The organism is Bartonella sp. EBT8, assembly GCF_055796165.1.
Window position 1 is genome coordinate 1 of sequence record NZ_JBTTDJ010000010.1, and the last position, 57,671, is coordinate 57,671.

The 57,671-nt window shown below is 38.4% G+C and carries 46 protein-coding genes, 1 tRNA gene and 1 pseudogene (1 of these 48 running past the window's edge); 34 read left to right on the forward strand and 14 right to left on the reverse strand.

Going from position 1 to position 57,671, the window contains the following annotated elements:
* Nucleotides 1-45 precede the first annotated feature (45 nt).
* The 12 genes from AC0QT4_RS06510 (at nt 46) to AC0QT4_RS06565 (ending at nt 15,874) form a co-directional block, all read left to right on the forward strand.
* A tRNA-Trp gene (locus tag AC0QT4_RS06510) sits at nt 46-121 on the forward strand.
* Nucleotides 122-341: 220 nt separating this feature from the next.
* The gene (gene secE, locus AC0QT4_RS06515; protein WP_473200913.1) at nt 342-554 is read left to right on the forward strand and encodes a preprotein translocase subunit SecE; all 213 of its coding nucleotides are present in this window, start codon (nt 342-344) and stop codon (nt 552-554) included.
* 20 nt (nt 555-574) lie between these two features.
* Nucleotides 575-1,105: a transcription termination/antitermination protein NusG gene (nusG, locus tag AC0QT4_RS06520; RefSeq protein ID WP_473200914.1), complete on the forward strand. Its 531-nt coding sequence runs from the start codon at nt 575-577 to the stop codon at nt 1,103-1,105.
* A 147-nt stretch (nt 1,106-1,252) separates the two neighbouring features.
* A complete protein-coding gene (gene rplK / locus AC0QT4_RS06525; protein WP_473200915.1) occupies nt 1,253-1,681 on the forward strand; it encodes a 50S ribosomal protein L11 in 429 nt (142 codons plus the stop codon).
* 4 nt (nt 1,682-1,685) lie between these two features.
* Nucleotides 1,686-2,390: a 50S ribosomal protein L1 gene (gene rplA / locus AC0QT4_RS06530; protein WP_473200961.1), complete on the forward strand. Its 705-nt coding sequence runs from the start codon at nt 1,686-1,688 to the stop codon at nt 2,388-2,390.
* 358 nt (nt 2,391-2,748) lie between these two features.
* Nucleotides 2,749-3,267 (forward strand): 50S ribosomal protein L10, encoded by a 519-nt coding sequence (rplJ, locus tag AC0QT4_RS06535; RefSeq protein ID WP_473200916.1) that lies wholly within the window; start codon nt 2,749-2,751, stop codon nt 3,265-3,267.
* 102 nt (nt 3,268-3,369) lie between these two features.
* On the forward strand, nt 3,370-3,741 hold the full coding sequence (gene rplL / locus AC0QT4_RS06540) for a 50S ribosomal protein L7/L12 (RefSeq protein WP_004860149.1): 372 nt from the start codon (nt 3,370-3,372) through the stop codon (nt 3,739-3,741).
* A 285-nt stretch (nt 3,742-4,026) separates the two neighbouring features.
* Nucleotides 4,027-8,175 carry a DNA-directed RNA polymerase subunit beta gene (rpoB, locus tag AC0QT4_RS06545; protein ID WP_473200917.1) on the forward strand — a complete coding sequence of 1,383 codons (4,149 nt, stop codon included), beginning with the start codon at nt 4,027-4,029 and terminating at the stop codon, nt 8,173-8,175.
* A 177-nt stretch (nt 8,176-8,352) separates the two neighbouring features.
* A complete protein-coding gene (gene rpoC / locus AC0QT4_RS06550) occupies nt 8,353-12,564 on the forward strand; it encodes a DNA-directed RNA polymerase subunit beta' (RefSeq protein WP_473200918.1) in 4,212 nt (1,403 codons plus the stop codon).
* A 269-nt stretch (nt 12,565-12,833) separates the two neighbouring features.
* Complete coding sequence (locus tag AC0QT4_RS06555) at nt 12,834-13,220, forward strand: MerR family transcriptional regulator (RefSeq protein ID WP_473200919.1); 387 nt, start codon at nt 12,834-12,836, stop codon at nt 13,218-13,220.
* A gap of 220 nt (nt 13,221-13,440) precedes the next feature.
* A complete protein-coding gene (locus AC0QT4_RS06560; RefSeq protein ID WP_473200920.1) occupies nt 13,441-14,121 on the forward strand; it encodes a nitroreductase in 681 nt (226 codons plus the stop codon).
* 355 nt (nt 14,122-14,476) lie between these two features.
* The gene (locus tag AC0QT4_RS06565; protein ID WP_473200921.1) at nt 14,477-15,874 is read left to right on the forward strand and encodes an L-serine ammonia-lyase; all 1,398 of its coding nucleotides are present in this window, start codon (nt 14,477-14,479) and stop codon (nt 15,872-15,874) included.
* A 106-nt stretch (nt 15,875-15,980) separates the two neighbouring features.
* Here AC0QT4_RS06565 and AC0QT4_RS06570 read toward each other — a convergent pair.
* From AC0QT4_RS06570 to AC0QT4_RS06580, 3 genes and pseudogenes are all read right to left on the reverse strand, one after another.
* Nucleotides 15,981-16,869: pseudogene (locus AC0QT4_RS06570) on the reverse strand (tyrosine-type recombinase/integrase); the annotation flags it as partial.
* A gap of 343 nt (nt 16,870-17,212) precedes the next feature.
* Nucleotides 17,213-17,491, reverse strand: coding sequence for a hypothetical protein (locus AC0QT4_RS06575; protein ID WP_473200922.1), 279 nt, complete (start codon nt 17,489-17,491; stop codon nt 17,213-17,215).
* Nucleotides 17,492-17,523: 32 nt separating this feature from the next.
* Nucleotides 17,524-18,873 carry a serine hydrolase gene (locus tag AC0QT4_RS06580; protein ID WP_473200923.1) on the reverse strand — a complete coding sequence of 450 codons (1,350 nt, stop codon included), beginning with the start codon at nt 18,871-18,873 and terminating at the stop codon, nt 17,524-17,526.
* Between the two features lie 238 nt (nt 18,874-19,111).
* On the opposite strand from AC0QT4_RS06580, the gene clpS reads away from it, so the two are divergent.
* Complete coding sequence (clpS, locus tag AC0QT4_RS06585) at nt 19,112-19,477, forward strand: ATP-dependent Clp protease adapter ClpS (RefSeq protein WP_473200924.1); 366 nt, start codon at nt 19,112-19,114, stop codon at nt 19,475-19,477.
* A gap of 6 nt (nt 19,478-19,483) precedes the next feature.
* Nucleotides 19,484-21,829, forward strand: coding sequence for an ATP-dependent Clp protease ATP-binding subunit ClpA (clpA, locus tag AC0QT4_RS06590; protein ID WP_473200925.1), 2,346 nt, complete (start codon nt 19,484-19,486; stop codon nt 21,827-21,829).
* 15 nt (nt 21,830-21,844) lie between these two features.
* Here clpA and AC0QT4_RS06595 read toward each other — a convergent pair whose 3' ends face one another.
* Complete coding sequence (locus AC0QT4_RS06595) at nt 21,845-22,267, reverse strand: HIT family protein (protein ID WP_473200926.1); 423 nt, start codon at nt 22,265-22,267, stop codon at nt 21,845-21,847.
* Nucleotides 22,268-22,403: 136 nt separating this feature from the next.
* Nucleotides 22,404-22,865 (reverse strand): RidA family protein, encoded by a 462-nt coding sequence (locus AC0QT4_RS06600; RefSeq protein ID WP_473200927.1) that lies wholly within the window; start codon nt 22,863-22,865, stop codon nt 22,404-22,406.
* Between the two features lie 145 nt (nt 22,866-23,010).
* On the opposite strand from AC0QT4_RS06600, the gene AC0QT4_RS06605 reads away from it, so the two are divergent.
* The 13 genes from AC0QT4_RS06605 (at nt 23,011) to lpxB (ending at nt 37,041) form a co-directional block, all read left to right on the forward strand.
* Nucleotides 23,011-23,832: a cell envelope integrity EipB family protein gene (locus tag AC0QT4_RS06605; RefSeq protein WP_473200928.1), complete on the forward strand. Its 822-nt coding sequence runs from the start codon at nt 23,011-23,013 to the stop codon at nt 23,830-23,832.
* Between the two features lie 158 nt (nt 23,833-23,990).
* Complete coding sequence (gene rpsB, locus AC0QT4_RS06610) at nt 23,991-24,764, forward strand: 30S ribosomal protein S2 (RefSeq protein WP_473200929.1); 774 nt, start codon at nt 23,991-23,993, stop codon at nt 24,762-24,764.
* A gap of 105 nt (nt 24,765-24,869) precedes the next feature.
* Nucleotides 24,870-25,793 carry a translation elongation factor Ts gene (tsf, locus tag AC0QT4_RS06615; RefSeq protein ID WP_473200930.1) on the forward strand — a complete coding sequence of 308 codons (924 nt, stop codon included), beginning with the start codon at nt 24,870-24,872 and terminating at the stop codon, nt 25,791-25,793.
* 156 nt (nt 25,794-25,949) lie between these two features.
* Complete coding sequence (gene pyrH / locus AC0QT4_RS06620; RefSeq protein WP_473200931.1) at nt 25,950-26,669, forward strand: UMP kinase; 720 nt, start codon at nt 25,950-25,952, stop codon at nt 26,667-26,669.
* A 37-nt stretch (nt 26,670-26,706) separates the two neighbouring features.
* A complete protein-coding gene (gene frr / locus AC0QT4_RS06625; RefSeq protein ID WP_473200932.1) occupies nt 26,707-27,267 on the forward strand; it encodes a ribosome recycling factor in 561 nt (186 codons plus the stop codon).
* Between the two features lie 707 nt (nt 27,268-27,974).
* Nucleotides 27,975-28,790, forward strand: a complete 816-nt coding sequence (locus AC0QT4_RS06630) for a phosphatidate cytidylyltransferase (RefSeq protein ID WP_473200933.1) — start codon at nt 27,975-27,977, stop codon at nt 28,788-28,790.
* Nucleotides 28,791-28,805: 15 nt separating this feature from the next.
* A complete protein-coding gene (locus AC0QT4_RS06635; protein WP_473200934.1) occupies nt 28,806-29,948 on the forward strand; it encodes a M50 family metallopeptidase in 1,143 nt (380 codons plus the stop codon).
* 203 nt (nt 29,949-30,151) lie between these two features.
* Entirely contained in the window at nt 30,152-32,548 is a 2,397-nt protein-coding gene (gene bamA / locus AC0QT4_RS06640) for an outer membrane protein assembly factor BamA (protein WP_473200935.1), read from the forward strand.
* 53 nt (nt 32,549-32,601) lie between these two features.
* A complete protein-coding gene (lpxD, locus tag AC0QT4_RS06645; RefSeq protein WP_473200936.1) occupies nt 32,602-33,648 on the forward strand; it encodes a UDP-3-O-(3-hydroxymyristoyl)glucosamine N-acyltransferase in 1,047 nt (348 codons plus the stop codon).
* Between the two features lies 1 nt (nt 33,649).
* Nucleotides 33,650-34,117, forward strand: coding sequence for a 3-hydroxyacyl-ACP dehydratase FabZ (gene fabZ / locus AC0QT4_RS06650; protein ID WP_473200937.1), 468 nt, complete (start codon nt 33,650-33,652; stop codon nt 34,115-34,117).
* A gap of 23 nt (nt 34,118-34,140) precedes the next feature.
* On the forward strand, nt 34,141-34,935 hold the full coding sequence (lpxA, locus tag AC0QT4_RS06655) for an acyl-ACP--UDP-N-acetylglucosamine O-acyltransferase (protein WP_473200938.1): 795 nt from the start codon (nt 34,141-34,143) through the stop codon (nt 34,933-34,935).
* A gap of 32 nt (nt 34,936-34,967) precedes the next feature.
* On the forward strand, nt 34,968-35,840 hold the full coding sequence (locus AC0QT4_RS06660) for an LpxI family protein (protein ID WP_473200939.1): 873 nt from the start codon (nt 34,968-34,970) through the stop codon (nt 35,838-35,840).
* Nucleotides 35,833-37,041 (forward strand): lipid-A-disaccharide synthase, encoded by a 1,209-nt coding sequence (gene lpxB, locus AC0QT4_RS06665; RefSeq protein ID WP_473200940.1) that lies wholly within the window; start codon nt 35,833-35,835, stop codon nt 37,039-37,041. The genes AC0QT4_RS06660 and lpxB overlap by 8 nt, the downstream gene beginning before the upstream one ends.
* Before the next feature lie 8 nt (nt 37,042-37,049).
* Here the strand turns inward: lpxB and AC0QT4_RS06670 are convergent, their stop codons facing one another.
* From AC0QT4_RS06670 to gltX (AC0QT4_RS06700), 7 genes are all read right to left on the reverse strand, one after another.
* Nucleotides 37,050-37,823 (reverse strand): amino acid ABC transporter ATP-binding protein, encoded by a 774-nt coding sequence (locus AC0QT4_RS06670; protein ID WP_473200941.1) that lies wholly within the window; start codon nt 37,821-37,823, stop codon nt 37,050-37,052.
* Nucleotides 37,824-37,896: 73 nt separating this feature from the next.
* Nucleotides 37,897-38,604, reverse strand: coding sequence for an ABC transporter permease (locus AC0QT4_RS06675; protein ID WP_473200942.1), 708 nt, complete (start codon nt 38,602-38,604; stop codon nt 37,897-37,899).
* Entirely contained in the window at nt 38,604-39,323 is a 720-nt protein-coding gene (locus AC0QT4_RS06680) for an ABC transporter permease (RefSeq protein ID WP_473200943.1), read from the reverse strand. Before AC0QT4_RS06680 ends, AC0QT4_RS06675 begins: the two co-directional genes overlap by 1 nt.
* A gap of 56 nt (nt 39,324-39,379) precedes the next feature.
* Nucleotides 39,380-40,132 carry a transporter substrate-binding domain-containing protein gene (locus tag AC0QT4_RS06685; protein WP_473200944.1) on the reverse strand — a complete coding sequence of 251 codons (753 nt, stop codon included), beginning with the start codon at nt 40,130-40,132 and terminating at the stop codon, nt 39,380-39,382.
* Between the two features lie 419 nt (nt 40,133-40,551).
* Nucleotides 40,552-41,304, reverse strand: a complete 753-nt coding sequence (locus tag AC0QT4_RS06690) for a transporter substrate-binding domain-containing protein (RefSeq protein ID WP_473200945.1) — start codon at nt 41,302-41,304, stop codon at nt 40,552-40,554.
* Nucleotides 41,305-42,185: 881 nt separating this feature from the next.
* Nucleotides 42,186-43,481, reverse strand: a complete 1,296-nt coding sequence (gene gltA, locus AC0QT4_RS06695; RefSeq protein WP_473200946.1) for a citrate synthase — start codon at nt 43,479-43,481, stop codon at nt 42,186-42,188.
* 246 nt (nt 43,482-43,727) lie between these two features.
* Nucleotides 43,728-45,155, reverse strand: coding sequence for a glutamate--tRNA ligase (gene gltX, locus AC0QT4_RS06700; RefSeq protein ID WP_473200947.1), 1,428 nt, complete (start codon nt 45,153-45,155; stop codon nt 43,728-43,730).
* A 115-nt stretch (nt 45,156-45,270) separates the two neighbouring features.
* Here gltX (AC0QT4_RS06700) and AC0QT4_RS06705 point away from each other — a divergent pair, with 115 nt between their 5' ends.
* From AC0QT4_RS06705 to gltX (AC0QT4_RS06735), 7 genes are all read left to right on the forward strand, one after another.
* Nucleotides 45,271-47,577, forward strand: a complete 2,307-nt coding sequence (locus tag AC0QT4_RS06705) for a ComEC/Rec2 family competence protein (RefSeq protein ID WP_473200948.1) — start codon at nt 45,271-45,273, stop codon at nt 47,575-47,577.
* Between the two features lie 408 nt (nt 47,578-47,985).
* Nucleotides 47,986-48,690, forward strand: a complete 705-nt coding sequence (gene rpiA / locus AC0QT4_RS06710) for a ribose-5-phosphate isomerase RpiA (RefSeq protein ID WP_473200949.1) — start codon at nt 47,986-47,988, stop codon at nt 48,688-48,690.
* Between the two features lie 107 nt (nt 48,691-48,797).
* The gene (locus AC0QT4_RS06715) at nt 48,798-49,379 is read left to right on the forward strand and encodes a DUF2059 domain-containing protein (protein ID WP_473200950.1); all 582 of its coding nucleotides are present in this window, start codon (nt 48,798-48,800) and stop codon (nt 49,377-49,379) included.
* Nucleotides 49,380-49,573: 194 nt separating this feature from the next.
* Nucleotides 49,574-50,965 (forward strand): glutathione-disulfide reductase, encoded by a 1,392-nt coding sequence (gene gor / locus AC0QT4_RS06720; RefSeq protein ID WP_473200951.1) that lies wholly within the window; start codon nt 49,574-49,576, stop codon nt 50,963-50,965.
* A gap of 73 nt (nt 50,966-51,038) precedes the next feature.
* Nucleotides 51,039-52,418, forward strand: coding sequence for a class II 3-deoxy-7-phosphoheptulonate synthase (locus tag AC0QT4_RS06725; RefSeq protein ID WP_473200952.1), 1,380 nt, complete (start codon nt 51,039-51,041; stop codon nt 52,416-52,418).
* A 124-nt stretch (nt 52,419-52,542) separates the two neighbouring features.
* On the forward strand, nt 52,543-54,204 hold the full coding sequence (locus AC0QT4_RS06730) for an NAD+ synthase (RefSeq protein ID WP_473200953.1): 1,662 nt from the start codon (nt 52,543-52,545) through the stop codon (nt 54,202-54,204).
* 10 nt (nt 54,205-54,214) lie between these two features.
* On the forward strand, nt 54,215-55,594 hold the full coding sequence (gltX, locus tag AC0QT4_RS06735) for a glutamate--tRNA ligase (protein WP_473200954.1): 1,380 nt from the start codon (nt 54,215-54,217) through the stop codon (nt 55,592-55,594).
* A gap of 58 nt (nt 55,595-55,652) precedes the next feature.
* Here the strand turns inward: gltX (AC0QT4_RS06735) and AC0QT4_RS06740 are convergent, their stop codons facing one another.
* Together AC0QT4_RS06740 and AC0QT4_RS06745 are read right to left on the reverse strand one after the other, a co-directional pair.
* On the reverse strand, nt 55,653-57,056 hold the full coding sequence (locus tag AC0QT4_RS06740; protein WP_473200955.1) for a DEAD/DEAH box helicase: 1,404 nt from the start codon (nt 57,054-57,056) through the stop codon (nt 55,653-55,655).
* Between the two features lie 146 nt (nt 57,057-57,202).
* Nucleotides 57,203-57,671 carry the 3' portion of an NAD kinase gene (locus AC0QT4_RS06745; RefSeq protein ID WP_473200956.1) on the reverse strand. Its footprint extends 305 nt past the window's final position, so the window shows 469 of its 774 coding nt (coding positions 306-774); its start codon lies beyond the right edge, outside the window; the stop codon is at nt 57,203-57,205.

Genomic DNA, 57,671 nt, shown 5'->3' on the forward strand with positions numbered 1-57,671 from the left:
GAAACGCCTCTGTTATTAAGAGGTTGTTAAGCGGCGTTAAAAGTTAGGGGTATAGCTCAGTTGGTAGAGCGGCGGTCTCCAAAACCGCAGGTCGCGGGTTCAAGTCCTGCTGCCCCTGCCAAAAGAGAATAATATTTTAGCTTTGAGGAGGTGGATTTTAAACTGCCTTCTTTGCTTTTTTTTCTACGGGGCTTGTTTTTTTGTTTGTGAATCTGTATTGAGTAGAGAATGAGGAAGTTGCATAAGGCTGAAGATTGGCTTTTCGCATTTTGATCGTATTTATTTTATTGTATAAGACACAATAAGGCTAAAAAGAATATAGAAAGAATATAGTGTGACTGATGGCATCTAAAACCAATCCAATAACGTTTTTAAAACAAGTGTATGCAGAAACAGTTAAGGTAAAATGGCCTACGCGTCGTGAGACTGTCATTTCTACTGTTATGGTTTTGTTGGTGACTGCGTTTGCCTCAGTTTTCTTTTTTATTGTGGATCAGTTTATGCATTTTAGTGTTTGGCGTGGTATTGATCTTCTAAAATATCTTTTTAGTTGAGAGTGCAAGGAAGTGTGACTGTGGCTGCTCGTTGGTATATTGTTCAAGCATATTCGAATTTTGAAAAAAAGGTAGCAGAAGCTATCGACAAGGAAGCGAAGCAAAAAGGGCTTGATCATCTGTTTGAGAAGATTTTTGTTCCTACAGAGCGTGTTGTAGAGGTTCGTCGTGGGCGCAAGGTTGATGCTGAGCGGAAGTTTTTTCCTGGTTATGTTCTTGTTTGTGCTGAGTTAACAGATGAGGTTTATCATCTCATTAAAAATACTCCTAAGGTAACAGGTTTTTTGGGATCAGATGCGCGTCCCATTCCAATTTCTGATCGAGAGGTTGAGCAAATTCTGAAACAAGTTCAGGAGGGTGTTGAGTCTCCAAAGTCTTCTGTATTGTTTGAGGTTGGGGAGCAAGTTCGTGTTGCCGATGGGCCTTTTGTTTCATTTAATGGGATCGTTCAAGAGGTTGAAGAAGAGCGTTCTCGTCTTAAGGTGGAGGTGTTGATTTTTGGGCGTCCAACGCCTGTTGATTTAGAGTTTGGTCAGGTTGAAAAACTCTGATGAACTTAGAGTGATGTTAATCACTGTGAGTAACTTGTGGGAGGTGATTTGTAGCTTTTGTCGGCTTGATGATCCGGACCACTTAACTGCAGAGGGTAGAAGACAAGTGAGTTGTCGGTATACCAGTTAAATTGAAGGCAGATTGTTATGGCAAAAAAAAGTATAGGGCAGCTCAAGTTGCAAGTTCCTGCAGGAGCGGCTACACCGTCTCCACCAATTGGTCCTGCTCTTGGTCAGCGCGGTATTAATATTATGGAATTCTGTAAGGCATTTAATGCAGCTACGCAGGAAATGGAAAAGGGTGCGCCGATTCCAGTTGTTATCACTTATTACCAAGATAAGTCTTTCACATTTTCTTTGAAGACACCTCCTGTCTCGTTTTTCTTGAAGAAGGAAGCAAATTTAAAATCTGGTTCAAAAGAACCTGGTAAATTATCTGTAGGGAGTATTTCTCGTGATAAGATTCGTTCAATTGCACAAGCAAAGATGAAGGATCTTAACGCAAATGACATTGAGTCGGCGATGCGTATGGTTGAAGGTTCTGCTCGCTCTATGGGCTTGGAAGTGGTGGGCTAATGTTATGGCAAAAGTAGCAAAGAGAATAAAAAATATCCGCAAAGATATTAATTTTAATGAGCTTTACGCTTTAAAAGATGCGGTTTCGATGGTTAAAGAGCGTGCAGTTGCTAAATTTGATGAAACAATAGAGATTTCAATGAATTTGGGTGTTGATCCTCGTCATGCTGATCAAATGGTTCGTGGTGTTGCGCATCTGCCTAATGGGACGGGGCGAAAGACTCGTGTTGCCGTTTTTGCACGTGGCGATAAGGCTGAGGAGGCTAAGGCTGCTGGTGCTGATATTGTAGGAGCTGAAGATTTATTTGAGCGTATTAACGGTGGTGTGATTGATTTTGATCGTTGTATTGCAACGCCTGATATGATGCCTCTTGTTGGTCGTCTTGGTAAGATTCTTGGTCCACGCAGTTTGATGCCAAATCCGAAGGTTGGTACTGTAACACTTGATGTTGCTAGTGCTGTTAAGGCTTCTAAAGGTGGTGCTGTTGAGTTTCGCGTTGAAAAAGCTGGTATTGTGCATGCTGGTATAGGGAAAGCTTCTTTTGGTGTTGAAAAGATAGTGGAAAATATTAAAGCTTTTGCTAGTGCTGTTATTAAAGCCAAGCCGCAAGGTGCAAAAGGTGAATATGTTAAGCGCGTTGCAGTTTCGTCGACTATGGGGATTGGAATTAAAGTTGATCCTGCAACTGTTCGTTCTGAGCAAGTTTAAACAGATTTATAATTTTGTTTTGGGGTATGTGAATAACGAGATTATGTTTAAAATGTCGATTATTATCGGCATTGAGCTATCTAAGCTTTGACGAGCTTAGGGTATACCGGAAGAAATTCCGGAATATCCTGTCCGAGATTGTGGGTGATGCTATTTGAAGTATCTTAATCGAAAAAACCCACATGAGACTGGGGTAAAAACTGAAAGTTAAAGGACTTAAAGGGTTTGAGCCAGGGTTGCCTTTGAACGTTTTGCGTGAAAAAGGGGACAGGATCCTCATCGATAGCATAGGGTATTTTATGTTATCAAAGGTAACCAACAGGTTTTTTTTAGAAAATCTGTTAAATGGAGAGAGACAGTGAATAGAGCGGAAAAACGCGAATTTGTTACATGGCTTAACGAGGCTTTTCAAAAGTCTGGTTCTGTTGTTGTTGCGCATTATTCCGGTCTGACAGTTTCACAGATGAACGATCTTCGTTCGAAAATGGGTGAAGCTGGCGGTGCCGTTAAAGTCGCCAAAAACCGTCTTGCTAAAATCGCTCTTCAGGGCACGGAATCTGAATCGATAATGGATTTGTTTGTTGGGCAAACCCTTATTGCTTATTCAGAAGATCCGATTACAGCACCGAAAGTTGCTGTTGATTTTGCGAAAAACAATGACAAATTTGTTATCCTTGGTGGTTCAATGGGTGCAACAAGTTTGAGTGTAGATGCTGTGAAGTCGTTGGCTGCATTGCCTTCACTAAACGAGTTGCGAGCAAAGCTTGTGGGTATGATTTCTACTCCTGCAACCCGTATCGCACAGGTTATTAATGCACCTGCTGGTCAGGTTGCTCGTGTCATTGGAGCATATGCTCAGGAGGATAAGGCGGCTTAAGGCTGTTTTGTATTCATATTTATGGAAGAGTTTTGATGCTTTTCTGTTTTTTTGAATAAGTTTTAACAATGGTTCAAATCTTTTAATTAAAGGAATGTAAAAATGGCTGATCTAGCGAAGATCGTAGAAGACCTTTCTAATCTAACTCTTTTAGAGGCTGCGGAGCTTTCTAAGTTGCTCGAAGAAAAATGGGGCGTTTCGGCTGCTGCTCCTGTGGCTGTTGCTGCTGTTGCTGGTGCCGCTGCTCCAGCTGCTGAAGAAAAGACAGAATTTGATGTTATTCTTGTTGAGGGTGGTGCACAAAAAATTAATGTCATTAAGGAAGTTCGAGCTCTTACAGGTCTTGGTCTTAAGGAAGCTAAAGATCTTGTTGAAGGAGCACCTAAACCTATTAAAGAGGGTGCTTCTAAAGATGAAGCAGAGAAAATTAAGTCTCAACTTGAAGCTGCTGGTGCTAAAGTTGAACTTAAATAAGTTTTATTTTATCGGCGGGCTTTTATGTTCGCCGATTTCCTTTCTCTTGAAAAGGAGGAAGATAATTAATGAAGCCTTTTCCCAGCGGTCGAATGGTTGTAATGGGTATAGGTTTTGCTTCTAGTTCCTTTATCATAGAGCCAAGGAGTAAATGGTTTGTGTTAAAGGAGCGAATGGGTGGTATCCATTATCGGGTATCAGATGAACTGTTCTGCATGTGCAGGTTAATGACATAAAGCTTTCAAGGTTTAGTCTACCTTGGAGAGTAAAAATCAAGGAGCGACGATGGCTCAGACCCTAGCGATGATGTCTCAATTCAATGGTCGTAAGCGCGTACGCAAATTTTTCGGTAAGATTCCTGAGGTGGCAGAGATGCCAAATCTTATTGAGGTTCAAAAAGCGTCATACGATCAGTTTCTCATGATTGAGGAACCGGAAGGTGGGCGACCAGATGAAGGTTTGCAGGCTGTTTTTAAATCGGTATTTCCTATTTCGGACTTTTCCGGTACAGCTATGCTTGAGTTTGTTGGTTATGAATTTGATTTACCAAAATTTGATGTTGAAGAATGCCGCCAGCGTGATTTGACGTATGCTGCGCCATTAAAGGTGATATTACGTTTAATTGTTTTTGATATTGATGAGGATACTGGATCAAAAGATATCAAAGATATTAAAGAGCAAGGCGTTTATATGGGCGATATGCCTTTAATGACGACGAATGGCACTTTTATCGTTAATGGTACGGAGCGTGTTATTGTTTCACAGATGCATCGCTCTCCTGGTGTCTTTTTTGATCATGACAAAGGAAAGTCGCATTCATCGGGGAAATTTCTTTTTGCTGCTCGTGTTATTCCTTATCGTGGTTCTTGGCTTGATATTGAATTTGATGCGAAGGACATCATTTATGCTCGTATTGATCGGCGACGCAAGATTCCCGTTACGAGTCTTTTGATGGCATTGGGGATGGATGCATCAGATATTTTGTCGACCTTTTATAATAAAGTTAGTTATGAGCGAGATGGAGACGGATGGCGCATCCCTTATTCTATTGAACGCTTTAAAGGCATGAAGCTTGTTTCTGACCTTGTAGATGCAGACAGTGGTGAAGTTGTTTCTGAGGCTGGTAAAAAGTTAACGCTTCGTGCTGCAAAATCTTTAGCCGAGAAAGGTCTCAAAGCAGTTAAAGTTAGTGAGGACGATTTATTAGGATGTTATCTTGCGGAAGATATAGTTAATTATCAGACAGGTGAGATTTATCTTGAAGCTGGTGATGAAATTGATGAAAAAATATTGAAGGTTTTGTTTGATGTTAACGCAGATCAAATTAATATCCTTGATATTGATCATATGAATATTGGTGCATATATCCGTAATACTTTAAAAGTAGATAAAAATGAAAGCCGGCAAGATGCATTATTTGATATTTATCGGGTTATGCGTCCCGGTGAGCCGCCGACAATGGATACAGCAGAAGCTATGTTCCATTCATTGTTTTTTGATCCAGAGCGTTATGATCTTTCTGCTGTAGGGCGTGTTAAGATGAATTTACGTATGGATCTTGATTGTCCAGATACGGTTCGCATTTTGCGTCAAGAAGATATTCTTGCTGTTGTTAAGATGTTGGTTGAATTGCGTGATGGTCGTGGTGAAATTGATGATATTGATAACCTTGGCAATCGTCGCGTTCGTTCAGTTGGGGAGTTGATGGAAAATCAGTATCGCATTGGTTTGCTCCGTATGGAACGTGCGATAAAAGAGCGTATGTCATCCGTTGAAATTGATACAGTCATGCCACAGGATTTGATCAATGCAAAGCCTGCGGCTGCAGCGGTTCGCGAGTTTTTTGGATCTTCGCAATTGTCACAGTTTATGGATCAAACCAATCCATTGTCAGAAATTACGCACAAGCGCCGTCTTTCTGCGCTTGGCCCAGGAGGCTTAACCCGTGAACGTGCAGGTTTTGAAGTGCGTGACGTGCATCCTACGCATTATGGTCGCATTTGTCCGATTGAAACGCCGGAAGGTCCCAATATTGGTTTGATTAACTCCTTAGCAACATTCGCACGGGTTAATAAATATGGTTTTATTGAAAGTCCCTATCGCAAAATTATTGATGGTAAAGTGACAACAGAAGTTATTTATCTGTCTGCGATGGAGGAATCAAAGCATTATGTGGCCCAAGCTAATTCTTCATTGGATGCTGAAGGGCGCTTTACAGAAGAGTTTGTTGTTTGTCGTCATGCCGGTGAAGTTTTGATGGCGCCGCGTGATCACGTGGATTTGATGGATGTTTCGCCAAAGCAGTTGGTTTCAGTAGCAGCAGCTCTTATTCCATTTTTGGAAAATGATGATGCGAATCGTGCATTGATGGGATCAAACATGCAACGTCAGGCAGTTCCACTTGTACGTGCTGAAGCGCCATTTGTTGGTACAGGAATGGAATCCGTTGTTGCCCGCGATTCGGGGGCAGCCGTTAGTGCAAAGCGTTCTGGTATTGTTGATCAAGTCGATGCAACGCGTATTGTGATCCGTGCGACAGAAGACTTGGATCCGTCAAAATCTGGTGTTGATATTTATCGTTTGCAGAAATTTCAGCGTTCCAATCAGTCTACCTGTATTAATCAGCGTCCTCTCGTGCATGTAGGGGATCGGATAGAGAAGGGTGATATTATTGCAGATGGTCCTTCTACGGACCTTGGTGATTTAGCTCTTGGACGAAATGTTCTTGTGGCATTTATGCCTTGGAATGGCTACAACTATGAAGATTCCATTTTGTTATCTGAACGCATTGTTGCTGATGATGTTTTTACTTCGATTCACATTGAAGAATTTGAAGTTGCAGCACGTGATACAAAACTTGGGCCTGAAGAAATAACGCGCGATATTCCTAATGTTGCAGAAGAAGCGTTAAGGAATCTTGATGAAGCTGGTATTATCTATATTGGTGCTGAAGTTCAGCCTGGTGATATTTTGGTTGGCAAAATTACGCCAAAGGGTGAAAGTCCTATGACGCCAGAAGAGAAGCTTTTGCGTGCCATTTTTGGGGAAAAAGCTTCAGATGTTCGTGACACTTCTATGCGAATGCCTCCTGGAACTTTTGGAACTGTTGTTGAAGTTCGTGTTTTTAACCGCCATGGTGTGGAAAAAGATGAACGTGCAATGGCAATTGAACGTGAGGAAATTGAGCGTTTAGCTAAAGATCGTGATGATGAACAGTCGATTCTTGATCGCAATGTTTATGCACGTCTTTCTGATATGTTGACAGGTAAAGTTGCTGTAGAAGGTCCCAAAGGTTTTTCAGGCAGTAAGAAGCTTGATACTACGGTGATGGCTCACTATCCACGTTCGCAATGGTGGCACTTTGCTGTTGAGGATGAAAAGCTTCAGAATGAAATTGAGGCTTTGCGTAAGCAATATGATGAATCAAAAGAGGCATTACAACGTCGCTTTATGGATAAAGTTGAGAAGGTCCAAAGAGGCGATGAAATGCCTCCTGGTGTCATGAAAATGGTAAAGGTTTTTGTTGCTGTAAAACGCAAAATCCAACCGGGTGACAAAATGGCGGGACGTCATGGTAATAAGGGGGTTGTATCACGTATTCTTCCCGTAGAAGATATGCCGTTTCTTGAAGATGGAACCCATGCTGATATCGTCTTAAATCCGCTTGGTGTGCCTAGTCGTATGAATGTTGGACAAATTCTTGAGACACATCTTGGTTGGGCGTGTGCTGGTATGGGCAAGAAGATTGGCGACTTGATCGAGTTATATCAAGAGACTGGGGATATACTTCCTTTGCGTCAGCGTATCGAAAATCTGATGCCTGATAATAATCATAATGAACCAGTCCGTCAGTATGATAATGAAAGCCTTTACAAATTGGCTCTGCAGATGAAGAAGGGTGTTTCAATTGCAACGCCTGTTTTTGATGGAGCGCATGAATCTGATATCAACATGATGCTGGAAGATGCAGGACTAGATAGCTCAGGTCAGGTTACCCTTTATGATGGTCGTACTGGAGAGCCTTTTGATCGTCCCGTGACAGTTGGATATATTTACATGTTGAAATTGCATCACCTTGTTGATGATAAGATTCATGCGCGCTCGATTGGACCATATTCGCTTGTTACTCAGCAGCCATTAGGTGGTAAAGCACAATTTGGTGGTCAGCGTTTTGGTGAGATGGAGGTCTGGGCACTTGAAGCTTATGGTGCTGCATACACTTTGCAGGAGATGTTGACTGTAAAATCGGATGATGTGGCTGGTCGAACGAAAGTCTATGAGGCTATCGTGCGCGGTGATGATACATTTGAGGCGGGTATACCGGAAAGCTTTAATGTGTTAGTAAAAGAAATGCGCTCACTCGCTCTTAATGTGGAACTTGATGACGCGCGTGAGCTTATTGCACAACGAGCCTTATCTGATACAGCAGAATAGTAATTTAAGGAGAGCGCACGAGAGGAAGTGCGCTCTGATTGTCTTGAGAAGTTAAATAAGAAATTTTTATTAAGGTATCACAGGCAGTTTAAAAAGTAGAAATAGTTTTAAATGAGCTCTGTGATAAAATTAATGAGAGATAATAATGGGTTCTAAGAATCTTTGAAGGAGAACGGCATGAACCACGAGGTCATGAATCTTTTCAATCCTCAGGCGCCAGCGCAGACATTTGACTCTATTCGTATTTCCATTGCGAGCCCTGAGAAGATTTTGTCTTGGTCGTACGGTGAGATCAAGAAGCCTGAGACTATTAATTACAGAACTTTTAAGCCAGAGCGTGATGGTCTTTTTTGCGCGCGTATCTTTGGTCCTATTAAGGACTATGAATGTCTATGCGGTAAATATAAACGCATGAAATATAAGGGTATTATCTGTGAGAAGTGTGGTGTAGAGGTAACTCTTTCACGCGTGCGTCGCGAGCGTATGGGGCATATTGAGCTTGCGGCACCTGTTGCGCATATTTGGTTCCTTAAATCGTTGCCAGGTCGCATTTCTACACTTTTAGATTTAACTTTGAAGGATATTGAGCGGGTTCTCTATTTTGAGAATTATATTATAACGGAACCAGGATTGACATCCCTTAAGCTCCATCAGCTTCTTTCTGAAGAAGAGTATATGCTTGCTATTGATGAGTTTGGAGAAGATCAGTTTACAGCTATGATTGGGGCTGAGGCTATTTATGAGCTCCTAGCTAGCATGGAATTAGAGAAGCTTGCGAATGATTTACGTGTCGAATTGTCTGAGACGACTTCGGAGTTAAAACAGAAAAAGCTAATTAAGCGGCTTAAGATCGTTGAAAATTTCCTTGAATCTGGCAATAAGCCAGAATGGATGATTATGAAGACGATTCCAGTTATTCCGCCTGATTTACGTCCATTGGTTCCACTTGATGGTGGGCGTTTTGCGACATCGGATCTGAATGATCTTTATCGACGGGTGATAAACCGTAATAACCGTTTAAAACGGTTGATTGAATTGCGTGCTCCTGGAATTATTGTGCGCAATGAAAAGCGTATGGTGCAAGAAGCGGTTGATGCATTATTTGATAATGGTCGACGCGGTCGTGTGATTACTGGAGCAAATAAGCGTCCACTTAAATCTCTTTCAGATATGTTAAAGGGTAAGCAAGGGCGTTTCCGCCAAAACTTACTTGGAAAGCGTGTTGATTATTCAGGCCGTTCTGTTATTGTGACAGGCCCTGAGTTAAAATTGCATCAATGCGGTCTTCCTAAAAAGATGGCTCTCGAATTATTTAAACCATTTATTTATGCACGTCTTGATGCGAAGGGATATTCATCAACTGTAAAACAGGCAAAGAAACTTGTTGAGAAAGAACATCCGGAAGTTTGGGATATCTTAGATGAGGTTATCCGTGAACATCCTGTTTTACTGAATCGTGCGCCAACATTGCACCGTTTGGGGATTCAAGCTTTTGAACCCATCTTGATTGAAGGTAAAGCTATACAGCTTCATCCATTGGTGTGTACTGCTTTTAATGCGGATTTTGATGGCGATCAGATGGCGGTTCATGTTCCACTTTCTCTTGAAGCACAGCTTGAAGCGCGTGTTTTGATGATGTCGACCAATAATATTCTTCATCCAGCCAACGGTGCACCGATTATTGTTCCATCACAGGATATGGTTCTTGGTCTTTATTATCTTTCGATTGTTTCTGAAAAAGAACCAGGCGAGGGAATGGCTTTTTCTGATATAGGTGAGCTTCATCATGCCTTAGAAAATAAGGTCATAACTCTTCATACGAAGATTAAGGGCCGTGTTAAAAATATAGGGGAAGATGGAAAAGAAGTTGCTAAACTTTACGATACAACACCTGGACGTTTGATCATTGGGGAGCTTTTGCCAAAAAATCCAAATATCTCGTTTGATATTGTCAATCAAGAAATGACTAAAAAGAATATCTCTAAATTGATTGATCAGGTTTATCGGCACTGTGGGCAAAAAGAGACAGTTATTTTCTGTGATCGTATTATGCAGCTTGGCTTTTCTTATGCTTGTCGTGCAGGAATTTCATTCGGCAAGGATGATATGGTTATCCCTGATAGCAAGTCGCGTTTGGTTGCAGAAACGGAATCTTTAGCTAAAGAATACGAACAGCAATATAATGACGGTTTGATTACGCAAGGCGAAAAATATAACAAAGTTGTAGATGCGTGGGGTAAATGTACTGATCGTGTTGCCGATGAGATGATGAAGCGTATTCAGGCTGTTGAATTTGATCCTAAAACAGGTCGTCAACGGCCAATGAATTCAATCTATATGATGTCGCATTCTGGTGCACGTGGTTCTGCTAACCAGATGAAACAGTTAGCTGGTATGCGTGGGTTGATGGCAAAGCCGTCGGGTGAAATTATTGAAACACCAATTATTTCAAACTTTAAGGAAGGTCTAACCGTTAACGAATACTTCAATTCAACTCACGGTGCACGGAAAGGGCTTGCCGATACTGCTTTGAAAACAGCAAATTCTGGTTATCTAACACGCCGCCTTGTTGATGTTGCACAGGATGCTATTATTTCAGCAGTTGATTGTGGTACTGCGAAGGGGCTTACTATGCAGCCTATTGTTGATGCAGGACAAATTGTTGCATCTCTTGGGCAAAGGATTCTTGGTCGCACAGCACTTGTTGATATTTTACATCCCGTTTCTGGTGAGGTTCTCCTTGAAGGTGGTGCGATGATTGAGGAAGCTGATATTGCTAAGATTGAAGAAGCTGGAATTCAATCAGTTCAAATCCGCTCTGCTTTAACATGTGAAACGCGTCTTGGTGTTTGTGCCAAATGCTATGGTCGTGATTTGGCACGTGGAACACCAGTGAATCAGGGTGAGGCAGTTGGTGTTATTGCTGCTCAGTCCATTGGTGAACCAGGAACGCAGCTTACTATGCGTACTTTCCACTTGGGGGGAACGGCGCAGGTTGTGGATTCATCTCATTTAGAAGCATCCTATGAAGGGATAGTAGAAATTCGCAATCGCAATGTGGTTCGCAATTCTGAAGGTCATTTGGTGGTTATGGGACGTAATATGGCTATCCTTATTAAGGATGAGTCTGGAAAAGAGCGTGTAGTGCATCGTGTTAGCTATGGTGCGCATATTTTTGTTGATGATGGTGATGTGGTTAAATGTGGGCAACGTATAGCAGAATGGGATCCTTATACACGTCCAATTTTGACTGAAGTTGAAGGCTATGTAGGTTTTGAAGATATGATTGATGGTTTATCAGTTACTGAAACGGCTGATGAATCGACCGGTATTACAAAGCGCTTGGTGATTGATTGGCGCGCTAATCCCCGTGGTGCTGATCTAAAGCCAGCTATTATCATTCATACAGATAAAAAAGGTGAGACCATTGCTAAATTGTATAAGGGGGGCGAAGCCCGTTATATGATGTCAGTAGAAACTATTCTTTCTGTTGAGCCTGGTTCTCATGTTAAGGCTGGTGATGTTATTGCTCGCTTGCCAATGGAAAGTGCTAAGACAAAAGATATTACAGGTGGTCTACCACGTGTGGCTGAGCTTTTTGAAGCGCGACGTCCAAAAGATCATGCTATCATTGCTGAAGTTAGTGGTACCATTCGTTTTGGTCGCGGTTATAAGAATAAGCGTCGTATTATCATCGAACCAAATGATGAAACTCTTGAACCAGTAGAATATTTAATTCCAAAGGGTAAATTGTTTCACTTCCAAGAGGGCGATCAAATTGAAAAAGGAGACTATATCCTCGATGGCAATCCAGCACCTCATGATATCTTAGCAATTAAGGGGGTTGAGGCTTTGGCATCTTATCTTGTTAATGAAATTCAAGAAGTTTATCGTTTGCAAGGTGTTTTAATTAATGACAAGCATATTGAAGTGATTGTTCGTCAGATGTTACAAAAGGTTGAGATTACTGAATCTGGAGATTCAGGTTATATTGCGGGTGATCATGTAGATCGTATAGAGCTTGATGAAATTAATGATAATTTGATTGCAGAAGGGAAAAAACCTGTATCGGGTACCCCCATTCTTCTTGGGATTACAAAAGCATCTCTTCAAACGCCGTCGTTTATTTCGGCAGCATCATTTCAGGAAACAACAAGAGTACTTACTGAAGCAGCAGTTTCTGGTAAAATTGATACTTTGCAAGGTCTTAAGGAGAATGTTATTGTTGGTCGCCTTATTCCTGCGGGTACAGGTGGTACGATTGCTCAAATTCGCCGTATTGCAACGGTTCGTGATGATTTGATTGTCGATGAGCGGCGTAAATCTAGCAATAACGAGATGGCTAAGGCTATGTTAACAAATATGACAACTGAAACAGTTGCTGAATAATTTGCCTACTGATAAAAAAATAATAGGAGAGCGCCCGAATATAGGATTTGGGCGTTTTTTTACAGATCTCAGAATGTAGAAATTCCGTGTTTTTCTAAAAAACATGACTTTAAAAGCTATAAGGCGCTTATTGTTTTAAGCATTCTTGTTGGCTTATTGTGTTTTCTTACATTTAAGAATTGAGGAAAGCAGAGGATGAAATTCTAATTAAAATTTTGTAAAGAAACAGATATCTGATAACAGTGTGATCTATAAAACAGAATGATAAAATGCACGAATATTATTCAATTGGTGAGTTGACACGCGAATTTTCAATAACTGCTCGGACTTTGCGTTATTATGAAGAAGAAGGGCTTCTTGTGCCTTTTCGTCGTGGGAGCTTACGGCTTTATACGCAAAGTGATCGTCATAAATTAAAACAAATACTGCGTGCTAAAAGAGTTAAATTTTCTTTGTCTGAAATATCTGATATGTTGACTATAGGAGGAAAACCACCAGATGATGAGAAAAAGCTTAAAGAATTAATTGTAAGGATTAATAAAAAACGGGTTTATTTACATCAGATGCAGCGCGATATTGATGATCTTCTACATGATTTAGAGCGTATAGAAGAGACTTTTTTTGAAAGTTTAGCTGAATTAGGAGTTAACCGTTGATTATGGATTTTATTTCTTCTTCATTTTTAACGATTTTCTTTTCCTTAAGAGAGATGAGCTGTCTGTTCTTTAATGATAAGCGTTGAAGGGCATTAAAAGTGGTAAGTTTTTCAAAAAAGTAGAGTGAATGCAAAAGAGTTGCAAAGGTCTTGCGACACACCGGCTATGAATGAGAAAATAATGATATTTAAATTTATGTTTCAAAGAGAAAGTAAAAACAATGACGGTTGATTCTTCCATTGATATTTTTCAGTCTATTCTATCACGTAAATCGATACGTGCTTTTACTGATCAGCCAGTCTCACAGGAAACAATTAAAGAAATCTTAAAACTTGCGGCTCGTACACCATCTGGAACTAATATTCAACCATGGCAAGTCATTGTCCTTACAGGAACTATGTTGCAGAAAGTAGGACAAGAACTTTCACAACTCGCACTCTTAGGTATAAAAGGGGAGCGTGAAGTTCGTTATTACCCGCGTCAATGGCGTGAGCCTTATCTTTCGAGGCGCCAAAAAATTGGTTTGGATCTTTATAAGAGTCTTGGGATTCAAAAAGATGAACAGGAAAAAACACTTCATCAAAAAGCGCGGAATTTTTCATTTTTTGGTGCGCCTGTAGGGCTTTTGTTTACCATGGATTATGACATGGAAAGAGGAAGCTGGCTTGATTTAGGCATGTTTATGCAGACCATCATGTTAGCAGCACGTGGGTTTGGATTAGATACGTGTCCCCAAGCTGCTTTTGCTGATTATCATAAACAAATTCGTACACTTTTGTCAGTCCCCTCAGATCGGCAAATTATTTGTGGTATGGCCCTTGGTTATCGCGACGGGAGTGCTCCAGAAAACAATTTTGTAACTGAACGTGAACCAATAGAGAATTTTGTACGCTTTATTTAATCACATTTATGGGAATATTTTTATGGAAATGAGTGTCATTTTTAAAGAGCTTGAGCCATTATAAAAATATTCCCGTGAGAACTTCTCATTTTTATTGAATTTTTTTAATATTGCGTGTTAACACTTATTTTACTACGTTTGAAAAATTAAGAGAATGGTTATTTTAGGATCATCATCTATTTTGAAGGTTGGCTATGGAAAGCGCTATAGAAAAGACGTGTTGGTTGGTAGCAAGACGAGCAACGGTCATATTTATTGCTATCATTTTTTTAGCTTATCTTACAATTTGATTTTAAATGGGACAACAGTGATAAAAAAGCGTATACTCAAGCTGTATAGCATTTTGGGGTGAAGAGTGTTTTTATCTGTTTTTGAACTTTTTAAAATTGGTATTGGTCCTTCTAGTTCTCATACGATGGGGCCGATGACAGCGGCTAACATGTTTTTGCAAGAGATTCTTGCACGAAATATTTCTCAACCATTTGATACTGTAATTTCTCGTATACGAGTTTATCTTTATGGTTCTTTGGCTTTCACGGGAATTGGTCATGCTACAGATAGAGCTATTGTTTTAGGGCTTTTGGGAGAAAAAGCCTCTACTATTAATCCTGATTGTATGGGCTTCTTGTTAGAAAAGGTAGCACGTGAGAAAAAAGTGCAACCAAAAGGCCATTCTACTTATCAGTTTGATTTGCAAAATGATCTTATCTTTGAACGAAAGGAAGTCTTACCTGGACATGCGAATGGACTTGCATTTGAAGGGCTTGATATTGATGGGAATGTTCTTTTGCGGCAGATTTATTATTCTATCGGTGGCGGTTTTGTTGTGACTGAGGATGAAATAAGCGATATGAATGGTAATGCACAACAAGAAACGTTTCAAGTACCATATCCTTTTGATTCTGCACGTAAAATGTTATTAATGGCAGAAAGTTCAGGACTTTCAATTGCTGAAATGAAGCGTCTAAATGAAGAAATAAAGATGGAGCGTTCTGCTCTTGATACAGGGCTTGATGAAATTTTTTCCGCTATGACAAATTGTGTTGATAGAGGTCTTGCACAAGAAGGTGAGTTGCCAGGTGGGTTACATGTTCCAAGACGCGCTAAAAAGCTGTATGAAAAACTTTTAGAAAATCGAAAAAAAAATCACAATTATCCACTTTGGGCAAATGATTGGCTTTCAGTATATGCTATAGCAGTGAATGAGGAAAATGCCGCAGGTGGTCGTGTTGTTACGGCACCGACAAATGGGGCTGCCGGTGTTCTGCCTGCCGTTTTGCGTTATTATCTTCAGTTTTATGATGATGCAGATCGAGAGGGAATCCATAATTTTTTGTTGACCGCAGCAGCTATAGGTGGAGTCATAAAACATAACGCTTCTATTTCTGGTGCAGAAGTAGGGTGTCAGGGTGAAGTTGGGACGGCATCTTCAATGGCAGCTGCAGGGTTGACAGCCGCGTTGGGTGGTACACCAGCTCAAATTGAAAATGCAGCAGAGATTGCGCTTGAACATCATTTGGGGATGACATGTGATCCAGTTGCAGGTCTTGTACAAGTTCCTTGCATTGAGCGTAATGCAATGGGAGCTGTTAAGGCGGTAACGGCTTGTTCTCTTGCCTTGCATGGGAATGGAGAGCATTTTGTTTCTCTTGATGCTTGTATAGAAACAATGCGTCAGACCGGACATGATATGAGTGAACACTATAAAGAAACAAGTAAAGCTGGTCTCGCAGTTAACGCAATATCCTGTTAAAATACAACGGATATTTAATTGAGTAAAATTTTTATGGGGTATTTTATCACGGATAAAGGTACAACCATTATATTTTGTAGTTCTCAATATTAACAACTGCTCTTTTATTGCGAGATAGGGGGTGAGCTTGTTTTAAAATTTCTAATGCTTCTGTTGATAAAGGCACGCGAAACTGTGTTGTAACATTACGTTTTCCTTTCATATTTTCAGCAGGGATGATCCATATATCATCTTGAATCTGATCTTTATGATATGACGCAAAGGGTTTGTGCGAACACCTGTCAGAATAAGCAACCGCAAAGCCAATTGTAGTATGGCTCTTGTTTCGCAAAGTGTTTTATAAAAAGCTGGGACCTCTCTTCTATTCATTGCCGATCTATGCGGAGCTTTATGGCGTTGTTTTCCTAAGAGCACGGGTGCTTTTGCTATTTCCTGTAAATCAATATCCAATCTCAAGGCGGCCGCATGTTTAAGACAAAGATTAAGGCGGTTTAGGGCTTTCTCTGCTGTTCCAGCTTTTGTATGCCAGATGGGAGAGAGAACATTGCGTATATCTGTTTAGGTCATTTCTTAAACCGGTAAACAACCTAATTTAGGGAGAATATGAAGGCGTAAAGGTAAAAACCAATTCCCATCTTTACCATCATGTTTGAGTTCAGCTTTACGACTTTCAAAAGTATCTAAAGCGATATCTTTTAAATAATGCAGATTGCGCATTGCCTCACGCTTTTGTTTTTCACGTTCTTTAATGGGATCACGACCTTCACGTAAAACAGAACGTCACCCAGTTGCCAATTCACGGGCTTGTTTTAAAGAGACATCTCTTAAAGCCCCCAAGCCTATTTCACGACGCCGCCCGTGAATGGTATAGCGGTAAATCCATTGAGCACCACCCTCTTTACATTTATGAAGGTACCAGCCTGCCCTGTCATATTATTTATCAGCCCCCAATGTTAGCAACAGCCCTTGCTATTCAGACGATTCATAAGAGGCATTTTTACTTCTCTATTTTTTATCCACACGATAATCTCAATTGTGATGTCCAAGGGGATGGTTTTGATTGATTCAACATAAGCAGGTTTGAAATGAGAGAAACTTAGGATATTCGAGGCTCTCATCCAACATGCAAAACGATGAATGATCATTATAAATTAATATATTGCCTATTTTAAGAGATCGTTTTATTGAAAAGTTGATCTGAGAGTTGGACAAAAAAACGCAAACGCAATTCTTATAAATTTTAGGGAAACGCGCATTTTCTAAAGCATTTTTAAAGATTGGATGCGGTGTATGAATATTCTTATGAATGAATAGCGCTCTTGGGAAAATTATTATAAATCAGCTATTTGTTGCACCTAGATGAATTTTAATAGGTACATTACCGGTTTGGCTTGCAACGCGTAAATGAATGCGTACAGGAGGCATTGCGAGACGACGATTTCGTGTTGTTTGACAAATAAGAAGGTTGACAAGAGATTTTGTGTCTAATGTTGCTGGAGCATATTTTAAACTAGCAAGTTTTGTTGCAGCATCGTGAAGAGAGCGCAATGAGAGAAAAGATGATTGCTTCAACAATTTTTCTTTTTCAGAGGATGAAGCAAGAGCATTATATATCATGATACTATCCTTAATGCAGAATTCAATAACTTTTAGTAAGCTACTGCATAGCAGTTAAAATTTGCTTTCTTTAATGTAGAACAAGCGCTGAATGCAGCTTTTTTTGATTGAAAACCTATAAAACGAGCACGGTAATAACGACGCCCATTTTTCTCAAAGAGTTGCATATGTGAAGATGTGCTTTTTAAAGCAGAATAAGCTGTATCTTTTGCTTTTAAAAGCAAAGTTTTTGCTTGTTCTTCGCTAGGGAGAGAACCAATTTGGATGGCCCATCCGGCATTTGTAGACAAAGAGACTGTAACAATTTTATGAGTCTCAACGGGCATAGCTTTTTGAGGATTAGGAATTGGTATAATTGCTTGATTTACAGCGGCTATCGCCATATTAGAATTTCTAGGTTGTTCTGCAAACGCTGTTAACATAGGAGAAACTTCCTCATCGAAATTGGTTGGCTCAGCTTTTACGATAGGTATAGGAGTATTTGCGCCCGTAGGTAAGTTGTGGCGTACAGAAGCCATTAAGTGTTTGTTATTTTTCATTAAGCTTGCTTTTGGCAAATATTGATTTAATAAATTGGCCATATGCTCATCACGTGCGGTAGATGATTTCCCTCCCATAACGACAGCAACGATGGAGCGCCCATTAAGATTCATTGAAGTTGCTAAATTAGAACCTGACATTTGTGTGTAGCCGGTTTTAATTCCATCGACGCCTTTCATTATTTTCACGAGCTTATTGTGATTGTTAATTGTATGACCACGGAACGTAAAACTTTTTATTTTGAACAATTGATACTGTTGTGGAAATTTTTTTCGTAATGCTAATGACAAAGTAGCTATATCCCGTGCCGTGGTATAGTTGCGTACATCTGGAAGCCCTGAAGCATTTGCAAAATGTGTCTGCGTCATGCCAAGTTTGCGGGCTTTTGCTGTCATCATTCGCGCGAATTTTTTTTCATTGCCACCGAGGTATTCTGCAATTGCAGTTGCTACATCATTTGCTGATCTTGTGATGAGTGCTTTGGCAGCAGCTTCTACAGAAATTGTTTGGCCTGCTTTAAACCCGATTTTTGTTGGTGGGCGTGTTGCTGCATAATGTGAGACGGGGATAGGAGTATTTGGTGTTACACGACGCATCTTCATAGCTTCAAAGAGTAGGTATAGCGTCATTATTTTTGTCAAAGAAGCTGGGTAACGTTTTAGGGTTGCATTGGCTTGAAATAAAGTTTTTCCTGTATTTGCATCTATAACGATAGCAGCATATTTATCAGGATAAGCTCCTTGAGGCGTAGCCGATGCCCAAGAGTAAGAAAAAGCTAAAATAACAAAAGCAATTGCTATCTTTTGATAACACCGCACAATTTTTTGGCAGTTAGTATACACGCGCAGTATCCTATTCCTCCGTTTATTCTGAAAATTCTGTAAAGTTTCTGTGTTTTTGCCGCTCGTTGATACAATTTAGACGAATGATATTACTAATTTGTTTACAAAAATCATTTTGTGAGTTTCCGTATTTGACTAAAAGCTAATCATAAAAGAAAGTTATTTTTCAATAAACAAGTGTTGCAATAGTGATGAAAGAACTTAAAATTAATAAAAATGCTCTGCATAGGAAATAATAATGGTACAAAAGCTTATAATAAATCCTATAGTTCTTATTATACACAATGAAAAAGGCAAGAATTTGGACGAAAGCAGGCATGATGCCATTATAAAAATTAGACCAAGACTTCAAAAGCCTAAGCTGTATCGTGTTCTTTTACTTAATGATGATTACACTCCTATGGATTTTGTTGTTTTTATTTTGAAAAAATTTTTCAAAAAAACTTTCGAAGAAGCAACTTGTATTATGTTACATGTACACCAAAATGGGGTAGGTGAATGTGGAACTTATAGTTATGAAGTCGCTGAAATGAAAATAGTACAAGTTAGGGAGTGTGCACGTCAAAATGAATATCCATTACAATGTGTGATGGAATGGAAGTGAGGGATTATGCCATCTTTTACACCTAGTCTTGAAGAAGTTTTGCATCGCGCATTAACAATTGCTACTCAAGCGCAGCATGAATATGCGACATTAGAACATCTTCTACTTGCTCTGCTAGATGATGCTGATGCAAATTTGGTAATTCAGGCTTGTCAAGTAGATGTGGAAGAATTACGAGAGCGCTTAACAAACTATATTCGGTCAGAATTGGATGTACAAATTAGAGCTGATGAGAATACAAAACCGACAACATTTTTCCAGCGTGTTATTCAACGTGCAGTGATTCATGCTCAATCCGCTGGAAAAGAAGAAGTATCGGGAGCAAATGTTCTCGTGGCAATTTTTTCTGAACGTGAAAGTCATGCAGCATATTTCCTTCAAGAGATGGGAATGACACGTTATGATGCTGTACGTTTTATTTCACATGGTATCACGCGGGATGAGGGATTATCTATGTTACTTGAGGGACTTGAAGAACAATTGGATCAGCAGATTTCAGATCATGATGAAAAGGTGACGAGTGCCCTAACTGCTTATTGTGTTGATCTCAATAGTAAAGCACGTAATGGAAAAATTGATTTATTAATTGGTCGTGAAATGGAAATTTCACGCATAATTCAGATTTTATGTAGAAGATCAAAAAATAATCCGCTTTTGGTTGGTGATCCTGGAGTTGGAAAAACCGCTATAATTGAAGGATTAGCAAAACGCATTGTTGATGGGCAGGTGCCTGAAGTTTTATCAAATGTGACGATATTTTTCCTTGATATGGGAGGACTTGTTGCTGGTACACGTTATCGTGGTGATTTTGAAGAACGGTTAAAGCACCTCATTAAAGAATTTGAGCAGTATCCAGATGCTGTTTTATTTATTGATGAAATTCATACTTTAATTGGAGCAGGGGCAACATTGGGAGGAAATATGGATGCCGCTAATCTTTTAAAACCTGCATTATCTTCCGGAACTATTCGATGTATTGGTTCGACGACTTACAAAGAATATCGTAAAATCTTTGAACAAGATCGTGCTTTAGAGCGCCGTTTTCAGAAGATTGATGTTAATGAACCTTCTATTGCCGATGCAATTAAGATTTTGCAAGGGTTGAAGCCTTATTTTGAAGATTTTCATCAAATTAAATATACTGATCAGGCGATGAAGGCATCTGTAGAATTGTCTTCACGTTATATGATTGATCGCCGGTTACCTGATAAAGCAATTGATGTTGTTGATGAGAGTGGTGCAGCGCAAAAGCTTTTACCAAAAAAACAACGGAAAAAGAGTATAGGTGTTAAAGAAATTGAAGCAACTGTTGCCACTATGGCAAGGATTCCACCAAAAACAGTTTCCAGTGATGATCAAAAGATCCTTAGCAAGCTTGAAAGAGAACTCAAGCATGTTATTTATGGACAAGATGAGGCAATTTCCGCCTTAGTATCGTCAATTAAATTGGCGCGAGCGGGATTACGCGAAACAGATAAACCGATAGGAAGTTATCTATTTTCAGGACCAACGGGTGTGGGAAAAACTGAAGTTGCAAAACAGCTCGCATCTTCCTTAGGTCTTGAATTGTTACGTTTTGATATGTCAGAATATATGGAACGGCATACGGTGGCGCGCTTAATTGGGGCACCTCCAGGTTATATAGGATTTGATCAAGGGGGACTCCTTACAGATGCAGTTGATCAGAAGCCTCACGCTGTTCTTTTGCTGGATGAAATTGAAAAAGCGCATCCAGAGTTATTTAATATTTTATTGCAAGTGATGGATTATGGTAAGTTAACAGATCATAGTGGTAAAAAAATTGATTTCTGCAACATCATTTTAATTATGACAACCAATGCTGGTGCTTCAGATATGGCAAAGTCAGCGATCGGATTTGGCAAAGTGTATCGTGATGGTGATGATATTGAAGCAATTAATAGGTTATTTACACCGGAATTTCGTAACCGGTTAGATGCGATTATTCCGTTTGCACCCTTATCTCAGGTCGTTATCAATCAGATTGTGCAAAAATTTATCTTTCAGCTTGAAGCTCAATTAGCTGATCGAGGAATTTGTTTTGAATTAAGTTCTCCTGCCATGATTTGGCTTGCTAATAAAGGATACGATCTCCAGATGGGGGCCCGTCCATTGAGCCGTGTTATACAAGAACATATTAAGAAGCCATTGGCTGACGAAATTTTATTTGGAAAGTTACGAAATGGTGGCACGGTACGCGTAATGACACAAAAATTAAATGGAGGAAAAGAGAGGTTGCAGTTAAAAGTTTCATCTTCCAATATGTCATCTGATTCAAAAAATAAAAAAATGACGCACCTTACAAAAAAATATGTGAGGAAAAAAGTTCAATGACTTAAAGCGACTTTGTTAAAGTGCTGCACGGATTTTTTTTGCGTTCTCTTCAAGTATTTCCGTAGGTGCTATAACATTATTATGAGAGGAAAGCTCTATTCCTTCCATACGTGGTATAATATGGAAATGGAGATGATAAACGGTTTGTTGGCTGGCTGCTTCATTAAATTGCATGACTGTTATACCATCTGCTTGAAAGGCTTTTTTAACGGCTTTGGCGATTTTTTGAACAGCTTTAATAACTGGAAACAATGTTTCAGTGTCTGCATCAAGGAGATTTCTAGAGCCTTTGCGAGGAATAACAAGTGTATGTCCTGGTGCTTGTGGCATAATATCCATGAATGCAATCACATCGTCATCTTCATAAACACGAACAGAAGGGATTTCATTGCGAATCAATTTGGCAAAAATATTGTTATCGTCATAAATCTGTTTCATATAAATATTTCCTTTTGTGCGTTTTAATTCAAAACATTAATTCCAATATAAAAAATGCAAAGGCTAGGATAAGATGAGAAGAGAGATTTCGCATTTGGTTGTCGCTTGAGATAGATGTATTGCTATTGGTAGGGGGTTAGATTTCTATGATAGCTTCAACTTCTACTGGAACATCCATAGGGAGAGAAGCAACACCAACAGCGGAACGGGCATGTTTCCCAGCTTCACCAAGAATATTGACGAATAGATCAGAAGCGCCATTGGCAACAAGAGGAATACCAGTAAAGTGAGGATCTACAGCGACAAAAACAGTGATTTTTACGATGCGTTTTATTCTCTTTAAATCACCAAGAGCTACTTTAATCTGTGCGAGAATATTGAGCGCACAGACTTCGGCTGCTTTTTTTGCTTGTTCGGCACTCACTGTTGCACCAACTTTACCGGTAGCTACAGGTTTTCCATCGGAAAAAGGCAATTGTCCAGAAATAAAAAGTTGGTTGCCACTTTGTGAAGCAGTTACATAATTAGCAATGGGTTGGGTTGCTTCAGGAAGAGTGATTGCAAATTTTTTTAGGTGGGTTTCAATCAAATTGGTCATAATTTAAACTCCATAGCTTTTTTTACAATACATCCATTGCATAAACTATTTTTCGATTTAAGGAAATGTGTGGTTAATTCAGAAGCTAGCTTTTTTTGCCTTATTGTATGATGTTATAAAATGGCGATAGAATTGGAAGTTGGGAATGATTAGATCTTTATTAATAATTTTATATTTTGTTTTTTTATCTACTGCCAAAGCTGAAGAAGCTATTTTTATTGCACCTCATCGAGCAATTTATGATTTTCAACTCGATAGTGTTTCTCATGAAATGACAATTTCAGCGATGTCTGGACGAATGGTTTACGAGCTAACGGGGTCAGTATGTCAGGGTTATACCACACGTTTTCGTTTTATCAGTCGTATTCAGAGTGAAGATATGCCGACGCGTTTAACCGATCAACAGACAACGAGTTATGAAACGGGTGATAGTCGTACGTTTCATTTTAATGTTACAGACCAAGTGGGACAAGAGGTTACACATCGTGCTGAAGGAGTAGCGGAGCGTCTTCAAGATGGAATTATTGTGAAATTAAAAACACCAAAAGAAAAAGAATACAAGCTCGCAATGGCTGAGTTTCCAATTATGCAACTAAAGAATATCATCCGCCATGCAAAAGCAGGCAATCATTTTTACAATGTCAATGTATTTGATGGAACAGATAAAGCAGATAAAATTATAAAAGAAAGTATCGTCATTGGGGAGAAGAAGACACTGTTCTCTGACGATGAAACAAAAAAAATGGGAAAATTAGATGAGGAGGACTATTGGCCCGTTACGATTTCTTATTTTGATGATATAGAAAAGAAAGATGGTCTTCCAGTCTATCGTACTCGTTTTCTCTTATATGAGAATGGTGTTATGCGTGATCTCCATGTAGATTACGGGACTTTTTCAGTGCGTGCAAAATTGAACAGTCTTGAATTTCTCGAGGTTGGCAAGAATCTTAATCAATGTAAACATTAAATGATTGCAGAAAATAACTTGAAAAAGAAACAAATATTAGTATGGTAGTGTTATTCCACACGCGGAATTTGGGTGTTTGCAAAAAGAATGTAGCAAACGTCCCCCGGTAGCAGCTTGATCTGCTTTTTCCGCGGAGGTTGAACCGGAAAGGATAAACTATGGCACTACCAGATTTTACTATGCACCAGCTTTTAGAAGCAGGTGTACATTTTGGCCACCAGACTCATCGCTGGAATCCAAAGATGACTCCTTATATTTACGGTGAGCGTAATAATATCCATATTATTGATCTTGCTCAGACTGTCCCTCTTTTACATCAAGCGCTTAAACTTGTTTCAGATACGGTTGCACGTGGTGGGCGCATTCTCTTTGTTGGGACGAAACGGCAGGCATCTGACATCATTGCTGATGCGGCAAATCGTTCGGCACAATATTATGTTAATGCGCGCTGGCTTGGCGGTATGCTTACAAACTGGAAAACGATTTCCCATTCGATCCACCGTTTGCGTAAGCTGGACAAAATTCTTGCTGCTGAAGCACAAGGTTTTACCAAAAAAGAGCGTTTAAATCTTGAGCGTGATCGTGAAAAGCTTAATCGTGCACTTGGTGGTATTAAGGATATGGGGTCTGTTCCAGACCTTATATTTATTATTGATACAAATAAAGAAAATATTGCTATCCAAGAAGCGAAGCGTTTAGGGATTCCAGTTATTGCTATTATTGATACCAACTGTGATCCTGATAATGTTACGCATCCAATTCCAGGTAATGATGATGCGTCACGTGCAATTTCTCTTTATTGTGATCTTTTTGCTCGTGCAGCTCTTGATGGTATTGCTCGTCAACAAGGTGCAATGGGCGTCGATTTAGGGGCTCAAGTTGATGCACCTGTAGAACCTGTTTTGGAAAATGCAATTGCAGTTTCTGAGTAATATTAAAACGCCCGTTAGGGTATTTATTTTCTAAAGGAAAGGTTATAGGCGTGTATAGGATTTTGTTCTTGCACGCTTTTACCGTTATAGAATAAAGAGGAAAATATGAGCATTACTGCTGCACAAGTAAAAGAACTTCGGGAATTATCAGGTGCTGGTATGATGGACTGTAAAGCGGCACTGGCAGAAACGAATGGTGATATGGAAGCTGCTGTTGATTGGCTTCGTAAAAAAGGAATAGCCAAGGCAGATAAAAAGGCTGGTCGTACAGCAGCTGAAGGATTGATTGGAGTTGCATCAAACGATTCAAGCGCAGTTTTAGTTGAGATTAATTCTGAAACAGATTTTGTGGCGCGCAACGATCTATTCCAAGACATTGTTCGCAATGTAGCAACAGCTGCTTTAGGAACGCACGGAAGTGTTGATGCTGTTTCTACCTCTCTTTATCCTGGTTCTGAAAAGACTGTAAAGGCTACAATTAAAGATGCAATTGGTACCATTGGAGAGAATATGGCCTTTCGCCGTTCTGCTAAACTCTCTGTTGAGAATGGTGTTGTTGCTACTTATATACACAATAGTGTGGCTGATGGACTTGGTAAACTTGGTGTTTTGGTTGCTGTTGAAACGACAGGCAATAAGGAGGCAGCCGCTGCTTTTGGCCGACAGGTTGCGATGCATATTGCTGCAACTAATCCTTTAGCGTTAACTGCGGAAAATGTTGATTCCAGTGCTGTTGAGCGTGAGAAAGCAATTTTTTCAGATCAGGCACGCCAGTCTGGAAAGCCAGAAAATATCATTGAAAAAATGGTGGAAGGTCGTATGCGTAAGTTTTTTGAAGAGGTTGTTTTGCTTTCTCAGGCTTTTGTTATGAATCCTGATATGAGTGTTGAAGCAGCTTTAAAAGAAGCAGAAAAATCTATTGGTGCGTCAGCAAAAATTACAGGCTTTATTCGTTTTGCGCTAGGGGAAGGTGTAGAGAAAGAGGTATCTGATTTTGCAGCAGAGGTTGCCGCAGCGGCAAAGGGGTAGTGATTTATAAATTTTTTCAGAGATTTGAATCTCATACCATTGATTATAAAATCACTGATATAAAAAATATGATTATTGAAAGGGCGTCACGTGATAAAGTGGTGCCCTTAGTGGTGTCGAAAGCAAAAAGTAACGGTGCTTTTGGGGAGATTATCAATGACATTAGCGCGGCGGTATAAACGTATTCTTTTAAAGGTTTCTGGTGAGGCCCTTATGGGCGGGCAGAGCTTTGGAATTGATGTTTCTGTTGTCGATCGTATCGCTTCCGATATTGCTGAAGTGCGGGTGATGGGGGTGGAAGTTGCTATTGTTATCGGTGGAGGAAATATTTTTCGCGGAGTTGCTGTTGCGTCGCGAGGTGGAGATCGTGTGACAGGAGATCATATGGGTATGCTTGCAACTGCTATTAATTCTTTAGCATTGCGAACATCATTATCAAAATTAGGGGTTGAAGCAATTGTCTTGTCTGCGATAGCTATGCCGCAAATTTGTGAGAGTTTCTCACAACGTAAGGCAATAGGTTATATGAATCAAGGAAAAGTTGTTATTTTTGCAGGCGGTACGGGTAATCCATTTTTTACCACTGATTCTGCTGCTACTTTACGTGCAGCGGAAATTGGTGCAGATGTTCTTTTAAAAGGAACACAAGTGGATGGTATTTATTCTGCAGATCCCAAATTAGATCCTACAGCTAAGCGTTTTGATCAATTAACACATGTCGAGATTTTGCAATGGGGATTGTCTGTTATGGATACGACAGCGGTTACTTTAGCACGGGAAAACAATGTGCCGATTATTGTTTATTCCATTCATGAAAAAGGTGGTTTAGCTAAGGTATTAAATGGAACGGGACGATTTACGATAGTATCGGAATGAAATATAATCTTCAAGCTGTATTGAAGGAGATAAAAATATGAATGTTACATCGATTATGGATGATCTGAAACGTCGTATGGATGGCGCTATTTCGGCTTTTAAGCATGAGTTAGGTGGTTTGCGGACTGGACGAGCTTCGGCAAGTTTATTAGAGCCGTTAACCGTTGAGGCTTATGGTTCTGTTGTACATATAAATCAGGTTGCGAATATTTCTGTTCCAGAACCGAGAATGCTTTCGGTCTCTGTGTGGGATAAAGCTATGGTAGGAGCTGTAGAGCGTGCTATTCGTGATTCTAGTCTTGGTTTAAATCCCATAACTGATGGCATGAACTTACGTATTCCTTTACCTGAATTAAATGAAGAACGTCGAAAAGAGTTGGTAAAAATTGCTCATCAATACGCAGAGCAAGCTCGTGTTGCTACTCGGCATGTTCGTCGTGATGGTATGGATAATTTGAAAAAATTAGAAAAAGAAGGTGAAATTAGTCAAGATGAAGCGCATGGTTTCTCCGACAAAGTTCAGAAACTTACAGATGAGACTATTGCTGATATTGATAAAATTTTGGCCGTGAAAGAGTCTGAAATTATGCATGTTTAAGACGACTGGTTGCTAAAAAAGAGTGTACTTTCTACTGTCTAACACCTTTTTAAGAATGAGAAGGCAAAATGATTTTTATCGTTGATAGAAGACCATACAAATGGAAATAGACTTTTCTAAAAATCTATATCTACATATTCAATAAGGTTTTCCGCAAAAAAATTATCGAGTAGGATAATAAGATTCTCATCTAACATATTTTTGGTAAGCTCCATAATAAAACTATTTTCATTCTTGGAGGTTGTTAAAATCTGCTGTGGAAGATGTTAGAGAAGGAATATGGTACAAAGAATACCACTTTAATTTTGTTATTATTTTTTATTATAAGAAATACAATGGGATAGGTCAAACGACTGCTATTTCACATAATTTTTTTCAGATGGTTTGTAATTTGATAAAAAAATGCCGTTCCATGAGAGAGGGTATCAGATTGAGATTCCATAATTCAAAGGAGTAGACGGCGACTTTCTGATTATTTAATACCCATAGAATTTTAAGAAATATATTCTAGGGTTAATTTTAATATGGAGACTTTTAAAGCTTTTTACGCAGATTATTGGTCTTATAAGTGCCATTTTATTATATCAGATAATATAAGGCGGATTGTAAGGAAATTTTGCAAAAATATAAACATAAAAACTGTCTAGCAAAGCTTTTCTGCTTATGTTAATTTTTGAATTTGTCTTTTTTATTGTTTGGATGTTATTTTGTCTAATCTTACGTATCGTATCTTGACTGCTTTAATTTTTGGCATTCTTGCGTTGTCTTTAACATGGCTGGGGGGAATTTTATTTTTTTTGTTTGTATGGGGTATTGGCGGTTTTATTCTTTATGAATGGATTGGTATTACTAAAGAGAAATGGCGTGTTTCACAGAAAATATTAGCAAGTATTTTTTATTTGGTTTTTGGTTCTTTTTTGTTATTGAATGTATCAGCGTCATTAATTTTTTGTGTTTTGATAGTTTTTGCAGCAGTGTTGGCTATTGGACCTATGAGAGAGAGTGCTTGGGTTTTTTTAGGTTTTTTATATGCAACGTTTCCGGTTGTAGCTTTATGCTTTTTACGAGGCTATGAATCGTTAGGATTTCAAATTGTTCTTTTCTTATTTACAATAGTATGGGGAACGGATATCGCGGGCTATTTTAGCGGCCGTGCATTGGGTGGTCCTAAATTGGCGCCACAATTTTCTCCTAATAAAACATGGGCAGGGGCGATTGGTGGTACATTTGTCGGCGTTTTTGGCGGTATATTGATTGCTTCTCGATTTTTTGACATAAACTTAACAAGTTTTTTCATTCCATTGCTTTCTCTCATTTTATCAATTGTTTCACAGTTGAGTGATTTAGGCCAATCATGGTTAAAAAGGCGATTTTCTGTTAAAGATTCTAGTTCTTTATTGCCTGGACATGGTGGGTTTATGGACCGTATGGATGGGTTGATAGGCGCTGCTTTTTTTCTTTATTTAATTGGTTCGTTTATGTCTAATATGGATACACCTTTTAATCTTTTTGAGATGGTTTAATGAGGAGAAAATATTTTGGAATTTTTAAATCATATGATTACTGGGAGCGATTTTCTTTTAAGAGGTTTGAGTATTTTTTTCATCGTTATGATTATCATTTCTGTCCACGAAATTGGGCATTATCTCGTTGGGCGGTGGTGTGGTATTAAGGCATCGGTTTTTTCGCTTGGATTTGGACCACAAATAGTCGGGTATACAGATAAAAACAATACACAGTGGCGTTTAGCACTTATCCCTTTAGGAGGGTATGTAAAATTTGTTGGGGATGAAGGAGATGTGACATCATTCAAGTCCTTTTCGGGTGTTGAAGGGTCATTTGCTAGTGCGCATGCTTGGAAAAAAGCAGCAACTGTTTTTGCGGGTCCCTTATTCAATGGCCTTTTTACCGTTATTATTTTAAGCTTTTTTTTCTTTGTTTATGGTCGTGCAACCATTGAACCGGTTGTTGGTTCTTTGGTAAAAGATTCTCCTGCTTTTCAAGCTGGTTTAGCACGAGGCGATCGTTTTCTTGAAATGGATGGTCGACGAGTTGAAAGTTTTGAAGATCTGATAAATTATATGACTTTACATGGTGAAGATCCTATAGAGTTTAAAATAGAGCGCATGGGGCAGGTGTTTACAACGATTATCAAACCAAAAGTGATTGAACGAGATGATGGATTTGGTAATCGCATTCAAAGTGGTATGATAGGTGTAGGAGCTCCTGTTGATCCAGATAATCCAGCGCGTTTAGATCCAACTTATGTGAAATATATTAACTACAATTTTTTAAGAGCTGTAAAAGAAGCATCGGCACGCGCTACATTTATTGTTACCCAAACAATTTTTTTTATGAGTCGTTTGATAGGAGGAAAAGAAGATCATTGTCGGATGGGTGGTCCTTCTAAGACTGTTCAAATTGCTTGGAAAGTGAGTGAAACAGGTTTTATCTCTTTGTTGAATTTTGCAGCTTTTCTTTCGATAAGTGTTGGGCTTATTAATCTTTTTCCACTTCCGCCACTTGATGGTGGGCATTTGTTATTTCACGTTATTGAAGCTCTTACTGGGAGGTCCATATCCACTAAAATTCGGGAATTTTTTTTTCGCTTGGGTTTTTTAGTCGTTTTCGTCTTTATGATTTTTGCGCTCTTTAATGATTATTTTTGTTGGTTTAGCTAATAAATGATGGAAAAAATTTTACAAATTGAGTAATAATGAAAAGAATAGATTGAAGTTTGTTTACCATGTCCACAAAATATTGTGGCAGAGTGTGTTATAATAAATTAAGGGGTGGAAAGTCTCGCTGTGTAAAAAGAGTTGGTATGGCAGTTAGCTTTTGAGGCGTCGTGTTCAGAGAATTAAGAGTAAGGTAAAAAGAGCCAATGACTACAAATTCAAAGTTTTTAAATGCAGTATCTTTATTGGTATTAGGTATGGGAGTAATTGCTCCAACGACAGCCTTTTTGTCGATTGCAGTGGTTGGAGAAGCGCAAGCATCTGTGGTCCACTCTATTGAGGTTCGTGGGAATAAATTTGTAAGTGCTCAGGCAGTTCGAGATAATATGGACATTAAAATTGGACAGAGTTTTTCCAGTGGTGATGTCGATGCTGCTGTAAAACGTCTTTTTGGATTAGGCTTATTTTATGAAGTTAAAATAAATCAGGCTGGTAACAAGCTGATCGTGTTTGTCAAAGAATATGAAGTGGTCAACCAAGTACTGTTTCAGGGCAATAAATCTCTTAAAGATCCTGATCTTAAGCGATTTATTTCTTTAAAACCAAATGAGCCCTTTAATTCCGCTAAGCTTTCAGCTGATGTTAATACGATTCGTGAAGCTTATAAAACGGTTGGTCGTAATAATGTCGCTGTAAGAGTGCAGACTATTAACTTGGGAAAAGGGCGCGTAAATGTAGTATTTAATATTACTGAAGGGCGGAAGACAAAGATTAGTGATATCGTTTTTAAAGGAAATCATGCGTTTGGAAGCCGCCGTTTGCGAGATGTAATTTCAACAAAATCTTCAAGCATGTTTTCATTGTTGTTGGGGGGTGATGTTTATAGTGAAGAGCGTTTAGCCGCTGATGAAGAAGCTTTACGTCGCTTTTATTATAATCGTGGTTATGCGGATTTTCGTGTTGTTTCCTCTAAAGCAACCTTTGATGAAACGAGTAATACCTACAAAATTTATTTTGTTCTTGATGAGGGTGTTCGTTATAAAATTAGTGATATTCAGGTTGAAAGTGATGTTGATGGGATTGACGTTCAATCTGTAAAAGGGATTCTTAAAACGCGACCAGGTGATATTTATAGTGCAGAGGACATCGAACAGTCTGTTGCACTTATCAATAATAAGGTAGCTGATTCGGGCTATGCTTTTGCTAAAGTTGAACCACGAGGAAATCGTAATTTAGCAAATCATACAATTTCGATTTTATATAACATTGAACAAGGTCCGCGTGCTTATATTCAGCGTATTGAAGTCCGCGGCAATGAAAAGACCCGTGATTATGTCATTCGCCGTGAGATTGATTTAAATGAAGGGGATGCTTACAATCAAACTCTAGTGCAGCGAGCAAAACGTCGCCTAGAGAGTCTAGGTTTTTTCAAAGCTGTTAATATTTCAATGGTTCCAACGGATCAATCTGATCAGGTTACCTTAGTTATAGATGTAGTTGAGGCTTCAACAGGAGACCTTTCTTTGTCTGGAGGATATACAACAGGTGGTACAAGCCCTGGTATGTCACTTGAAGTGTCTGTTACCGAACGTAATCTTGGAGGACGAGGCCAATATGTTCGTTTAGGCTTAGGTGCTGGGCAAGAAAAATCTCGTAATTACAATCTGTCATTTGTTGATCCTTATTTTTTAGGTTATCGTTTATCTGCAGGTGTTGATATTTTTCGCACTACTTATCGTGCTGATAAAGCATATGATGTACGACAAACAGGTGGATCTCTTCGGTTTGCGTTGCCTATTAATGATCAATTATCTGCTAATTTAGCTTATTCTTATGTGCAAGAAGAATATGATTTTGGTAAAAAATATGATTTAAACAAAGAATCTGACATAAGGGAATTATACGGAAAATATTCTGGTGCAATTGTTCAAGCTGCAAAACACAGCCCTTGGAAGCGTTCATCTATTAGTTATGGTTTGACCTATAATACTATTGACGATATGAAAAATCCACATGATGGGTGGTATGTCCGTGTTCTTCAAGAATATGCGGGGCTTGGTGGAAGTGCAAAGTTCTTGAAGACAACTGGTAAAGCAATGATGTATAAGACGCTTTCTGAACAGATGGATCTCGTTGGTTTGCTTTCTTTCGGGGGTGGATATATTCACGGAATAGGTAAAGGTGGTGTTCGTATCTTCGATATGTTTAAAATAAATACTGATATGATCCGAGGATTTAAATATAATGGAATAGGTCCTCGTCAGGTTTCTAGTAAAGGCGAAGTTTATTTCTTAGGCGGAACAACATATATGAATGCAACTGCTGAGGTGCAATTTCCTATACCTGTTGTTCCTGAAGGTTTAGGATTGCGCGGTGCTCTATTCGCGGATATTGCAACACTTTATGGAAATAATTATCAACCTGTTTTTCAGGGCGAGCCTCCCGTTACACATACTAAAAGTGCTTGGCGTTCGTCTGCTGGTTTAAGTTTGATGTGGGATTCGCCATTTGGTCCGCTACGTTTTGATTATGCTTGGCCAATAACAAAGCAGGAAGGTGATCGTCTACAGAAATTAAATTTTGGTATTTCTACGAAGTTCTGATTTGAATTTTTTTTAGAGAAAAAATGGGTTAGGCTGGGAGAGAAATTGTTTTGATGGCGGATACATTTTTCTTTACGCCGTCTCGGCGTTTGACCGTTGCTGATGTTGCAAAGTTGACAGGAGCTAAGCTTCTGAATCCAGAATTTTCTGACAAAGTTATCAGTGCTCTTTCTTCACTTGAGAGCGCTGCAGAGGGTTCTCTTGTATTTGTAGAGCATAGGAAGTTTTCTGATGCTCTAGTAGGGAGTTCTGCTGTTGCCGTTTTTTGTACGAATGAAATTGCCTTGAAGGTTCCTGAATCTATGGCGATTTTGGTAACATCCACGCCAAAACGTGATTTTGCTCAGATTGGTCGCATTTTATTTCCTGATTCTGTTAAACCAAAGCCTTGGTTTGGAGAGCGAGAAATTTCACCACATGCATATATTCATCCAACTGCTAAATTGGCGCATGAAGTATGTGTTGAAGCAGGGGCTGTTATTGGTCGAAATGTTGAGATTGGTGCAGGCACTCTTATTTCATCTACTGCTGTAATCGGTGAAAATTGTCGTATTGGGGGTGATTGTTATATTGCTCCTAAGGTAACAATTCAATGTTCTTTAATAGGTGATAGGGTTCAAATTTATCCTGGTGTTTGCATTGGGCAAGATGGTTTTGGGTATGTTGGTGGTGTTTCTGGAATTGAAAAGATTCCACAGCTTGGCCGTGTTATTATCAAAGATGATGTAGAGATTGGTGCGAATACAGCGATTGATCGGGGAACACTTGAGGACACCATTATTGGTGAAGGGAGCAAGATCGACAATCTTGTACAGATTGCTCACAATGTAAAGATTGGACGATATTGCCTTATTGCTGGGCAATGCGGAATTGCTGGAAGTACATCAATAGGTGACATGTCTCAACTTGGTGGGAGCGTCGGGGTGGCAGATCATATCGTAATAGGCAAATATGTTCAGATTGCTGCTCGTAGTGGAGTTATGAATGACATTCCGGATGGAGAAAAATGGGGAGGAAGTCCAGCACGGCCACTTAAGCAGTGGTTCCGTGAAGTGGCGGCGTTGCGTAGTATTGGTAAAGTTAAAAAGGAGAAACGCTAATATGACCAACACCGACGAAATTAAAAATTTAGAGTCTATAGATATTGAAAAATTGCTATCAATATTACCGCATCGTTATCCATTTTTATTGATTGATCGCATAATTGAAATTGATGGTGAGCAAGAAGCTATTGGTATTAAAAATATAACGATTAATGAGCCCCATTTTATGGGACATTTTCCTGCAAAACCGGTTATGCCTGGGGTCTTGATTCTAGAGGCTATGGCTCAAACAGCTGGGGCAATTTCACTTTTACAATTAGGGAATAAGCAAACAAATTTAGTTTATCTTATGACTGTTGATAACGCGAAATTCCGTAAGCCGGTTGTTCCTGGTGATCAGCTAAAGATTTATGTTCATCTTTTGAAAAAGAGGTCTGGTATGCGGCGTTTTTCGTGTGTTGCAAAAGTAGAGGATGTCTGCGTTGCTGAAGCGGAAATTGCTGCGATGATTATCGAAAAAGCATAAATAAGATCGATGGGAATATAAAAATGTCCGGTACAAAAATCCATTCAACTGCTCTTGTAGAGAAAGGAGCACAGCTTGGTGAGAATGTACAAGTTGGACCATTTTGTCATATTAGTTCAGAGGCTGTTATAGGCGATGGATGCAGCTTGATGAGTCATGTTGTAGTAATAGGGAATACAACCTTAGGAGCTAATAGTAAAGTGTTTGCACATGCAGTTTTAGGGGCAGATCCGCAAAATAATAAACATAAGGGAGGTCATACAAAGCTTTCTATTGGCAAAAATTGTACGATTCGTGAAGGCGTAACAATGCATAGAGGCTCTGATTCGAGTGTGGGCATGACAATTGTTGGTGATAATTGCCAGTTTTTTTGTTATGCGCATATTGCTCACGATTGTCATGTAGGGGACCATGTAACATTTGCAAATAATGCCATGATCGCTGGTCATGTTACTGTTGGTGATTATGTTATTATTGGTGGTGGTGCCGCTGTTCATCAATTTGTTCGTATTGGGCATCACGCATTCATTGGTGGTGTCTCTGCACTGGTTGGCGATTTAATTCCCTATGGGACAGCTGTTGGTGTACAGGCAAAACTTGTTGGTTTAAATATTATTGGCATGAAACGTGCAGGGCTTGAGCGTAAAGATATTCATGCACTCCGTCACGCGTTTGTCATGCTTTTTGATCGCAGTAAACCTTTCAAAGAGCGTGTGAGCGATGTTGCTTCTGTCTATTCGACCTCTCAATCTGTTGTTGATGTCGTTAATTTTATTAAGGAAAAAGGAAAACGATTCTATTGTACACCAAAATTTTAAGGTGATGAACTAAAAGAAAATAGGAATTAAACATGACTGATTCTCATGCAAGAAGTTTTCTTTCCGGTCGTACTGCTATTATAGCAGGAAATGGCATTTTACCTATCACTGTTGCTCAGGCTCTTGAGAAAGATGGACAAAACCCTTTTCTCGTACTTTTACGTGATGAGGCGGATACCGCACTTTATCGCTATGAGCATTGTGAGTTATCAATTGTAGAGTTAGCCCGACTCATTAAAATCTTGAAAGCAGCGAAAATTCGTAATATTGTTTTAGCAGGTGGTGTAAAGAAACGCCCACTTCTTAAACAGTTGCAGCTCGATTGGACAACCCTTTTAGCTTTACCTAAGGTATTCGTGGCTTTAACGAGAGGTGATGATACTTTATTGAAGGCTTTTATACGGATTATTGAAGGGTATGGTTTTTGTGTACTTGGTGCTCACGAGATAGTACCAGACCTCTTGGCTCCAATGCAATTTGATCTAACAGTGCGGCATGCTTCTCTAAAAGAAAAAAGAGATATTTTATTGGCAGCTGAAGCAGCGAAGCTTTTAGGTCGATTAGATATTGGGCAAGCAGCTGTAGCTGTCAATGGAAGAGTGGTTGCGGTAGAAGGAGCGGAGGGGACTGATAATATGCTGTGGCGAGTTTGTGAAATGCGAGAAAGACAGCAAATACCGCCTAAAGGTGGTGTTCTTGTTAAATGTGCAAAACCACAACAAGATCATCGTGTTGATTTGCCATCAATTGGACCTATGACGGTAGTGAATGCTGCAAAAGGTGGATTATCTGGCATTGCTGTGGAAGCGAATAGAAGCCTAATATTAGCAGCAAAGGAAACGATAGAAAAAGCTGATAAACACTCACTTTTCATAGAAACTTTTGTGAGGTCTGATCATGAGTGATAATAATTTCTTAAAAATTGCTGTTGTTGCAGGTGAGGAATCTGGTGATTTTCTTGGGGCAGATTTGATTTCTTGTTTATCACAACAGATAGGGTGCACCATTCAGTTGATTGGTGTTGGTGGAAGGCATTTAAAGGAATTAGGTTTAGACAGTTTTTTTGATTCTCATGATATCGCGTTAGTAGGTTTAGGTGCAGTATTGAAAAAATTGCCTTCATTACTGATGCATATTCGTAATTTGTCTAAATTTATTGCACAAGAGCAACCTGATTGTCTCATTATTATTGATAGTCCTGATTTTACCCATCGCGTTGCAAAAAAGGTGCGTATTTTAGCACCTTCTATTCCTATTATTAAATACGTTGCACCAACTGTTTGGGCATGGCGTCCAGAGCGTGCTAAAGCTATGCGCAAATTTGTTGATCATGTTTTAGCAATTTTTCCTTTTGAAGAAAAAATTATGAGGAACTTGGAAGGTCCTGATACTACTTATGTTGGTCATCGTCTTTTAACGCACCCTCCACTTTTGACTGTTCAATCAGAAAAAAGGCGCCTATCAGAAAAAACACACTTGTCTGGTGAACAAGCATCATCGCCTACATTAGTTATCCTACCAGGATCACGCAATTCAGAAATTCGTTCTTTAATGCCGATTTTTCGAGAAACAGTAGAAATTCTTGTACAACGTAACCCTCATTTGCGTATTATTTTGCCAACTTTGCCACATTTAGTGGATAGAATTCGTGATTTTGTAGAAGGCTGGAAAAGTAAAGTAGAAATTGTTGTTAGTGAAGATGAAAAATGGCGTGCTTTTGCACAAGCAGATGCTGCACTTGCGTCACATGGTACGGTTTCACTCGAATTAACATTAGCAAAAGTTCCTATGGTTCTTTGCTATAAACTTGATTTTTTTTCTAAATTATTCATTTTTCCCAAAATAACGTTATGGACAGGCGCTCTTCCCAATATTATTTCTGATCAACCTATTGTTCCAGAATATTTTAATGAATTTTTACGTCCTGGCGTATTAGCAAGGCAGATAGAACGGCTTTTGTATAACCCTTTAGTGAGACAGGCACAACTCGACGCATTTGAGATGGTAGAACAAAAAATGAAAATTGAGTTACCACCGGGAGTTATTGGTGCGCAGACAATCATCACTCTTCTAAAAGAAAGAGCTAAAATTGTATCAACCAAATAATATTAATATTAGTGTTTAATTTTAGAAAGAAAATCATAAGCACGTTGGCTTTTAGGATTGGTAAAAAATTCGTTAGATGCTGTATCTTCAATAATTTTTCCATTTTCTAAAAAGAGTATTCTTTCTGAGACTTCACGTGCGAAGCCCATTTCGTGGGTAACACAGAGCATAGTTATACCTGTATTTGCCAATTGAACCATAACTTCTAAAACCTCTCCAACACTTTCTGGATCAAGAGCCGATGTTGGCTCGTCAAAAAGCATTACTTCAGGTTCCATACAAAGTGCACGGGCAATTGCAACACGCTGTTGTTGCCCGCCAGAGAGTTGTAAAGGGTACTTTTCACAGTGTTGTTCAATGCCAACATTAGTAAGATAACGAATTGCTCGTTCTTTTGCTTGTTTTTTAGAAAGTCCTTGAACTGCCATAGGTGCTAAAATACAATTTTGTATAACGCTCATATGAGGAAACAAATTAAAATTTTGAAAGACCATTCCTATTTTACGGAGAACATTTTTTTGCTGGTATAGAGGGGCAGCATGAATATCAATGTTATGGATGCAAATTGAACCTTTTTGTGCCTTTTCCAATTGATTAATACAACGAATCAAAGTTGACTTTCCTGATCCGGAAGGCCCACAGATAACGATGCGTTCGCCAGTTTTTACCTCGAAGTTAATATCATAGAGTACTTGAAAATTTCCGTACCATTTATTTAAATTCCGAATAGAAATTACAGAATTTTGAGTAGTATGATCAGATTTATTCTTTTCAAAATTCATCTTGTGGTATTCTTTCATTAGCAAATTGATTAGTTTAACATTTTGATTTTATAGAGGTTTTCGTGCACTTTATTTACCGTAAATATCGGGTTAAACGATGTTCGATAAAAACAATAAAACGATGAATAAGTTCAACGATAAGAAGATAGATAAGTGCAGCCCAAACATAAATTTGAAAATCGAATGTACGTGAATAAGTTAGTTTGGCAATTCCCATTAAATCATAAACAGTAATGAGTGAAGCAATAGCACTAGATTTAATCATTAAAATAACTTCATTTCCCAAAGGGCGTAATGCTACGACCATGGCTTGTGGAAGAATAACTCTAAAAAATGTTACCGAACTGCTTAATCCTAAAGCTTTTGATGCTTCACGTTGTCCAGTTGTTACAGAGAGAAAACTTCCTTTAAAGATTTCAGATTGATAGGCAGCAGAATTGAGTGAAAAAACGAAAAGACAACAATACCACGCATTTTGAAAGAACCACCATAAACCAACCTGTTGCCAGAAGTTATTCATTGAACCAAGGCCGTAATAAAAGAGGAACAGTTGGGCTAATAAAGGAGATCCGCGGAAAAAATAGACATAAATCTCTCCAAGGTATCGTAAAAACTTATTATTTGACAAACGTAAAAATGCGATAAGCATACCAAGAAAAAAACCAATGGAGCAAGCAATAAAAACAAGCTCAAAAGTAACAATAAAGCCATCAATAAATTTTGGACCATAACGGTTCAAAAGAGTAGGATTAAAAAGGAAATGAAGCCATTCAGGAATCATCAGCTCAATACCTTTCGATATCCTGCTTGAGTGTATATTTCAAAACAGCGCAGGAGTGTAGAAAACAACGCTGAAAATAATAAATAGAGTAAACATGCGACAAGATAAAACAACATAGGTTTATCGGTGGCTGCAACTGCTAAATTTGTTTGTCGCATGAGATCAACAAGGGAAATGGTTGACACGAGCGATGTATCTTTGAGTAAAGTAAGCCAATTATTAGAAAGTCCTGGCAAAGCATTTCGGATGAGCTGAGGAAAGACAATACGAAAAAACGTGGTCGAGTTCGAAAGTCCTAAAGCTTTAGCCGCTTCATATTGTCCTTTATCAAAAATGTTGAACGCTCCAAGCCAAACCTCACAAGAAAAGGCTGCAAGAACCATACTGAGAGCGAGAACGCCAGCGACAAAAGCGTTAATACTAAACATGATTTCAATATTAAAATAATCAAGGATGATTTGAATACTATTTTGCAATCCATAGTATACTAAAAATAAGGTTAAAAGTTCTGGTAAACCACGAAATACTGATGAAAAGAGAGTTGCTATAGCTTTAGCGATTTTAATATTAGAACGAATCATCAATGCATTGAGAAGTCCTAGAGGAAGCCCTAAGAGCCCGCAGCATAAAGCCAATGATAAAGTCATGCCTGCGCTAGAAAGTATGACCACCCCCCATCCCCCATTGCTAAATGATAGCAATGTTAAATTTTCAATCATGTTTACACTCCTCACAAAGAGTTAGACAGTTTTTTTAACTTTAGTCCAACTGATATTTAATAAATATCATCTGTAAAATATTTTTTCATAATTTTTTCATAAGTTCCATCCAAATGGATTTCTTTGATCGCCTTATTAAATTTGTTTTTAAGATCCTTGTTATTTTTACGGAGTGCAATTGCAATAGGAAATTTTATTTCTTCCAGAGTTCCTAGAAGTTGGCAGCAATCTTTTCCTTCATTTTTGAGCCAGTTTGATGCTTGTAATTTATCAGCGATAACGATATCAAGCCGACGGCTTAAAAGATCGCGATTCACTTCGATTGTTGTAGGATAGAGCTTAATATTTGCTCCTTCAGAGGCATAATGATCTTCTGCATATGCAGCTTGTGTTGTATTTGATTGTACACCAAGATTTTTACCTTTAAAGGCTTCAGCTGAGATCTTTTTAATTTCTGAATCTTTGTTAACAATGACAGCCAATTCTGTGGTATAATAGGGATCTGTAAAATCAATCTTTTGTAAGCGTTCTGGTGTGAGAGCAAGGGAAGCAACAATAGCGTCGTATTTTTTTGCAAGAAGCCCAGGAATCATTCCTTCAAAATCTTGAGTATTAATAATGCATTCAATGTTCATTTTTTCACAAAGCGCGTGAGATATATCAACATCAAAACCCTGAAGTTTGTTATTTGAATCAATGTAGCTAAATGGAGGGTAGGAACCTTCACTTGCAATTTTCAGCGTCTGAGTATTGGCAGAGTGACTGAACAATGTCGCGCTTATTATAAGAACTATTGTTAATAATTTCATTCTGTTCTCCTATTGGATAAGCGAGCTAATATGAGAGTGGCATAAGTTTTTTTATAGTCTGTAAGTTCTTTTGGTAGCAATGAAAAATGTGTGAATGTTTATTTTGATATCATAACGATAAACATCTTTTCATTAATACAGCTATGCTAAATGTAGCAGCAAAATAGCTCTCTCATTGTTCATATTACATTCTTTTCATGAGATGGTTTATCTTTACTATTTTATTCACAAGAACCAAAAATTTAGCTTTACAAAAGACTATTCAATTGAAGATCGAAGCATATTTTAGATATCAGGAAGCTAAAAATAAATCATTGAACTTATAAAAAGCTTAGATATCGAGAAACATACAAGAATTAATCTTTTGATAAATGTGAATTTGTTTAGAGATAAACAATTCATTTAATTTCAGTTGATCTTTAATAAAGATCAAATGTAAAATGTTTTTTCATAATTTTTTCATAAGTCCCATCCAAACGAATTTCTTTGATCGCCTTATTAAACTTGTTTTTAAGATCATTATTATTTTGACGCAGTGCAATTGCAATGGGAAAATTCGCTTCTTCCAGAGTTCCTAGAAGCTGGCAACAATCTTTTCCTTCATTTTCAAGCCAGCTTAGAGCTTGTATTTTATCAACGATAACGATATCAACTCGACGGCTCAAGAGATCACGATTGACTTCTATTATTGTAGGATAGAGCTTAATATTTGCTCCTTCAGAGGCATAATGATCTTCTGCATAAGCAGCTTGTGTTGTATTGGATTGCACACCAATATTTTTGCCTTTAAAGGCTTCAGATGAGATCTCTTTAATTTCTGAGTCTTTGCTAACAACTACAGCCAATGCTGTGTGATAATAGGGATCTGTAAAGTCAATTATTTGTAAGCGCTCTTGTGTAGGAGCAAGGGAAGAGATAATAGCGTCATATTTTTTTGCAAGGAGACCGGGAATCATACCTTCGAAATTTTGAGTGATGAGAGTGCACTCAACATTCATTTTTTTACAAAGTGCATAAGATATATCAATATCAAAACCTTGCAACTTATTATTTGAGTCAATGTAACTAAATGGAGGATAAGAAGCATCACTGGCAATTTTCAACGTTTGAGTATTGGCAGAGTGGGTGAACAGTGTTGCGCTTATTATAAGAGCTATAGTTAATAATTTCATTCTGTTCTCCTATTGGATAAGCGGAAAAATGTGAAAAGATCATAAATTTTTATAATCTGTAAGCTCTTTTTGAGCAATTTAAAAATTTATGAGTCTTTTATTTTTCTATCATTCTAATCGATATCATTATCAAAATTATTTATTTCTAAATTGTATAATTTAACTTTGAAGAAAAATTATTCAATTTCGATATTAAAGAAACTTTTAGCTATTAGCAGAAAAAGTAAAATGTTAAATATTCTTGTCATCATTGGTATTGTAAAATTCTTAGATACTTCGAAAGATCTATAGAAATTGATTTTTTGAGAAGCTGAATATTTTTCTTGTAAAAAAGCGCATTACTAACAAATAATGAGAAGCATTCACGAGGCGGTGATCATTACACAATAATGCTTCTTGCAGCATTTCATTGGGAAAGTGTTTTTTGGCTTAAGCAGGTTTTATGAGCATGTTTCATTTGTTGCAAATTTTCTGAAGAGACGTAAAAAATGTTTGGCGTGTAGTTACCAAGAGTGTTTTGGTATTTTTGTTAAAGTACTGTTTTTAGCGGAAGCTAGCAAAATTCTTAATGTTTTTAAGTTTAATACGCGACAATTCTGATAAATCTATCTAGTGTATGATGGGAAATACGCCTAATTGAGCAGAACAAGAAACATACGTTGAAGTTTTCTGTTTCTTTTTTCTAAATTTTAAAAAGCATTATAAATTTTCTTGATTTATTGAAAAATGTCAGGAGAAAATTTTCTGTATAATTCCTATAGGTGATATCTTTAAAAAGAGTTTCAAACTCAAAGTTTGTAAATGCACTTTTAGATTGTAGCGTTTGATTACCTACAATAAAGCTCCAGTAAATTGGAGCTTTATTGATTGGGTTATTGTGTTTAATTCATACGTTCATCTATAGGGATATATTCACGCATGGCATAACCTGTATAGAGCTGACGAGGACGACCAATCTTTTGTGCTGGATCCTCAATCATTTCTTTCCATTGAGCAACCCAACCAACACTCCGTGCTAATGCAAAAAGAACAGTAAACATTTCGGTTGGAAACCCTAGAGCTTTTAATGTAATACCAGAATAGAAATCAACATTTGGATAAAGCTTTTTCTCAACAAAATACTCATCATTTAAGGCAATTTTTTCAAGCTCTATAGCGATATCAAGCAGCGGATCATCTTGAATATTCAGTTCTTTTAAAACTTCATGGCAAGTTTTTTGCATGATTTTTGCCCGTGGATCATAATTTTTATAGACACGATGACCAAATCCCATCAGTCGGAAAGGATCATTTCTATCTTTGGCACGCGCAATAAATTCAGGAATTCTTTTAACGTCCCCTATTTCTTGTAGCATTTTCAGACATGCTTCATTAGCTCCTCCATGCGCTGGTCCCCAAAGACAAGCAACACCTGCAGCAATGCATGCAAACGGATTAGCGCCGGATGATCCTGCAAGGCGTACAGTGGATGTAGAAGCATTTTGTTCATGATCTGCATGAAGGATAAAGATTCGATCCATTGCTCGAGTAAGCACGGGATTGGTTTTGTATTCTTCACAAGGGACAGAAAAACACATACGGAGGAAATTCGCAGCGTAACTAAGATCATTACGCGGATAAACAAAAGCTTGTCCAATACTGTATTTATAGGCCATTGCAGCAAGAGTTGGAACCTTTGAGATGAGACGAACAGAGGCAATCATTCTTTGTTGAGGGTCTGTAATATCAATAGAATCGTGATAGAATGCAGACATAGCTCCAAGGCATGCAACCATGACAGCCATAGGATGCGAGTCGCGACGAAATCCGTGAAAGAACCGCGCAAACTGTTCGTGCACCATCGTGTGTTGCATAATACAGCGATCAAAGTCATTTTTTTCTTGTTTTGTTGGAAGTTCACCATAAAGTAAAAGATAACAGCTTTCGAGAAAGTCTCCTTTTTCAGCCAGTTGATCGATAGGGTAACCGCGATAAAGCAGTACTCCTTTGTCACCATCAATATAAGTGATTTTTGATTCACAAGAAGCCGTTGAGGTAAAACCAGGATCATATGTAAAAGTTCCAGCTTGTTTATAGAGAGATGCAATCTCAATGACATCAGGACCAAGAGTACCTTTACGCATTGGAAATTCTATTTTTTTATTATCTATTGTAATGTGTGCTGTATTCTCAGACATTAGATATTCCTTTCAGATCCCTCGCTCCTAAAATTAAGTTTTCGCTATCACTAGATAGGGAGGTATATAATTGAAATTCCTCCTCTCTTTAATTGAAAAGTAGATTTACTCTAAAAGTTGGTTCATGCAATCTAAAAAATATTTTTTTTGCAATTTTAGTAGATACATATTCCAATAATTTGAGAAAGAAGATGATTTTTAGTTCTCGTGGAAACATTATATGCAAATGCTCATTGGGTTAATAAATTATGTATATGTTGTTGCAAGTTGGTCATTGATGCGATTGAGAGACTCGTCTCGCCCTAATAGAATAAGAACATCAAAAACACCAGGCGATGTTGTGCGTCCTGTGAGAGCTGCTCGAACTGGTTGGGCAATAGACCCAAATTTGAGATCTTGTGTTTGTGCATAAGAACGAAGGGCTTTATCTAGCGTTTCTATGTCCCAAGAGGAGCATGCTTTCAGGACAAGATAAATACCGTTTAAAATGGCTTGACTCTTTTTATCTAGGATTGTTTGCGCTTTTTCATCGAGCTGTAATGGCCGTTGTGCAAAAATGAATGAGGCATTGTCAATGAGCTCGCACAGGGTTTTCGAACGTTCTTTCAAATTTGGTATAGCTGTTAAAAATTGTGCACGGAGTTGTTCATCAAGTCTTTCCATTATTTGTAAGCCACCTTCAATTTCTGGTAAAATACTAAGAGCAGCGTTAAAAAGGTCTTGGTCATTGCTCGTGCGTATATAGTGTCCATTAATAGCATCGAGCTTTTTGAAGTCAAAACGTGCAGCACCTTTATTAATATCATCAATATCAAACCAAGAAATCATTTCTTCGATTGACATGAGTTCATCATCACCATGACTCCAACCGAGACGGACGAGATAATTACGCAAAGCAGCAGGAAGATACCCCATTGATCGATAAGCATCGACACCTAATGCACCATGCCGCTTTGAGAGTTTTGCACCATTTTCACCATGAATAAGTGGAATATGTGCCATAACAGGAATATTCCATCCCATTGCATTAAAAATAATTGCTTGGCGAGCTGCGTTTGTGAGGTGATCATCTCCACGGATGATATGTGTTACGCCCATATCATGATCGTCAACAACAACGGCGTGCATATAGGTAGGCGAGCCATCGGAACGCAAAATGATAAAATCATCCAAATCTTTATTAGGGAAGTGAACATCACCTTGAACACGGTCGTGTACAATTGTTTCTCCATCTTGGGGTGTTTTGATACGAATAACAGGTTTTATATCTTTAGGAGCTTGAGAGATATCACGATCTCGCCAACGTCCATCATAACGTGGTGGGCGACCTTCTGCACGGGCATTTTCACGCATTTCAGCTAATTCTTCAGGAGAAGCATAACAATAATAAGCTTTTCCCTCTTTTACCAATTGTTCAGCGATTTGGCGATGGCGTTCTGCGCGTTCAAATTGTGAAATAGGGACACCGTCATAGTTCAGTTCCATCCAGTGCAAGCTCTCTATAATGGCTTTCACAGCTGCTTCTGTTGAGCGTTCTCGATCGGTATCTTCAATTCGTAGAAGCATTTTGCCACCAGTATGTTTTGCATAAAGCCAATTAAACAGAGCAGTACGAGCACCTCCGATATGCAGGAAGCCTGTTGGTGAGGGGGCAAAGCGGGTAATAACGGACACGGATATCTTCCTTTAAAATTAAGATGTTATTTATAGAACTTTATGGAAAGATTATGTTAGCATAGGTGAGAGGGTGTGCAATAGCAGCATTGCAAGTTAAAGTGGGAATTTGCAGATGTTTAAGCAAAATAAAGTTAAGAATGCTTTATCCATAAGCGGCGGGATAAAAAGAAAAAAAGTGAATCTTCCATGGAAAGATGCTTTTTCTTTCCTTTATCTTTCTGATGCAAATAGCAACAGCTGTAACCAACAAAGGATTTTTTTATTAACACCTTTGAAAGAAGCAATAACTTTTTTAGGGAAGTGGTTTGTAGATTGCATAAACAAAGAAATCTCTTTAGGAATCCTTTTTTCGCTAATATTGATCTTTTTTTCCATAGGTATCCTTTTTTATTTTAGTTTAGAGCAAGAGCCAAGTTGGGGGCAATTTGGTGTGCTGATGAGTATTTTGCTTGGAATGCTCTATCTTTTTCGTGTTTATCGGAGAATATGGATTACCACGGGATTTATGTTTTGTATTGTCTTAGGAGCTTTCGCTGCAAAAATAGAGACGTGGCGTCTGTCTACACCAATGTTGAGCAGCGAAATTGTCACCACGTTAACAGGAAGAATTGTTTCTATTGAGTCAAAGCAAAAAGGGCAATCTCATTTGGTTTTAGATGTTTTGAAGACTAAAAAACCAGTCTTACACCATGTTCCTTATCGTGTTCGTTTGTTGGCACGGCATTTACCATATAGATTGGCAATAGGCGATGGACTCTATGGGAGAGTTAAACTCCGTGCATTATCTGGACCGGTACGTCCAGGAAGCTATGATTTTAGTTTTCATAATTACTTTAAAGGAATTGGAGCCCAGGGAATTTACTTAGGAAGGCCAATAAAAATATCGGTTTCACAGCCCAATAGGATATTAGATATATTCCTACAAAAAATTGAAAATTTACGGACCAACATGACACAAAGAATCCGTATGGCAATTGAGCGAGAAAAGGGCAGTGTTGCAGCTGCTCTTATAACAGGACAGCGAGGTGGTATTTCAAATGAGACAAATGAAGCATTACGTACGGCTGGATTAGCACACATTTTATCAATATCAGGTTTGCATATGACTTTATTAAGTGGCATAGTTCTCGTAATCATCCGTAGTTTTTTGGCACTTTTTCCAGTATTTTCATCTTATTATTCCGCTAAAAAATTTGCAGCTATTGCTGCATTAATGATGACAGCTTTTTATTTGTTCCTCTCTGGAATGGCTGTATCAGCACAGAGAAGTTTTGTGATGATTGCTGTTATGTTGGTTGCTGTTTTATGTAATCGTTCTGCCGTAACAATGCGCAATTTTGCTATTGCCGGTTTGATAACTTTGGCTGTTAAGCCGCATGAAATATTAGGTCCAAGCTTTCAAATGTCCTTTTCTGCAACTGCAGCTTTGATTGCATTTTTTGATTGGTGGAGTGGAAAATCATTTTTCCGTAAAAGAAAAATAACACCATCTTATGTTGGAGGTGGAGTGATTCATTTTACATTTTTATCGATACTTTCAATTTGTGCATCTTCTTTTGTAGCGGGAACAGCGAGCGGAATTTACGCTGCTTATCATTTTTCCAATATTGCGTTTTTTAGTATTATCAGCAACGCTTTAGCTTTGCCGATCGTATCAATTCTTATCATACCTTTTGGATTAATAGCCGTCCTTGCAATGTTTTGGGATCTTGAATGGTTACCGCTTCAAATTATGGGGTTTGGTGTTGATCTTGTGATAAAAATTGCTCACGCTATAAAGGACATTTCTCCTGATTTAAATCCTGGATTTATGCCATTATCTGCATTGGTTTTATTGAGCATAGGTTTGGTTGGGCTGATTTTTTGTAAAACATTCATCAGGTTCTTTTTTAGCCTTTTTATTTTAGCTGGTCTTTATGTGTGCTTGATGCATTCACCGGTACAACTGATTATAGCCGACAATATGAGGCTTGTAGGTGTTCTCCATGAAAAGGAATTATATATCGATCGTTACCATAGTTCTAAGTTCACGACGTCTATATGGGAAAAATCATTTCGTATAAATGAGACCATTAAACCAACAAAATATGGTCCTTCGTTTAAGGGGCAGTTCATTTGTGATAATGATATGTGTGCATCTTTATTAGAAAATGGTTTTAAAGTGATTGTGTTGCGTGGTGTAACAGATCGATGTGTAGGGGCAGATATCATAATTACGGCATTTGCAAGAGATAATCAGGCATGCAATAAGAAAGCAAAAATAATATTTACCCCTCAACATTTTTTGTCACGAGGGAGTATGATGATGAACAAAAATGGCGATATTATTTGGTCTTCGAAGGGATTTCATAGACCGTGGAATACGCACAGACAATATTCACAAAAATTGTATAATCACCACATCTCCCTTCTTCTTTAGTCTGGGAACAAGAATAGAAAAAGATAGATACATTTATGATGATACTTTGTTATTTTTGTTATAAAGTTATCAGTTTCATCAGAACAAACCAATAAGTTACGGTTTTTCAAAAAAGCAGCCAACCTTTTTAATATCTGGACAATTTATAATTTTCCAGAAGTATGTACTATATCTTATCAACAATTGTAAGCTCAGTTAAAATGCTTATTGATGGTAAAAAATGTCAATAAATTTTATCGGAGATATAAAATTGTTAATGTCTCTATTTTATAGTCATCGTATATTTTATAACAATTAACACTTTTTTACCTAAAATGGCGCATAAATTTATAGCAGATTGATGCAATAGGCTCCTTTTTTATCGATCTGTAATAAATGTTATTGTTTGATACAAAGGTAAAGTAATTCATGGATGTTCAGCAGTTAAAAAAAATGGCAGCGGCTAAAGCGCTTGAATTTGTTAAAGATGATATGCGGCTTGGTATAGGCTCTGGTTCGACTGTAAATGAATTTATTCGCCTCCTTGGAGAGCGTGTTGCCGGTGGTTTGCGTGTGACTGGTGTTGCTACCTCACTGTATTCTGAGCAGCTCTGTCGTAAGTTTGGGATTCCAGTTGCTACGTTGGAACAAATACCTGAACTTGATCTTGATATTGATGGAGCAGATGAAATTGGACCAGAGATGTCTCTCATTAAAGGAGGAGGAGGGGCATTGTTGCGTGAAAAAATTGTAGCGTCTGCATCGCGTACGATGCTTATTATTGCTGATGAAACAAAAATAGTAAAAACGCTTGGTGCCTTTGCATTGCCTATTGAAGTCAACCCATTTGGTATACATGTAACACATAGAGCTGTCGAAAAAGTAGCTAATGATTTGGGGCTTTCTGGAGAAATTGTTCTACGAATGAATGGAGAAAACCCTTTTGAAACAGATGGGGGGCATTTCATTCTTGATGCATTTTGGGGACATATTTTGCAGCCCAAATTATTATCGAATGCACTCCTTGCAATTCCTGGTGTTATCGAGCATGGTCTTTTCTTAGGGCTAGCTTCACGTGCAATTGTAGCAATGGCTGATGGTCAAATAAAAGTTTTAGAATCCTTTAATTTTTAGAGAAAACGGTTTAGATGTCGGTATGCTAGCACAATAATAAAGAGTGTTGAAGATTTTGAATAAAATAACGAATTTGAATTATAATTAATTATCGGGGTAATCATTAAATGAAAACAATATTTTCCTTTCAGCGTTTTGTCGTATATTTCGGTGCAGTTGCCGTTTTTGTTATGAGTATTGGAATGGTTTATGCACAAGGTGTGAGTGAACAGCATTTAGATTCGGCTAGAAAGGCTATAAGTGCTATTCGCGCAACGGATCAATTTGATAATTTTTTACCGAATGCGGCACATGATCTCAAAAATGAACTCATCAGCGATGATCCTAATTTAGCAACTGCTATTTCTGATATTGTAGACAAGCAAGCGCTTGCTTTGGCTAAACGGCGCTCTGATTTAGAAAAAGAGATTGCTCACGTATATGCAAAATATTTTACTCAACAAGAACTTGATGCCATTACAGCATTTTATAGTTCGGATACTGGTAAAAAGTTTTTAACAGAAGTTCCAAATATTGCGCGTGATGCTTATTCTACATTTGATACATGGCGTTCTTCTCTTATGCAGGATCTTATAAAAAATGTAAAAAAAGAGATGTCTGAAACACTGAATTTGAACAATTCCATTACGCCTACGAAGTCAAATACTTCTACGCCTATGAAATCAAACACTTCAGAAAATCAAAAATAATTTGATTGATTTCATTCCAATGAATGTGTGATTTTTGTGTTAAAAAAGCGGCGGTTTTCCGCCGTTTTTAATAAAAGGAACGTTTTGCAGGGAGTTGCTTTATAGAAAAAAGAGTGCTTGAAAATAAAAAAGACTTTTGTTTGATAATAAATGACCATACTCTATTATTTTAGACGTGTGAAAAGGACTAATTCGTGGGATCTTTTGACTTTGATTTATTTGTTATTGGAAGTGGTTCTGGTGGAGTGCGTGCTGCACGCCTTGCCGGAGGACTTGGTAAACGTGTCGCTATAGCAGAAGAATATCGTATAGGAGGAACGTGCGTTATTCGTGGTTGTGTTCCCAAGAAATTATATGTTTATGCTTCACAATATGCAAAAGAGTTCAGTAAAAGCGTTGGTTTTGGATGGGAATATGCTGACCCAGTTTTTAGCTGGAAAAAATTAGTTGCGGCTAAAAATAAAGAAATATCAAGATTAGAAGGGCTTTATCGCAAGGGATTACAAAACAATAATGTTCATATTTATGAAAGCCGTGCGGTTTTTGTGGATGATCATACATTAGAGCTCTCTGCAACAGGTGAGCGGGTTAGAGCGGAAAAAATTTTAATCGCAACAGGGGCAAAAGTTGCGTCAAACACTGCAATAAAAGGTGGTGATTTTTGTCTTACTTCGAATGAAATTTTTGATCTTGAAGAACTTCCAAAGTCGATAGTCATTGTTGGTGGTGGCTATATTGGTGTTGAATTTGCTAACATTTTTCATGAATTAGGTGTCAAAACAACGCTACTTCATCGTGGTGATTTAATCCTTCGTAATTTTGACTATGATTTGCGCCAGTTGCTTAATGATGCAATGATCGAAAAAGGAATTTCTCTTATTTATGGAGTAACAGTTTCTGAAGTCCAAGCGAGAGAGAATTGTTATGACGTTGTTCTATCAAATGGGCAAACGATCAGCACTGATCAGATTATGTTGGCTACAGGGCGTGTGCCAAATACAACGGGTTTAAGACTCGAGCGGGCAGGTGTTCAAGTAGATGGATTTGGAGCGGTTGTTGTTGATGAAAGAATGACAACAACTGTACCCCATATTTGGGCTGTTGGTGATGTAACAGGTCATGTTCAATTAACACCTGTTGCGATTCATGATGCGATGTGTTTTGTTAAGACGGCGTTTGAGAATACACCCACAATACCTGATTATGATTTAATCACGACAGCAGTTTTTTCACAGCCTGAGATTGGAACGATTGGTTTTTCAGAAGAAGAAGCACGCCATCGTTATAAGCATCTTGAGATTTATCGTACAGTTTTTTCTCCTATGCGCAATGTTCTTTCTGGAAGCTCAGAAAAAATGTTTATGAAGCTTATTGTCGATGGTGAAAGCCGGATTGTGGTGGGAGCTCATATTTTAGGAGAGAACGCTGGTGAGATGGCGCAGCTCATTGGCATATCCCTCAAGGGAAAGCTGACAAAAGATATCTTTGATGAAACAATGGCCGTGCATCCAACGATGGCAGAAGAGCTAGTAACGATGTATAAACCAAGTTATGTCTATAAAAATGGGAAAAAAGTGGAAAATTGAACAGCACATGTTAGGGTAATTAACAAAGTTTTTAAGACGACAAGCAGTGAGTTTAAGCTCTAGAGAGAGTATAATGATGAAACAATGGGCACCTAACTCTTGGCGAGCAAGGCCAATTAAACAAGTACCGAATTATCCGGATCAATCTGTGTTAGCAGAAGTTGAACGAAAGCTACGCAGCTATCCTCCTTTGGTTTTTGCGGGTGAAGCGCGTGATTTAAAAAATGAATTAGCAGCTGTTGCACAAGGTCAAGCGTTTTTATTACAGGGTGGAGATTGTGCAGAAAGTTTTGCAGAACATGAAGCTGATAATATCCGTGATTTTTTTCGTGTATTTTTACAAATGGCAATTGTTTTGACTTTTGGCAGTTCTAAACCCGTTGTTAAAATAGGTCGTATTGCTGGACAATTTGCAAAACCACGCTCTTCTGATACGGAAAGCAAAGGAGGAGTTGAACTTCCTTCTTATCGGGGGGATATTATTAATGGCATCGAATTTGGAGCAGATTCTCGTGTTCCTGATCCACAACGAATGTCTATGGCTTATCGCCAATCTGCAGCAACACTGAATCTATTGCGTGCTTTTTCACAAGGGGGATATGCTGATTTAGAAAATGTTCATGCGTGGATGTTAAGTTTTGTTTCTAATAGTCCACAGGGTGCACGTTATGAGTTGTTGGCAGAGCGCATTTCGGAAGCAATTGATTTTATGCGTTCCATAGGAATTACATCTAAAACGAATTCTTCATTACGTGAAACATCTTTTTATACCAGCCATGAAGCACTTTTGCTTGGCTATGAAGAAGCTTTGACACGGATTGATTCGACTTCTGGAGATTGGTATGCAACATCTGGTCATATGTTGTGGATTGGTGATCGTACACGCCAGATTGATCACGCACACGTTGAATATTGCCGCGGTATTAAAAATCCTATAGGATTGAAGTGTGGTCCTTCTCTTGAGCCTGATGCGCTTTTAAGGTTGATTGATATTCTAAATCCCGAAAACGAACCGGGGCGATTAACGCTCATTACACGTTTTGGTTATGATAAAATTGAGAGTTATCTCCCTAAATTGATTCATGCCGTTGAGCGTGAGCAACGGAAGGTTATATGGTCATGTGATCCAATGCATGGCAATACGGTTACCGTAAATGGCTATAAAACACGTCCCTTTGATTATGTTTTAAAAGAAGTGGAAAAGTTTTTTTCTGTGCATTGTGGGGAAGGCACTTATCCAGGGGGAATTCATATAGAAATGACTGGTCGTGATGTTACAGAATGTACGGGTGGAGCACATGCTATTTCTGTAGAAAATTTGTCTGATCGCTATCATACGCAATGTGATCCACGCTTAAATGCAGATCAAGCATTGGAATTGGCTTTTCTTGTTGCTGAGCTTTTAAAAAAAAACCGTCGTACTGATTCATTCGCTCTTGCAGCAAATGGTTAGGCAAAAAGTTGCATAGTCTTTTTATGCTAGCTGTTTATGAGAGAGAATGTTTTTGGAAAAGGAATATTTTCGATAATGAAAGCAAAGTTATGCTTACCAAACTGATGAAATGATATAAAGGCTTATGAAAAATGATTTTCGGGTAGCAATTGCCCAATTAAATCCTGTCGTTGGTGATATTGAAGGAAATTTTGCTCTTGCTGTCATGGCGCATCAAAAGGCTAAGAAAGAGGGAGCAGATCTTGTTTTATTCACTGAGCTTTTTATAAGTGCTTATCCGCCAGAAGATCTTGTTCTTAAAACTGCTTTTATAAAAACATGTGAAGATGCTGTTGAGAAATTAGCAAAAATAACAGTAGGGGGTCCAGGAATTATAATTGGTCTTCCTCTCAGACGGAATAATAACATTTACAATGGTGTCATGCTTCTTGATAAAGGGCAGGTGATTGCTGAAAGCTACAAGTTTGATTTACCTAATTATGCTGAATTTGATGAAAAACGCCTATTTTCTTCCGGTCCACGCCCTGAGCCAATTATTTATCACGGGATAAGACTAGGAATAGTGATTTGTGAGGATATTTGGAATGATCCCTTCCTTTGTGCAGAGCTTGGTCATAAAGGAGCTGAGATCATCCTTGTCCTTAATGGATCTCCCTATTCTCGTAATAAAACACTAAAACGTATAGAAGTTGTTCGTGTGCAAGCTCTCCAATCTAGCTTGCCTGTTATTTACGCTAATCAAGTTGGTGGTCAAGATGAACTTGTTTTTGATGGAGGATCTTTTGCGTTAAATGGACAAGGTAAAATGGTTTTTCAAATGAAGCATTTTGAAAGCCATATTGCTTTAAGTCATTGGCAACGAACAACGACAGAATGGCAATGTATTTTTGGTCCAAATGAAAATCTTCTCAATGGGGTATCTGCTGATTATCAAGCCTGTGTTTTGGGTTTAGGAGATTATGTCAATAAAAACCGTTTTAAGGATGTTATTCTTGGTCTTTCGGGAGGAATTGATTCAGCTCTTTGTACGGCAATGGCAGTAGATGCTCTTGGCGCTGACAGGGTCCGTACCGTAATGATGCCCTATCATTATACTTCGCAAGAATCATTAAAAGATGCTAAGGAGTGTGCAGATCTTTTAGGATGTCATTATGAAATAGTACCGATTATGCAACCTGTTGAAGCTTTTTTGAACACGATGGCGCCTGTTTTTGCAGGGTTGCCGCCTGATGTGACAGAGGAAAATCTTCAGAGTCGTATGCGCGGCACTCTCTTGATGGCGCTTTCCAATAAATTTGGCTCCATGGTGGTAACAACAGGCAATAAGTCAGAAATGGCTGTGGGATATGCAACACTTTATGGTGATATGAATGGAGGGTTTAATCCTCTTAAAGATATTTATAAAATGCAGGTTTATGCATTAGCACAATGGCGCAATAAAAACCACTTGCAAAACTTGAAGGGACCAGAAGGAGTTGTCATTCCACTCAATATTATAGAAAAAGCACCTTCTGCAGAACTTCGGGAAAACCAAAAAGACGAAGATTCTCTTCCTCCATATCCTGTTTTGGATGATATCTTGCAATCTCTTGTAGAAAAGGACATGAGTGTTTGTGATATTGTAAAACGAGGGTATTTACGGGAAACAGTTGAAAAAATTGAACAGCTTCTTTATGGTGCAGAATACAAAAGACGACAATCGGCTCCCGGTGTAAAAATCAGTCACAAGAATTTCGGTCGTGATCGTCGTTATCCTATTGTCAATCGTTTTCGCGATACAAATTGAGTATTGTTTTATGATAAAAGTCCGTTTTGCGCCTTCTCCAACAGGTTATATTCACATTGGTAATATTCGTACGGCTTTGTTCAACTGGCTTTATGCGCAAGCGCATAATGGGGCATTTATTTTGCGCTATGATGATACAGATGTTGAACGCTCTCAACAGGAATATGTTGATGCTATTGCCGTTGATCTTGAGTGGCTTGGTATTCAACCAGATGAGATTTATTACCAATCTAAACGGTTTAGTCGATATGATGAAGTTGCAGAAACTCTCAAACAACGGGGTCTTCTTTATCCCTGTTATGAGACAGCAGAAGAGTTAGACCGGCGCCGTAAAATCCAGCTTTCGCGCAAATTACCCCCTGTTTATGATCGTGCTGCATTGAAATTGACACCAGAGGAGAAAGAAGCATTTGAATTGCAAGGTCGTAAACCGCACTGGCGTTTTCTTCTCCCTAATTTTGAAGATAATCCTTTACAAACAAAGCGAACGGAAATTAGCTGGAATGATGCAGTAAAAGGAAAGCAGACTATTGATTTGGCTTCTCTTTCAGATCCTGTTTTAATTCGTGAAGATGGAAGCTATCTTTATACATTACCCTCCGTCGTTGATGATATAGATATGGCTGTGACCCATATTATTCGTGGAGATGATCACATTACAAATACAGGCGCTCAGATCGCTCTTTTTAAAGCTCTCAGTGCTGAATTACCAGTTTTTGGTCATATTAATTTATTGGCTACAGTTTTAGGAAAAGGGCTTTCAAAACGGAATAATGATCTTTCTATTCGTTTTCTAAGAGAAGAAGGATTTGAATCCATCGCTGTGCAATGCCTTGCTGTTTTAATTGGGACATCGCAAAATGTGCATCCCTATCCTAATCAAGCAGCGCTTTTAGAGCATTTCAATCTTAAAGATACATCTAGATCCGTTGCTAAATTTGATATTGCTGATCTTTTTACTTTGAATAGCCATCTTGTTCATGCATTAACCTATGAGAAGGTTAAAACGCGGCTTCAAAGTCTTTTGATTGATGGAGAAAAGGCTGAGTGCTTTTGGAACGCGATAAGAGGCAATATTGATAAAGTCAATGATGCTGTTTTGTGGTGGAAAATAATTCATGATAAACAGAGCTTTGATATGGTGGCTCTTGAAGATCGCGCATTTGTTCATCGGGCACTCGACTTTTTGCCTAAAGGTGTTTTGAATGATGAAAGTTGGAAAGTTTGGACAAGCGTATTAAAAGAAAAAACAGGACGTAGCGGGAAAGCTTTGTTTATGCCATTACGTCAGGCTCTTACAGGAATGGATCATGGACCTGAAATGGGAAAGTTTTTACCGCTCTTGGGACGTGAGAAGATAATAGAAAGGCTCGCGATTCAAGGGGAATAACAGCCTTTTCAGAGTATTTTATTTGTTTTCTGTGCCCTCAAGAGAGTGAACTTCCAGTTTAATTACGGGTTTTTATGAGCATAAATGCGGGGATATCATCACCAAATCCAAGCAAAGAGGACTCTTTGTTTTTTCGAAGGCGATGTTGTTCAGGTGGTTTTGCTTTGTTATTTGCGGTTTGGAGACAATCTAGTTTATCGTCTTTTGAGGACTTTTTTGTTTGAACAGTATGCTCTTTGGGAGTAGATTTCTTCGCTAATTTTGGAGACTTTTTCTTTAAAACAATGTCGTCTTCTTGATCATTGGGTATTAAAGTAGAGAGGTCTCCATTAAGCCATTCAATTTTTTCATTGCTCATTTCTTCAATAGCACTGATATATTTTTGGTCAGCTTTTGTGACAATCGTGAAAGCTTTTCCGCTACGATTTGCACGTCCTGTACGACCAATTCGATGAATGTAGTCTTCAGCATGTGTGGGAACGTCATAGTTGAAAACATGACTTACCGCTGGGATATCGAGTCCACGAGCAGCAACATCAGAAGCAACAAGAAGTTTGAGTTTATTATTTTTAAAATCATTAAGTGTATTTGTACGTGAATATTGATCCATATCGCCATGGAGTGCGCCTACACTAAAATTATGTTTGACGAGTGATCTAAACAATTCAGAAATGTCTTTCTTCCGATTACAAAAAATAATAGCATTTCTAAGTGCATCGCTCTCATTGTGAATAAGCTCTCGCAAAACTGCTCTTTTATCCCATGATTTATTCCCAGATTTGACGAGTCGTTGTGTAATTGTGGTCGCTGTTGAGGATGCTTTTGTAACCTCAACAGAGATAGGAGAATGTAGAAATTGCTTTGTTAGTTTGGTAATTTCTGGTGCCATTGTTGCGGAAAAGAACAAAGTTTGACGCGTAAAAGGAGTTAGTTTACAGATACGTTCAATATCAGGAATAAACCCCATATCTAACATGCGATCAGCTTCATCAATAACAAGAATTTCAACACCCATCATCAGTAATTTACCGCGTTCAAAATGATCAAGCAGACGTCCTGGTGTTGCGATAAGAACATCAGCTCCTCGTTCAAGTTTACGGTCTTGGTTTTCAAAAGAAACACCGCCAATTAAAAGTGCAACATTTAAACGATGATTTATTCCGTATTTATCGAAATTTTCTTCAACTTGGGCTGCAAGTTCTCGTGTTGGTTCTAATATGAGAGTACGAGGCATTCGTGCTCTTGCACGACCTTTTTCAAGGAGTGTGAGCATGGGCAAAACGAAAGAAGCTGTTTTTCCCGTACCTGTCTGAGCGATTCCTAAAACGTCCTTTCTTTGAAGTACATGGGGGATTGTTCCACTCTGAATAGGTGTTGGAACTGTATATCCTGCGGATTTTACTGCTTTGATAACTTTTTCGGAAAGACCTAAATCATCAAAACTGTTTAAAGGTGGTATCATTTTTTTATCAATTGCTCTGCGATTTTAGTTTCGCTATCCGAACTATTCGTGGGACTAAGTATTTTATACTTTTCTTAAGGGCTAAGAGACCTTCAAAAAAAGTTAACTATAACAATCATATATATATAGCAAGCATAATACAATAATTAATAGCGAAATTGTTCTGATAAAATCCGTTCATCCCATGAATGGTTAAAGTCAAAAAGAATTGAGGCTGTTACTTCTGTTGCTGTTGAAATAGTAACTGAATGGACAGATTTAACTTCAACATTATCGGCTGCAGCGTTTACGGGGCGTTTTTCAGGTTCGAGCATATCAAAGCGTATGACTGCCGTATTTGGCAGCAGTGCTCCATGCCAACGACGAGGACGAAAGGGACTAACAGGCGTTAGTGCCATAAGTGGAGCCATGAGGGGTAAAATAGGTCCTTGTGCTGATAAATTATAGGCAGTAGATCCTGCTGGTGTGGCAACGAGAATACCATCACAACTTAATTGTTCCATGCGTATATTGTCATCAATACTAATACGAATTTTTGCTGCTTGATAAGATTGACGAAAAAGTGAGACTTCATTGATTGCGAGTGCTTCAATAGTTCCTTGGCATTCGTCTTTT

Excerpts from the sequence above, each read along its gene's own strand:
- secE (WP_473200913.1), top strand. The coding sequence starts at position 342 with ATGGCATCTAAAACCAATCCAATAACGTTTTTAAAACAAGTGTATGCA.
- rplK (WP_473200915.1), top strand. The coding sequence starts at position 1,253 with ATGGCAAAAAAAAGTATAGGGCAGCTCAAGTTGCAAGTTCCTGCAGGA.
- rplA (WP_473200961.1), top strand. The coding sequence starts at position 1,686 with ATGGCAAAAGTAGCAAAGAGAATAAAAAATATCCGCAAAGATATTAAT.
- rplL (WP_004860149.1), top strand. The coding sequence starts at position 3,370 with ATGGCTGATCTAGCGAAGATCGTAGAAGACCTTTCTAATCTAACTCTT.
- rpoB (WP_473200917.1), top strand. The coding sequence starts at position 4,027 with ATGGCTCAGACCCTAGCGATGATGTCTCAATTCAATGGTCGTAAGCGC.
- rpoC (WP_473200918.1), top strand. The coding sequence starts at position 8,353 with ATGAACCACGAGGTCATGAATCTTTTCAATCCTCAGGCGCCAGCGCAG.
- AC0QT4_RS06555 (WP_473200919.1), top strand. The coding sequence starts at position 12,834 with ATGCACGAATATTATTCAATTGGTGAGTTGACACGCGAATTTTCAATA.
- AC0QT4_RS06560 (WP_473200920.1), top strand. The coding sequence starts at position 13,441 with ATGACGGTTGATTCTTCCATTGATATTTTTCAGTCTATTCTATCACGT.
- AC0QT4_RS06575 (WP_473200922.1), bottom strand. The coding sequence starts at position 17,491 with ATGATATATAATGCTCTTGCTTCATCCTCTGAAAAAGAAAAATTGTTG.
- clpS (WP_473200924.1), top strand. The coding sequence starts at position 19,112 with ATGGTACAAAAGCTTATAATAAATCCTATAGTTCTTATTATACACAAT.
- clpA (WP_473200925.1), top strand. The coding sequence starts at position 19,484 with ATGCCATCTTTTACACCTAGTCTTGAAGAAGTTTTGCATCGCGCATTA.
- AC0QT4_RS06595 (WP_473200926.1), bottom strand. The coding sequence starts at position 22,267 with ATGAAACAGATTTATGACGATAACAATATTTTTGCCAAATTGATTCGC.
- AC0QT4_RS06600 (WP_473200927.1), bottom strand. The coding sequence starts at position 22,865 with ATGACCAATTTGATTGAAACCCACCTAAAAAAATTTGCAATCACTCTT.
- AC0QT4_RS06605 (WP_473200928.1), top strand. The coding sequence starts at position 23,011 with ATGATTAGATCTTTATTAATAATTTTATATTTTGTTTTTTTATCTACT.
- rpsB (WP_473200929.1), top strand. The coding sequence starts at position 23,991 with ATGGCACTACCAGATTTTACTATGCACCAGCTTTTAGAAGCAGGTGTA.
- tsf (WP_473200930.1), top strand. The coding sequence starts at position 24,870 with ATGAGCATTACTGCTGCACAAGTAAAAGAACTTCGGGAATTATCAGGT.
- pyrH (WP_473200931.1), top strand. The coding sequence starts at position 25,950 with ATGACATTAGCGCGGCGGTATAAACGTATTCTTTTAAAGGTTTCTGGT.
- frr (WP_473200932.1), top strand. The coding sequence starts at position 26,707 with ATGAATGTTACATCGATTATGGATGATCTGAAACGTCGTATGGATGGC.
- bamA (WP_473200935.1), top strand. The coding sequence starts at position 30,152 with ATGACTACAAATTCAAAGTTTTTAAATGCAGTATCTTTATTGGTATTA.
- lpxD (WP_473200936.1), top strand. The coding sequence starts at position 32,602 with ATGGCGGATACATTTTTCTTTACGCCGTCTCGGCGTTTGACCGTTGCT.
- fabZ (WP_473200937.1), top strand. The coding sequence starts at position 33,650 with ATGACCAACACCGACGAAATTAAAAATTTAGAGTCTATAGATATTGAA.
- lpxA (WP_473200938.1), top strand. The coding sequence starts at position 34,141 with ATGTCCGGTACAAAAATCCATTCAACTGCTCTTGTAGAGAAAGGAGCA.
- AC0QT4_RS06660 (WP_473200939.1), top strand. The coding sequence starts at position 34,968 with ATGACTGATTCTCATGCAAGAAGTTTTCTTTCCGGTCGTACTGCTATT.
- lpxB (WP_473200940.1), top strand. The coding sequence starts at position 35,833 with ATGAGTGATAATAATTTCTTAAAAATTGCTGTTGTTGCAGGTGAGGAA.
- AC0QT4_RS06670 (WP_473200941.1), bottom strand. The coding sequence starts at position 37,823 with ATGAATTTTGAAAAGAATAAATCTGATCATACTACTCAAAATTCTGTA.
- AC0QT4_RS06675 (WP_473200942.1), bottom strand. The coding sequence starts at position 38,604 with ATGATTCCTGAATGGCTTCATTTCCTTTTTAATCCTACTCTTTTGAAC.
- AC0QT4_RS06680 (WP_473200943.1), bottom strand. The coding sequence starts at position 39,323 with ATGATTGAAAATTTAACATTGCTATCATTTAGCAATGGGGGATGGGGG.
- AC0QT4_RS06685 (WP_473200944.1), bottom strand. The coding sequence starts at position 40,132 with ATGAAATTATTAACAATAGTTCTTATAATAAGCGCGACATTGTTCAGT.
- AC0QT4_RS06690 (WP_473200945.1), bottom strand. The coding sequence starts at position 41,304 with ATGAAATTATTAACTATAGCTCTTATAATAAGCGCAACACTGTTCACC.
- gltA (WP_473200946.1), bottom strand. The coding sequence starts at position 43,481 with ATGTCTGAGAATACAGCACACATTACAATAGATAATAAAAAAATAGAA.
- AC0QT4_RS06705 (WP_473200948.1), top strand. The coding sequence starts at position 45,271 with ATGTTTAAGCAAAATAAAGTTAAGAATGCTTTATCCATAAGCGGCGGG.
- rpiA (WP_473200949.1), top strand. The coding sequence starts at position 47,986 with ATGGATGTTCAGCAGTTAAAAAAAATGGCAGCGGCTAAAGCGCTTGAA.
- AC0QT4_RS06715 (WP_473200950.1), top strand. The coding sequence starts at position 48,798 with ATGAAAACAATATTTTCCTTTCAGCGTTTTGTCGTATATTTCGGTGCA.
- AC0QT4_RS06725 (WP_473200952.1), top strand. The coding sequence starts at position 51,039 with ATGATGAAACAATGGGCACCTAACTCTTGGCGAGCAAGGCCAATTAAA.
- AC0QT4_RS06730 (WP_473200953.1), top strand. The coding sequence starts at position 52,543 with ATGAAAAATGATTTTCGGGTAGCAATTGCCCAATTAAATCCTGTCGTT.
- gltX (WP_473200954.1), top strand. The coding sequence starts at position 54,215 with ATGATAAAAGTCCGTTTTGCGCCTTCTCCAACAGGTTATATTCACATT.
- AC0QT4_RS06740 (WP_473200955.1), bottom strand. The coding sequence starts at position 57,056 with ATGATACCACCTTTAAACAGTTTTGATGATTTAGGTCTTTCCGAAAAA.